This window comes from Nocardioides cynanchi (assembly GCF_008761635.1).
GTDB classification, from domain to species: Bacteria; Actinomycetota; Actinomycetes; order Propionibacteriales; family Nocardioidaceae; genus Nocardioides; species Nocardioides cynanchi.
Genome location: NZ_CP044344.1, coordinates 3381184 through 3436088 on the forward strand (window position 1 = coordinate 3381184; position 54905 = coordinate 3436088).

General features: G+C 72.3%; 56 protein-coding genes, 4 tRNA genes and 1 pseudogene (1 of these 61 running past the window's edge). 33 read left to right on the plus strand and 28 right to left on the minus strand.

Translation table 11 applies throughout. The annotated features are described in order from the left end of the window. The 3 genes from purF to E3N83_RS16365 all read left to right on the plus strand — a co-directional run. Nucleotides 1–645, plus strand: partial view of an amidophosphoribosyltransferase gene (gene purF, locus E3N83_RS16355; protein ID WP_151084221.1) — the 3' end only. It extends 897 nt beyond the left edge of the window; 645 of the gene's 1542 nt are visible here — the last part of the coding sequence; its start codon lies beyond the left edge, outside the window; it ends in the stop codon at nt 643–645. A gap of 28 nt (nt 646–673) precedes the next feature. Beyond that, complete coding sequence (purM, locus tag E3N83_RS16360) at nt 674–1756, plus strand: phosphoribosylformylglycinamidine cyclo-ligase (RefSeq protein WP_202879252.1); 1083 nt, start codon at nt 674–676, stop codon at nt 1754–1756. Between the two features lie 135 nt (nt 1757–1891). Continuing rightward, on the plus strand, nt 1892–2149 hold the full coding sequence (locus tag E3N83_RS16365) for a DUF3073 domain-containing protein (RefSeq protein WP_420371831.1): 258 nt from the start codon (nt 1892–1894) through the stop codon (nt 2147–2149). A gap of 254 nt (nt 2150–2403) precedes the next feature. On the opposite strand, the gene E3N83_RS16370 is transcribed toward E3N83_RS16365, so the two are convergent. Beyond that, nucleotides 2404–3525 (minus strand): Glu/Leu/Phe/Val family dehydrogenase, encoded by a 1122-nt coding sequence (locus tag E3N83_RS16370; RefSeq protein WP_151084222.1) that lies wholly within the window; start codon nt 3523–3525, stop codon nt 2404–2406. Nucleotides 3526–3662: 137 nt separating this feature from the next. Beyond that, nucleotides 3663–4640 (minus strand): serine/threonine-protein kinase, encoded by a 978-nt coding sequence (locus tag E3N83_RS16375; protein WP_191907839.1) that lies wholly within the window; start codon nt 4638–4640, stop codon nt 3663–3665. Nucleotides 4641–4650: 10 nt separating this feature from the next. Between E3N83_RS16375 and E3N83_RS16380 the strand changes: the two genes are divergently transcribed. Then, nucleotides 4651–5241, plus strand: a complete 591-nt coding sequence (locus E3N83_RS16380; protein ID WP_238342950.1) for an RNA polymerase sigma factor — start codon at nt 4651–4653, stop codon at nt 5239–5241. On the opposite strand, the gene E3N83_RS16385 is transcribed toward E3N83_RS16380, so the two are convergent. From E3N83_RS16385 to E3N83_RS16400, 4 genes are all read right to left on the minus strand, one after another. Further along, nucleotides 5183–6562: a hypothetical protein gene (locus E3N83_RS16385; protein WP_191907840.1), complete on the minus strand. Its 1380-nt coding sequence runs from the start codon at nt 6560–6562 to the stop codon at nt 5183–5185. The genes E3N83_RS16380 and E3N83_RS16385 overlap by 59 nt on opposite strands. Nucleotides 6563–6574: 12 nt before the next feature. Then, nucleotides 6575–9025, minus strand: coding sequence for an SCO7613 C-terminal domain-containing membrane protein (locus E3N83_RS16390; RefSeq protein WP_151084224.1), 2451 nt, complete (start codon nt 9023–9025; stop codon nt 6575–6577). Between the two features lie 71 nt (nt 9026–9096). Continuing rightward, nucleotides 9097–10311: an SGNH/GDSL hydrolase family protein gene (locus E3N83_RS16395; RefSeq protein ID WP_202879253.1), complete on the minus strand. Its 1215-nt coding sequence runs from the start codon at nt 10309–10311 to the stop codon at nt 9097–9099. 143 nt (nt 10312–10454) lie between these two features. Further along, nucleotides 10455–10531, minus strand: a tRNA-Phe gene (locus E3N83_RS16400). 147 nt (nt 10532–10678) lie between these two features. Here E3N83_RS16400 and E3N83_RS16405 point away from each other — a divergent pair. Beyond that, nucleotides 10679–10751: transfer RNA gene (locus E3N83_RS16405), tRNA-Glu, on the plus strand. Between the two features lie 22 nt (nt 10752–10773). On the opposite strand, the gene E3N83_RS16410 is transcribed toward E3N83_RS16405, so the two are convergent. From E3N83_RS16410 to E3N83_RS16435, 6 genes are read right to left on the minus strand one after another with little or no spacing between them, the layout of a single operon-like run. Beyond that, entirely contained in the window at nt 10774–10986 is a 213-nt protein-coding gene (locus E3N83_RS16410; protein WP_151084225.1) for a HypC/HybG/HupF family hydrogenase formation chaperone, read from the minus strand. Beyond that, nucleotides 10973–11461 (minus strand): hydrogenase maturation protease, encoded by a 489-nt coding sequence (locus E3N83_RS19645; protein ID WP_191907841.1) that lies wholly within the window; start codon nt 11459–11461, stop codon nt 10973–10975. Before E3N83_RS19645 ends, E3N83_RS16410 begins: the two co-directional genes overlap by 14 nt. Further along, nucleotides 11458–12771, minus strand: coding sequence for a Ni/Fe hydrogenase subunit alpha (locus E3N83_RS16420; protein WP_151084227.1), 1314 nt, complete (start codon nt 12769–12771; stop codon nt 11458–11460). Before E3N83_RS16420 ends, E3N83_RS19645 begins: the two co-directional genes overlap by 4 nt. After that, the gene (locus tag E3N83_RS16425; RefSeq protein WP_151084228.1) at nt 12768–13577 is read right to left on the minus strand and encodes an NADH-quinone oxidoreductase subunit B family protein; all 810 of its coding nucleotides are present in this window, start codon (nt 13575–13577) and stop codon (nt 12768–12770) included. The genes E3N83_RS16420 and E3N83_RS16425 overlap by 4 nt, the downstream gene beginning before the upstream one ends. A 2-nt stretch (nt 13578–13579) precedes the next feature. Then, a complete protein-coding gene (locus E3N83_RS16430; RefSeq protein ID WP_151084229.1) occupies nt 13580–14899 on the minus strand; it encodes a cyclic nucleotide-binding domain-containing protein in 1320 nt (439 codons plus the stop codon). After that, nucleotides 14896–16095, minus strand: a complete 1200-nt coding sequence (locus E3N83_RS16435; RefSeq protein WP_151084230.1) for a 4Fe-4S dicluster domain-containing protein — start codon at nt 16093–16095, stop codon at nt 14896–14898. The genes E3N83_RS16430 and E3N83_RS16435 overlap by 4 nt, the downstream gene beginning before the upstream one ends. Before the next feature lie 179 nt (nt 16096–16274). Here E3N83_RS16435 and E3N83_RS16440 point away from each other — a divergent pair. Further along, nucleotides 16275–16348 (plus strand) — tRNA-Asp (locus E3N83_RS16440). Nucleotides 16349–16395: 47 nt separating this feature from the next. Here E3N83_RS16440 and E3N83_RS16445 read toward each other — a convergent pair. Continuing rightward, nucleotides 16396–16857 carry an SRPBCC family protein gene (locus E3N83_RS16445; protein ID WP_151084231.1) on the minus strand — a complete coding sequence of 154 codons (462 nt, stop codon included), beginning with the start codon at nt 16855–16857 and terminating at the stop codon, nt 16396–16398. A gap of 41 nt (nt 16858–16898) precedes the next feature. On the opposite strand from E3N83_RS16445, the gene E3N83_RS16450 reads away from it, so the two are divergent. Further along, on the plus strand, nt 16899–17243 hold the full coding sequence (locus E3N83_RS16450) for a metallopeptidase family protein (protein ID WP_151084232.1): 345 nt from the start codon (nt 16899–16901) through the stop codon (nt 17241–17243). Here E3N83_RS16450 and E3N83_RS16455 read toward each other — a convergent pair. Next, nucleotides 17234–18163: an ATP-binding protein gene (locus E3N83_RS16455; RefSeq protein ID WP_420371832.1), complete on the minus strand. Its 930-nt coding sequence runs from the start codon at nt 18161–18163 to the stop codon at nt 17234–17236. The two genes, E3N83_RS16450 and E3N83_RS16455, sit on opposite strands and share 10 nt — an antisense overlap. A 169-nt stretch (nt 18164–18332) precedes the next feature. Between E3N83_RS16455 and E3N83_RS16460 the strand changes: the two genes are divergently transcribed. Then, a complete protein-coding gene (locus E3N83_RS16460) occupies nt 18333–19802 on the plus strand; it encodes an NAD(P)/FAD-dependent oxidoreductase (RefSeq protein WP_151084234.1) in 1470 nt (489 codons plus the stop codon). Nucleotides 19803–19812: 10 nt separating this feature from the next. On the opposite strand, the gene E3N83_RS16465 is transcribed toward E3N83_RS16460, so the two are convergent. The 3 genes from E3N83_RS16465 to E3N83_RS16475 form a co-directional block, all read right to left on the minus strand. Beyond that, the gene (locus E3N83_RS16465) at nt 19813–20982 is read right to left on the minus strand and encodes a thiolase family protein (RefSeq protein ID WP_151084235.1); all 1170 of its coding nucleotides are present in this window, start codon (nt 20980–20982) and stop codon (nt 19813–19815) included. Between the two features lies 1 nt (nt 20983). Beyond that, nucleotides 20984–21056 (minus strand) — tRNA-Lys (locus tag E3N83_RS16470). Nucleotides 21057–21219: 163 nt separating this feature from the next. Continuing rightward, nucleotides 21220–22263: a Gfo/Idh/MocA family protein gene (locus tag E3N83_RS16475; RefSeq protein WP_151084236.1), complete on the minus strand. Its 1044-nt coding sequence runs from the start codon at nt 22261–22263 to the stop codon at nt 21220–21222. Nucleotides 22264–22461: 198 nt separating this feature from the next. Here E3N83_RS16475 and E3N83_RS16480 point away from each other — a divergent pair, with 198 nt between their 5' ends. The 5 genes from E3N83_RS16480 (at nt 22462) to E3N83_RS19650 (ending at nt 27385) form a co-directional block, all read left to right on the plus strand. Continuing rightward, nucleotides 22462–23895 (plus strand): FGGY family carbohydrate kinase, encoded by a 1434-nt coding sequence (locus tag E3N83_RS16480; RefSeq protein WP_151084237.1) that lies wholly within the window; start codon nt 22462–22464, stop codon nt 23893–23895. Further along, on the plus strand, nt 23892–25286 hold the full coding sequence (locus E3N83_RS16485) for an NAD(P)/FAD-dependent oxidoreductase (RefSeq protein WP_151084238.1): 1395 nt from the start codon (nt 23892–23894) through the stop codon (nt 25284–25286). Before E3N83_RS16480 ends, E3N83_RS16485 begins: the two co-directional genes overlap by 4 nt. Continuing rightward, entirely contained in the window at nt 25283–26548 is a 1266-nt protein-coding gene (locus E3N83_RS16490) for an NAD(P)/FAD-dependent oxidoreductase (RefSeq protein WP_202879254.1), read from the plus strand. Before E3N83_RS16485 ends, E3N83_RS16490 begins: the two co-directional genes overlap by 4 nt. Nucleotides 26549–26848: 300 nt before the next feature. Then, nucleotides 26849–27052: a transcription antiterminator/RNA stability regulator CspE gene (gene cspE / locus E3N83_RS16495; protein WP_135078682.1), complete on the plus strand. Its 204-nt coding sequence runs from the start codon at nt 26849–26851 to the stop codon at nt 27050–27052. 177 nt (nt 27053–27229) lie between these two features. Further along, nucleotides 27230–27385: a hypothetical protein gene (locus E3N83_RS19650; RefSeq protein ID WP_191907843.1), complete on the plus strand. Its 156-nt coding sequence runs from the start codon at nt 27230–27232 to the stop codon at nt 27383–27385. Nucleotides 27386–27407: 22 nt separating this feature from the next. Here the strand turns inward: E3N83_RS19650 and E3N83_RS16500 are convergent, their stop codons facing one another. Next, nucleotides 27408–28457: a hypothetical protein gene (locus E3N83_RS16500; protein ID WP_151084239.1), complete on the minus strand. Its 1050-nt coding sequence runs from the start codon at nt 28455–28457 to the stop codon at nt 27408–27410. Nucleotides 28458–28539: 82 nt separating this feature from the next. Here E3N83_RS16500 and E3N83_RS16505 point away from each other — a divergent pair, with 82 nt between their 5' ends. From E3N83_RS16505 to E3N83_RS16530, 6 genes are all read left to right on the plus strand, one after another. After that, on the plus strand, nt 28540–29403 hold the full coding sequence (locus E3N83_RS16505; protein ID WP_151084240.1) for an NUDIX hydrolase: 864 nt from the start codon (nt 28540–28542) through the stop codon (nt 29401–29403). A gap of 167 nt (nt 29404–29570) precedes the next feature. Then, nucleotides 29571–30656, plus strand: a complete 1086-nt coding sequence (gene pstS, locus E3N83_RS16510; protein ID WP_202879255.1) for a phosphate ABC transporter substrate-binding protein PstS — start codon at nt 29571–29573, stop codon at nt 30654–30656. A 79-nt stretch (nt 30657–30735) separates the two neighbouring features. Beyond that, the gene (gene pstC / locus E3N83_RS16515; protein ID WP_151084241.1) at nt 30736–31695 is read left to right on the plus strand and encodes a phosphate ABC transporter permease subunit PstC; all 960 of its coding nucleotides are present in this window, start codon (nt 30736–30738) and stop codon (nt 31693–31695) included. After that, complete coding sequence (pstA, locus tag E3N83_RS16520) at nt 31692–32732, plus strand: phosphate ABC transporter permease PstA (protein WP_151084242.1); 1041 nt, start codon at nt 31692–31694, stop codon at nt 32730–32732. Before pstC ends, pstA begins: the two co-directional genes overlap by 4 nt. A 26-nt stretch (nt 32733–32758) precedes the next feature. Beyond that, nucleotides 32759–33538, plus strand: a complete 780-nt coding sequence (gene pstB / locus E3N83_RS16525) for a phosphate ABC transporter ATP-binding protein PstB (protein ID WP_151084243.1) — start codon at nt 32759–32761, stop codon at nt 33536–33538. A gap of 193 nt (nt 33539–33731) precedes the next feature. Next, nucleotides 33732–34796: a hypothetical protein gene (locus tag E3N83_RS16530; protein WP_151084244.1), complete on the plus strand. Its 1065-nt coding sequence runs from the start codon at nt 33732–33734 to the stop codon at nt 34794–34796. A gap of 112 nt (nt 34797–34908) precedes the next feature. Here E3N83_RS16530 and E3N83_RS16535 read toward each other — a convergent pair whose 3' ends face one another. The 3 genes from E3N83_RS16535 to E3N83_RS16545 form a co-directional block, all read right to left on the minus strand. After that, the gene (locus E3N83_RS16535; protein ID WP_151084245.1) at nt 34909–35907 is read right to left on the minus strand and encodes an inorganic phosphate transporter; all 999 of its coding nucleotides are present in this window, start codon (nt 35905–35907) and stop codon (nt 34909–34911) included. A gap of 6 nt (nt 35908–35913) precedes the next feature. Then, nucleotides 35914–36531 carry a DUF47 domain-containing protein gene (locus E3N83_RS16540; protein WP_151084246.1) on the minus strand — a complete coding sequence of 206 codons (618 nt, stop codon included), beginning with the start codon at nt 36529–36531 and terminating at the stop codon, nt 35914–35916. A gap of 104 nt (nt 36532–36635) precedes the next feature. Further along, nucleotides 36636–38801, minus strand: coding sequence for an RNA degradosome polyphosphate kinase (locus E3N83_RS16545; protein WP_151084247.1), 2166 nt, complete (start codon nt 38799–38801; stop codon nt 36636–36638). Nucleotides 38802–38868: 67 nt separating this feature from the next. On the opposite strand from E3N83_RS16545, the gene E3N83_RS16550 reads away from it, so the two are divergent. Continuing rightward, the gene (locus tag E3N83_RS16550) at nt 38869–39915 is read left to right on the plus strand and encodes an alpha/beta hydrolase (protein ID WP_202879256.1); all 1047 of its coding nucleotides are present in this window, start codon (nt 38869–38871) and stop codon (nt 39913–39915) included. Nucleotides 39916–39924: 9 nt separating this feature from the next. On the opposite strand, the gene E3N83_RS16555 is transcribed toward E3N83_RS16550, so the two are convergent. Continuing rightward, nucleotides 39925–40287, minus strand: a complete 363-nt coding sequence (locus E3N83_RS16555; RefSeq protein WP_151084248.1) for a DsrE family protein — start codon at nt 40285–40287, stop codon at nt 39925–39927. A 54-nt stretch (nt 40288–40341) separates the two neighbouring features. Here E3N83_RS16555 and E3N83_RS16560 point away from each other — a divergent pair, with 54 nt between their 5' ends. From E3N83_RS16560 to ygfZ, 3 genes are read left to right on the plus strand one after another with little or no spacing between them, the layout of a single operon-like run. Continuing rightward, on the plus strand, nt 40342–40842 hold the full coding sequence (locus E3N83_RS16560) for a heme-binding beta-barrel domain-containing protein (RefSeq protein WP_151084249.1): 501 nt from the start codon (nt 40342–40344) through the stop codon (nt 40840–40842). A 4-nt stretch (nt 40843–40846) separates the two neighbouring features. Continuing rightward, complete coding sequence (locus E3N83_RS16565; RefSeq protein WP_151084250.1) at nt 40847–41302, plus strand: Fur family transcriptional regulator; 456 nt, start codon at nt 40847–40849, stop codon at nt 41300–41302. Further along, complete coding sequence (gene ygfZ, locus E3N83_RS16570; RefSeq protein WP_151084251.1) at nt 41299–42231, plus strand: CAF17-like 4Fe-4S cluster assembly/insertion protein YgfZ; 933 nt, start codon at nt 41299–41301, stop codon at nt 42229–42231. Before E3N83_RS16565 ends, ygfZ begins: the two co-directional genes overlap by 4 nt. 37 nt (nt 42232–42268) lie before the next feature. On the opposite strand, the gene mshD is transcribed toward ygfZ, so the two are convergent. Both mshD and E3N83_RS16580 read right to left on the minus strand, forming a co-directional pair. Further along, complete coding sequence (mshD, locus tag E3N83_RS16575) at nt 42269–43138, minus strand: mycothiol synthase (protein ID WP_151085393.1); 870 nt, start codon at nt 43136–43138, stop codon at nt 42269–42271. After that, nucleotides 43135–43884: a response regulator transcription factor gene (locus E3N83_RS16580; protein WP_151084252.1), complete on the minus strand. Its 750-nt coding sequence runs from the start codon at nt 43882–43884 to the stop codon at nt 43135–43137. The genes mshD and E3N83_RS16580 overlap by 4 nt, the downstream gene beginning before the upstream one ends. 43 nt (nt 43885–43927) lie before the next feature. On the opposite strand from E3N83_RS16580, the gene E3N83_RS16585 reads away from it, so the two are divergent. Beyond that, nucleotides 43928–44230 (plus strand): MoaD/ThiS family protein, encoded by a 303-nt coding sequence (locus E3N83_RS16585; protein WP_151084253.1) that lies wholly within the window; start codon nt 43928–43930, stop codon nt 44228–44230. Nucleotides 44231–44241: 11 nt separating this feature from the next. Here the strand turns inward: E3N83_RS16585 and E3N83_RS16590 are convergent, their stop codons facing one another. Beyond that, nucleotides 44242–45030: a hypothetical protein gene (locus E3N83_RS16590; RefSeq protein WP_151084254.1), complete on the minus strand. Its 789-nt coding sequence runs from the start codon at nt 45028–45030 to the stop codon at nt 44242–44244. Nucleotides 45031–45137: 107 nt separating this feature from the next. On the opposite strand from E3N83_RS16590, the gene E3N83_RS16595 reads away from it, so the two are divergent. After that, nucleotides 45138–45815 (plus strand): response regulator, encoded by a 678-nt coding sequence (locus E3N83_RS16595; RefSeq protein WP_151084255.1) that lies wholly within the window; start codon nt 45138–45140, stop codon nt 45813–45815. Continuing rightward, nucleotides 45812–47152, plus strand: a pseudogene (locus E3N83_RS20265) (ATP-binding protein); the annotation flags it as partial. The gene E3N83_RS16595 and the pseudogene E3N83_RS20265, both read left to right, overlap by 4 nt. 16 nt (nt 47153–47168) lie before the next feature. Here the strand turns inward: E3N83_RS20265 and E3N83_RS20090 are convergent. After that, complete coding sequence (locus E3N83_RS20090; RefSeq protein WP_151084257.1) at nt 47169–48143, minus strand: ketopantoate reductase family protein; 975 nt, start codon at nt 48141–48143, stop codon at nt 47169–47171. A gap of 51 nt (nt 48144–48194) precedes the next feature. Here E3N83_RS20090 and E3N83_RS16610 point away from each other — a divergent pair, with 51 nt between their 5' ends. The 4 genes from E3N83_RS16610 to E3N83_RS16625 all read left to right on the plus strand — a co-directional run bounded on the left by E3N83_RS16610 (nt 48195) and on the right by E3N83_RS16625 (nt 50581). After that, entirely contained in the window at nt 48195–48668 is a 474-nt protein-coding gene (locus E3N83_RS16610) for a TlpA family protein disulfide reductase (RefSeq protein ID WP_151084258.1), read from the plus strand. A 246-nt stretch (nt 48669–48914) separates the two neighbouring features. Continuing rightward, nucleotides 48915–49385 carry a DUF4395 domain-containing protein gene (locus E3N83_RS16615; RefSeq protein WP_151084259.1) on the plus strand — a complete coding sequence of 157 codons (471 nt, stop codon included), beginning with the start codon at nt 48915–48917 and terminating at the stop codon, nt 49383–49385. Nucleotides 49386–49430: 45 nt separating this feature from the next. Then, nucleotides 49431–50285, plus strand: a complete 855-nt coding sequence (locus tag E3N83_RS16620) for a sulfurtransferase (RefSeq protein ID WP_151084260.1) — start codon at nt 49431–49433, stop codon at nt 50283–50285. Further along, complete coding sequence (locus E3N83_RS16625) at nt 50285–50581, plus strand: DUF1416 domain-containing protein (protein ID WP_151084261.1); 297 nt, start codon at nt 50285–50287, stop codon at nt 50579–50581. The genes E3N83_RS16620 and E3N83_RS16625 overlap by 1 nt, the downstream gene beginning before the upstream one ends. 252 nt (nt 50582–50833) lie before the next feature. Here E3N83_RS16625 and dtd read toward each other — a convergent pair whose 3' ends face one another. Then, nucleotides 50834–51259 carry a D-aminoacyl-tRNA deacylase gene (gene dtd, locus E3N83_RS16630; RefSeq protein ID WP_151084262.1) on the minus strand — a complete coding sequence of 142 codons (426 nt, stop codon included), beginning with the start codon at nt 51257–51259 and terminating at the stop codon, nt 50834–50836. A 25-nt stretch (nt 51260–51284) separates the two neighbouring features. On the opposite strand from dtd, the gene E3N83_RS16635 reads away from it, so the two are divergent. After that, complete coding sequence (locus tag E3N83_RS16635) at nt 51285–52112, plus strand: beta-keto acid cleavage family enzyme (protein WP_151084263.1); 828 nt, start codon at nt 51285–51287, stop codon at nt 52110–52112. Between the two features lies 1 nt (nt 52113). Here E3N83_RS16635 and E3N83_RS16640 read toward each other — a convergent pair whose 3' ends face one another. Then, complete coding sequence (locus E3N83_RS16640) at nt 52114–53607, minus strand: tyrosine-protein kinase domain-containing protein (protein WP_191907844.1); 1494 nt, start codon at nt 53605–53607, stop codon at nt 52114–52116. A 114-nt stretch (nt 53608–53721) separates the two neighbouring features. Here E3N83_RS16640 and E3N83_RS19655 point away from each other — a divergent pair, with 114 nt between their 5' ends. Further along, entirely contained in the window at nt 53722–54492 is a 771-nt protein-coding gene (locus E3N83_RS19655) for a hypothetical protein (RefSeq protein ID WP_191907845.1), read from the plus strand. Continuing rightward, the gene (locus E3N83_RS16650) at nt 54492–54767 is read left to right on the plus strand and encodes a hypothetical protein (RefSeq protein ID WP_151084266.1); all 276 of its coding nucleotides are present in this window, start codon (nt 54492–54494) and stop codon (nt 54765–54767) included. The genes E3N83_RS19655 and E3N83_RS16650 overlap by 1 nt, the downstream gene beginning before the upstream one ends. Nucleotides 54768–54905: the final 138 nt, after the last annotated feature.

Genomic DNA, 54905 nt, shown 5'->3' on the forward strand with positions numbered 1-54905 from the left:
ATGGGCCGACAGCTGGCCCGCGAGTTCCCGGTCGAGGCCGACCTGGTGATGCCGGTGCCCGAGTCGGGCACGCCCGCGGCCGCGGGGTACGCCGAGGAGAGCGGCATCCCGTTCGGCCAGGGCTTCGTCAAGAACGCCTACGTCGGCCGGACCTTCATCCAGCCCAGCCAGACCCTGCGCCAGCTGGGCATCCGGCTCAAGCTCAACGCGCTGGAGCACATGGTCCGCGGCAAGCGGCTGGTCGTGGTCGACGACTCGATCGTGCGGGGCAACACCCAACGTGCCCAGATCCGGATGCTCCGCGAGGCCGGCGCGGCCGAGGTCCACGTCCGGATCAGCAGCCCACCCGTGAAGTGGCCGTGCTTCTACGGCATCGACTTCGCCACCCGTGCCGAGCTGATCGCCAACGGGCTCGACGTCGACGAGATCGCCTCGAGCGTCGGCGCCGACAGTTTGGGCTACATCTCGCTCGACGGCATGACCGAGGCCACCGGCCAGTCGCAGGACAACCTCTGCATGGCCTGTTTCACCGGCGCCTACCCGATCGAGCTCCCCGACGAGAGCCTGCTCGGCAAGCACCTCCTCGAAGCCACCTTGAGCTCGCCGCGCGCGGCGCGTGAGCTGCCGGTCCTCAACAACCCGTGACCCCCGCCCACGCCTGCCAGGAGCCCTCGTGACCCAGCCTCCCGAGTCCTCCGGGACCAACGCGTACGCCGCCTCGGGCGTCGACATCGAGGCCGCGGACACGGCCGTCGCCCTGATGCGGGGCTGGGTCGAGAAGACCTCGCGGCCCGAGGTGATCGGCAGCATCGGCGGCTTCGCCGGGCTGTACGACGCCAGCGCACTGACCCGCTACGCCGCGCCGATCCTGGCGACCTCCACCGACGGCGCCGGCACCAAGGTCGCGATCGCCCAGATGATGGACGTGCACGACACCATCGGCTTCGACCTCGTCGGCATGGTCGTCGACGACCTGGTCGTCTGCGGCGCCGAGCCCCTGTTCATGACCGACTACATCGCCTGCGGGCGGGTGGAGCCCGAGCGGATCGCCGCGATCGTCAAGGGCATCGCGGAGGCCTGCGTGGAGGCCGGCTGCGCGCTGCTGGGTGGCGAGACGGCCGAGCACCCGGGCCTGATGGAGCCCGACGCCTACGACCTGGCCGGGGCCGCCACCGGAGTGGTGGAGGCGAACGGGCTGCTCGGCCCCGGACGCGTCCGCCCCGGCGACGTCGTCGTCGCGATGTCCTCCAGCGGGCTCCACGCCAACGGCTACTCCCTGGTCCGCCACGTCCTGCTCGAGCGGGCCGGCTGGGCCCTGGACCGCGACGTACCCGAGCTCGGCCGCACCCTCGGCGAGGAGCTCCTCGAACCGACCCGGATCTACGCCAAGGCGTGCCTGGCCCTGGCCGCCGAGACCCAGACCCATGCGATGGCCCACATCACCGGCGGTGGTCTGGCCGCCAACCTGGCGCGGGTCGTGCCCGAGGAGCTCTCGGTGACCATCGCCCGGGCGACCTGGCAGCCCGCCCCGGTCTTCGACGTCGTACGGCGTGTCGGCGCGGTCTCGCAGGACGACCTGGAGTCGACGCTGAACTGCGGCGTCGGGATGGTCGCGCTGGTGCCGCCCGACGACGCGGACCGCGCGGTGGCAACCCTCGACCGGTGCGGGGTGCATGCCTGGGTGGCTGGCGAGGTGTCGACCGACGACGAGCGCGGCGGCACGGTCCGACTGGTGGGGCAGTACCCCGGCTGGTGACCCCATCCGTCCCATGCACCCGCCGAGTGGTGCCTGGGGACCCTTTGGTGGACCCGGGCGCAGGAAAACTGGTCCAAATCGGGATGGGGTGTGCGGGAACAGCCACCCATTGGGTAGCGTTGCCCCCACGACGACATGACCGATCAGACCGGTGCCACGGTGTCACTTCCCTGGCCCGGCCCAGAGTGCGAGGGGGTCGACCCTATGGGGCGCGGCCGAGCTAAAGCCAAGCAGACCAAGGTCGCCCGAGACCTGAAGTACCGCACTCACGATGCGGACTTCGGGGCCCTGGCGCGCGAGCTGCACGGCGACACCGACAGCGACGCGACCGACGAGGCGGTGGACGACCCCGCCGACGAGTGGTCGGACTACGCCGAACCGTCGCGCGACTGACCCATCACACCACGCGTCCCGACCTCGGGTGTCGGGGCGCGTTCACGCGCCTCGCGCCGTTTTCGGGACGAAGGCGATCCCCGGTGCCCCGGGGATCGCGTCGCTCACCAGCCGAAATTCCGGGTGAGAAGCGACGGGGTTGCCTGGGCGCTGTGGCGCGTGGGACAGGTGCGACGGGGTACGCCGTACCGGTCCCACGTCGCCGTCCCACGTCGCCGCCCCGCGACGCCCAGCCGAGCCACCGGCGCCGTGCGTCAGCGCGCGGGCAGCCAGACGCCGCGCAGCCGACCGACGTCGCGCATCCGGCGCTCGGCCAGCCGGTCGGCCGCCTCGGCAGGGGTGACCGAGTCGGTGCGGGCGAGTTCGAAGACGGCTCGGGTGGTCTCGAGGATCCCGGCCGCACGCTGCTGGGCGCGGTCGAAGCTGAAGCCCTCGAGCTCGTCGGCGACCTGGATCAACCCGCCGGAGTTCACGCAGTAGTCGGGCGCGTAGAGGATCTCGCGCTCGGCCAGCGCCTTCTCGATCCCGGGGTGCGAGAGCTGGTTGTTGGCGGCACCGCAGACCACCCGCGCCCGCAGCACCTCGACGACGTCGTCGGTGAGCGCGCCGCCCATCGCGCACGGCGAGTAGATGTCGAGCTCGGCCCGGACCAGGTCGTCGGTCGAGCCGACGGCCGTGGCGCCGTGCTCCGCCACGACGGCGTCGACCGCGGGCTGGTGGACGTCGGTGACCACGACCCGGGCACCGTCGTCGACGAGGTACTTCACGAGGTGGCGGCCCACCTTGCCCACCCCCGCGATGCCGACGGTGCGACCGCTCAGGCTGGTCGTGCCCCAGACCGCCTCGGCGCTGGCTCGCATGCCCTGGAAGACGCCGTACGCCGTGAGGACCGACGAGTCGCCCGCCCCGCCGTGGGCGACGGTCCGGCCGGTGACGAACGAGCACTCGCGGGCCACGACGTCCATGTCCTCGGAGTAGGTCCCGACATCGCAGGCGGTCAGGTAGCGGCCGCCCAGCGACTGCACGAAGCGGCCGTAGGCGCGCAGCAGCGCCTCGGTTTTCGCGGTGGCCGGATCACCGATGATCACGGCCTTGCCGCCGCCGAGGTCGAGGCCGGCGAGGGCGGCCTTGTAGGTCATCCCGCGGGAGAGGTTGAGCACGTCACGGACCGCGTCCGCGGTGCTGGCGTAGGGGTAGAAGCGGGTGCCGCCCAACGACGGGCCGAGGGCCGTCGAGTGGATCGCGACGATCGCCCGCAGCCCGGTGGCGTGGTCGTTGCAGAACACGACCTGCTCGTGCTCGGCGCCGAGCTCGAAGACGTCGACTCCGTCGACGGAGCTGGGGACCGGTGCCGGTACGGCGGGATCGGCAGACATGAGGGTGCCTACTTTCGCATCGCGCCACGCGGGTGGGTGGCGAACCGTGGTGGGCCACGAGGGGTGGTGTGACCCACCTCGCACGATAGTGCGGGCCGGGGCCGCCCGCGGAATCGGCCCCGCCGACCGGTCCCGGCTCAGTGCAGCTGCCGGGTGACCACCAGCGCGACACCGAAGAACACCAGGAACGCCACCACGCAGACCAGGGCGAGCAGCCCCCGTGAGCCCCCCGGCCGGGCGGCGGCCGGCTCGGGCGTGGGGGTGGCCCGGCTCCCGGGGTCGGGTGGGCTGACCAGCAGGGTGCGCCCGGAGCCGGGGGTGACGGCCTGCATCGCGTTGACGTACGCCCGGACCGTCGGCCACCGGTCCTCGCGGTCGGGGGCCAGCCCGCGGAGCACGACGTCGTCGACCGTGGCCGGCAGACCCGCGAGCTCAGAGGGGGCGGGCGGCTGCCGGAGGTGAGCGAGGTCCGTGATCGAGCCCTCGTGGGCATGCCGGCCGGTCAGCATCTGGTAGGTGACCGCCGCCAGCGCGTAGACGTCTGCCCGTTCGTCGACGCCGCCCCCGGTGGCCTGCTCGGGAGCCATGTACGCGGGGGTCCCGACCACGTGCGTCAGCCCGCTGGCGTGCAGCATCGCCTTCGCCACCCCGAGGTCGGCGACCATCAGGCGCTGGCCCTCGCCGTCGGTGCGCAGCAGCAGGTTGGCCGGCTTGAGGTCGCGATGGATCGAGCCCTGGGCGTGCAGCACCGCGAGGCCGGCGCCCGCCTGCGAGACCAGGTCGAGCGTGCGGTCGAGCGAGAGGGACGTCTCACGCTCGAGCAGGTTGGCCACGGTGCCCTGGTCGGCGTACGTCATCACGAAGTACGGCGTGCCCTCGACCTCGCCCACGTCGTACACCCGGACGACGTAGTCGGAGTCCGCCCGACGCAGGATCCGAGCCTCCTGGAGGAAGCGGTCGCGGATGTCGAGCCGCTGGGCCCAGTTGTCGGCCAGCGCCTTCACGGCGACGTCGGACTGGAGCTCGTCGTCGTGGTAGAGCCACACCGACGCGAAGCCACCGACCCCGAGACGGTCGACCTGCCGCAGACGGCCGAGCCGTACGGGGAGGGACACGGTCGGTATTGTGCCGGACCAGCGAGACGACTCGGAGGCGCACACGGTGGAGCAGATGGACGAACCGGTCGACGTCGAGGCCCTGGCGGTGCAGGCCGCGGCCGGTGACGCCGCGGCTCTGGACGTGCTCCTGGTCGAGATCCAGCCGCGCGTACGCCGGATCTGCGGGCGGATGCTGCTCTATCCGGAGGACGCCGAGGAGGCGGCCCAGGACGCGTTGCTCCTGGTCGCCACCCGTATCCACACCTTCGCCGGCCGCAGCCGCTTCACCACCTGGCTGCACGCGGTCGCCGCCAACAGCGCCCGGTCGACCTACCGCACCCTGAAGCGGCGAGCCGGGGAGCTGCCCACCGACGACCTGCCGATCGCGGCCGACCCCCGGACCACCAGCGTGATCGCCGGCAGCCGCCTGGACTTCCTGGAGGCGCTGGAGGTCCTCAACGTCGACCATCCGGCGCTGGTCGAGCCGCTGCTCCTGCGTGACGTCCAGGAGCTCGAGTACTCCGACATCGCCGACCTGCTCGGCATCCCGCTCGGGACGGTCAAGTCGCGGATCCACTCGGCCCGGCAGATCGTGCAGCCTCTGCTCGCGGTGCGCTGAGCCCGTCGCGAGCCCGCATCAGCACCACGTCGCCGTGGCTGCCGTAGCCGACCAGCCGACCGCCCTCGGGGCGGCCGTTGAAGGCCACCATCAGCCAGCCGTCCCCCTCCCGGGCGAGCGTGGGCCACGGCAGGTTCGTGGGGTACGGCGCGTCGAGGGCGCCGATCTCGCGCAGTGACCGGTCGAAGACCGGGAACCGCTCACGCCGACCTCGGCGCCCGTCCCGCCCGTCACTGGCCAGCACCACCCAGCTCCCGTCCAGCTCGAGCAGGGTCGTGCCCTCGGTGGCCCGGCGGTCGGTGGCCGCGGCGACGACCCGCAGGTCGTCGAGGCTGTCGCCGTGCGCGAGGACCGGGTGGAAGTCGAAGAACTTCCGGGCGCTGACGAAGCCGACCAGCCACCGGTCGTCGGTGCGGACCAGGTGCGGGTCCCACGTGCCCACCGACCGGAAGCCCTCGGTCGGCAGCCGCAGCGGCCGGGTGTCGAGGACGTGCCGACCGGAGAGGAGGTCGTCGGTGGACTCGGCCACGGTGACCCCGACGCTCGCCGTACGACGTGACCCCGCGAAGTCGCCCCAGGTGCTGGTTGCGACCAGCCAGCCGTCGCCGTCGCGGACCAGATGGGTGGCGTTGTCGCCGTAGGCGCCGGAGCGGTCGTGCCGTCGGAAGAACAGGTCGCTGCGGTGGGTCAGCGTCAGCTCGACCGGGTCGAGGGCCCAGACCCCGGTGTGCGCCGCGTCGAAGAAGCCGGGCCCGGCGTGCGTCGCGGTGAGCAGCAGGTCCCGCCCGTCGCGGTACGGCGTCCCGTCGGCGTGGCTGACCAGTCGCAGGTCGCGGAGTCCGAGCTGCCCGAACGCCCCCGCGACCACCTGGTCGCACCCGCCCTCCACGTGTCCGACGAGGGCGTCGAGGAAGCCCGGGTCGCGGCTGTCGACCCGGTCGACGAGGTCGTAGCGGGCCCTGGCCCGCCAGCGACCCCGCTCCCGGCCGAAGGCGGTGACGTGGGTGCCGGTCAGGGTCAGTCCGAGCTCGGTGACCGGCGCCTCGGCCCGGCCCGAGCGGCGGCTGCGGTGGTCGGTGCTGCGCCCGGTGGCATCGGTGACGGCGAGGGCGAAGCCGCCGTCGTCGTACCCCAGCTCGATCCGGACGCGTCCGGAGACCAGGGCCAGGCGTGCCCGCGTGCCCGCGACGGTCGCCGTGATCGCGGCGTACGGCGCGGGTTGGGGCAGTGCGAACGCGTCGCTCGTCCGCTCCGTGCGGGTCGCCGGCGAGACCAGGTCGACGGGCCTGCGGCGCGCCACGATCTCGAACGGCGGGAGCATCGCGCCAGTCTGTCAGCGCAGATGACCGACGTAGTGCGAGGCCGTCCGCAGGTCACGCATCCGGCTCTCCCAGGTGACCCCGACCAGCGTGAGCAGGGCGCCCGACAACCCGATCAGCAGCCACGGCGGGACGGTGGCTGCGTAGGGGGCGAGCTCCCGCAGGACCAGCAGGGTGCCGACCACCGCGCCGACGACCAGGGGGGCACCGAGACGGAGCCGGACGCCGGCCAGCGCCAGTGCGAGACATGCCACGCCGAGCAGCAGCGCCCGGAGCGACACCGGCTCGTCCAGGGTCTGGAGCAGGGACGGCACCGTGGCGAGCGCCAGGCCGGGGGCCAGCGTGGTCAGCGTCGCCGACCTGTCGTCGCGGCGAAGACGCCAGGCGCCGACCACGCACAGCACCAGCGCCGAGGGCAGCGTGTAGGCCTCGGGGGCGTGGACTCCCAGCTGGGCCAGCCGCACCCAGGTCGCGGCCGCGAGCAGCAGGCCACCGGGCCAGGCGAGCTCGCGCCGCTGGGGGTTGACCAGCGACGACCCGGTGACCAGGACGCCGGCCACCGTGAGGTGCACCGCGAGCGCGAGCCGGTGGTCGGCCGCGTCGGAGATCGCGGTTGCGGACGCCACCGCCGCGACCAGGGCGGACGCCACCTCGAGCACCGGCACGGGCCGCCAGATCGCAAGCCCTCCGAGCACCAGCAGCACGGGGATCGCCCGGTCGTAGGCCGGGACGCCGGCCACGTTGCCCGCCGCCCAGACCAGGCCGGCGAACGCCGGTGCGAAGGCTCCCGAGGCGACGCGGCCGGTGACGTCGGGGCGACGCATCAGCAGCACGGCGGCAGCGGTGGCCGCGGCCAGGGCCAGCGTGGTGAGCCGGTCGCTCGGCAGGGCTCCGGCTCCGGCCAGCAGGACCAGCACGCCGCCGGCGATGCGCGCGAGGTCGGCGGAGGTGCCGGAGAGTCGCTCCCCGAAGCCGATCGCTGCCGCACCGGCGAGAGCCAGCAGGCCGACGACCACGGCCAGGGGGACGTCGTACAGCGCGACGGTGGCGATGCCGCCCGCGAGCAGGGCGCCGCCGGCCGCGGCGAGCCACGTCGTACCGCTGAGCGGGCGGACCAGGCCGACCAGGGCGCAAGCGGCGGCCGTGATCACGACGACCCCCGGCACCAGCAGCCAGGCACCCACCCACGGCGTCGACGGGGCCACGTGGATCCAGAACGACGCGGAGAAAGGCTCGCCGACCTCGAGAACGGCCCGGCCGGAGTCGGCGACCAGCGATGCGACGGCCACCACCGGCAGCACCAGGGTGCCGACGAGGGGGAGGGCGGCCCAGGCCCGGAACCGTTCGGGGGCGGCGACCACGACCGCGACCCAGGCCGCGGCGACCGTCAGGAGGGCGAGGGTCGCGGCGCTCGGCGAGTTGTCGAGGGCGGCGAACACGACGACGTAGCTGCCGAGGAGGCCGGCGACGGCACCGCCGATCGAGGTCGCCGACCGGCCGAGCCTCACGACGGGGCCGGCCGCCGCCGCGACCGCCGTGGCGACGATCAGGGGCCAGATCTCGGCCGAACCCCAGAGGCCGGCGACGGTCTGGTGCTCGGTCGCCAGGGCGAGCCCGGACACGACGGAGGGCAGCCAGGCGAGGGCTGCCGTCCCGAGCGACGCCCACCGGAGCGGGGCGCTCGGCACCAGTGCGCCGACGCGGCCCACTGCCAGCAGCACGACGACGGTCGCGAGCAACGGACCGGGGGTGTCGATGCCCCACTGGGCACCGAACCCGGCGGCGAGGACGGCCACGGGGACGACCAGCGCAGGCGCGACGAGGGGGCGTGGGGCCGACGCCAGGACCAGTGCCAGCCCCCCGAGGGCCACGGTCGAGCCGGCCAGCAGCACCACGTGGGCGTCGGTGACGGCTCCGAGCCAGCCCGCGTGCCGGACCCCGACGACGTCGAGCGCCAGGAGCCCGAGCCCGACCACCGACAGCGCCTCGGCGGCGATCCGCAGCCCGCGACGGAGCAGCACCATGGTCAGCCCGAACGCCGTGCCGGTGAGCGCGACGAGCACCAGCGTCCGTCCGCCGACGCCGAGCCAGCTCCAGGCCACGGCGAGGAAGGTGACGGCCGCGACCAGCAGGCACAGGGCGCCGAGACCGAGCAGGATCTGCGGCACGGTGGCTGCGCGCAGACGGGGCGCGTCGAGGTCCTGCGGCGCGCGCGGGGCGGGGTACGGCGCGACGCCGGCGAGCGGGGACTCGCCTCGAGCGGCGGTCGCTCCGGCCGTCACGGGGGTCCGCACCCGGTGCAGCCGGAGCTGACCGAGCAGGCGGTCGGCCTGCTGGAGCGTGGAGTAGAGCTCGGAGGCGGTGGCGCCGGTCAGCGGCAGCGCACACACCTCACAGACCTGCGGGTCCTGGGGCAGCAGTCCGCCGCAGTCGGGGCAGCGGGTCGGGTCGGCGTACGTCCTCATGAGCGAAGTACCTCACGCCAGGGGCTGGTCGGAGCAGGGCCGGAGGGCTCAACCGCCCTGAGCAGGAGTACTCAGTTGAGAGCCATCCGGGGCTCGCCGTTGACGAGTCCGGTCCCCGACGTCGTGCAGGTGCCGCTGCGGGGGGCTCCGGCGTTCCAGGCCTGCCGCAGGCAGCTGCGCACCGCCAGCTCGCCCCAGTAGTTGGGGTGCAGCGACTCCTGGATGTAGTAGTCGGAGGTCGCCGTCGAGGCGGTGCGGATCTGGTCGATCCACTCACTCTTGTCGACGGCACCGGGCGCCCGCCAGCTGCTGTAGTTGGCCTCGACCAGGTTGTCGGTGTTCTCGCAGAGCCGGTGCCCGTTGAAGGCGCCGGCCAGGTTGAGGGTCCGCACGTTGGTCAGGCCGGAGTCGGTGGCTGCCCCGAAGACGGTGTTGTCGATGGTCGGCAGCGCGGTGTTGTTGGCCCAGGTCGCGTCGTTGTTCCAGAAGCCGCAGCCGCCGGTGTTCTGCCGGGTGTAGCCCGACTCGGAGTAACGGAAGGCCGAGCCGTTGGGGATCGGCGACTCGTAGTTCTGCACCATCAGGGTCCACGCGTTGTCGGCGTACCCCGCGTTGCGCATCGCGGTCCGGACGTTCTGGTACGCCGTGGAGATGCGGGCGCGCACGGCCGCGACGTTGGCGGCGGTGAAGTTCGACGTGACCGAGCTGTCGTCGTTGCAGTAGTTCTTCCACCACGTGGGCGAGGTGAGGAAGTCGGTCACGCAGGACTGCACGATCGAGGCGAAGTTGAAGTCGTTGCCGCCGATCGAGACGGCGACCATCTTGACGTTGTGGGTGGCCGCGAAGCCCTGCAGCATCAGCGCCTGGCCCTGGTTGCCCCCGCTGTTGTAGAAGTCGAGACCCGGCTTGAAGTTGCCGCTGCTGTCGGTGAACGTCGACGTCTTCGCCCCGGAGCAGGCCAGGTTGAGGCTGTTGACGCCACCACCGATGAAGACCTCGGCGGCCTTGCTGCGGTGGCAGCGGGTGATCTGCTCGCCGGTGTTGGTCGCGTTGTCGTAGTACGCCGTCGGGCCGAGCGCGTCGACGTACGACTCCGACGCGTTGGAGTTGCCCGCCCACCGCCCGGCCTCGCCGGAGATGTAGGAGTCGCCGACGGACACCACCCACGGGGTCCCCACGCCGGGCCCGTCGGCATGCGCGGGCGCCCCGACCGTGAGCACCGACAGGCCGGCGGTGAGCAGTCCGAGGACGCCGAGGGCGAGGACGCGAGGACGGGAGGTACGCACAGGAGACTCCAGGAGGCGCGGTGTGACGTGGACCACGACGGGGTGGTGAGCGCACAGTAGCGACGGCGGACCCGCGGCGTAAGGCTCAGGTTCGTGCAGCGCAGAATCCTGCAGCCCGACTCGACGGGCGTCGTACGACGAGATGGTGGCCAGGGGCGGGGTCGAACCGCCGACCTTCCGATTTTCAGTCGGACGCTCGTACCAACTGAGCTACCTGGCCGGGTGCACCCCGCTGGGCGAAGCGCGTGCAAACAGTACCGGAGCCGGTGCCGGGTCCCGAAACCCGGGCGGCGAGCCAATCACAGCGCCCCGGAGTCGGTTGCGGGAAGCGCGTCGCCGTATGCTGACCGTCGCTCGGTCCGCACAGGCCCCCATCGTCTAGCGGCCTAGGACGTCGCCCTTTCACGGCGGTAGCACGGGTTCGAATCCCGTTGGGGGTACGACTCCGCTCGGCCGACGCCGTCAGCGGGACCCGCGGATCCGGGCGGCCTCCTGCGCCTCGTCGTGGGTGATCCGATCCAGTGCGAAGCCGGCGTGGACGACGAGCCAGTCGGCGACGGCGACGGGTTCGCCGAGGGCCATCAGCGACACCGTGCCGCGGCGTCCGTCGGACCTGGTGACCTCGGCGGTGGCACCGGCGACCGCGACCACCTCGACCAGCTCACCCAGGCACATGGCCGGCCAGCTCTCTCCCGACGAGCTCGTCCGCCGCGGCGACGGCGGCGGCCACGGGTGGCGAGAGCGTCGTACCGATCTCCAGGCACCCGGCCTCGACCCCCACGACGACCACCGTGGCCGGCAGCCGGTGCAGCGCCCGGCCGAGCTCCACGGTGGCGGCGAGCCCGAAGGCGTGCGTCCCGGCCCGGCCGGTCTCGGCCCAGGTCCCTGACGGCAGGGGTGGTGCGTCCGCTCCGAGCTCGAGGCGATGCAGCGTCCCCGCGGGGGCACCCGTGACCACGGCGTCGATCACGACCACGTGGTCGTGGCCCTCCCACAGGTCGAGGAGTGCGGTGGGGTCCTCCTGCGTGCACACCAGGAGCCCGGTGGCGGCGTCCGGGCGGGTGGCTACTGAGCGGGCGACGGCCGGCCCCACGCCGTCGTCGCCCCGGTCGCTGCGGCCCAGCCCGACCACGAGTGTCGCCCCGGTCACGACCGGCTCACGCTGAGGTCGAGGAAGTGGGTGGCGCAGGAGATGCAGGGGTCGTAGTTGCGGATCGCGTGCTCGCAGCGATGCTGGAGCGCGTGGTCGTCGAGGTCGGTCCAGGTCTCCACGAGCGCGCGCAGGTCGGCCTCGATGCCGGCCTGGTTCTGCGAGGTCGGGGGCACGATCTGGGCGTCCAGGATGGTGCCGTCCTCGTCCAGGACGTAGCGGTGGAAGAGGATGCCGCGCGGTGCCTCGCTGGCGCCGTACCCCTCGCCGGCGCGCGGTGGGACCGGCACGCTCGGTGCCGCCCCGTCGCTCCAGCCGTCGATGATTCGCAGCGACTCCGTGACCGCCTCGACCAGCTCGACCGCCCGGACGACGATCGATCGGAACGGGTTGCGGCACACCGGTCCGAGCCCCGCCTCCTGCGCCGCCTCCCGTGCGAGAGCTCCCAGCCGGTCGTGGTTCAGCGTGTAGCGCGCCAGCGGTCCCACGACGTAGGGCCCGCGCGCTCCGCCGTCCAGACGGGCGTGGAGCGCGTGCGAGTGAGGCACCTGGAACTCGTCGATGTGGTCGGGGAAGTCCCGCACCTCGAACCCGTGATCCCCGGACGTGACGACGCGGCCTTCCTCGATGGGGTAGCCGGACTCCGGCCGGAGGGCGACGTACTCGTAGGGCTGTTCCATGTCGGGGAAGTCGAAGCCGGAGACCAGCCGCACCGTGGCCACGGCGTCCTCGAGGGCCTGCTCCAGGACCGGCCTCAGGGCACGCAGCTCGGTGACCCTGGGCATCCGGTGGAAGCCCCCCACGCGGACGTTGATCGGGTGGATCGACCGGCCGCCGACGACGGACATCAGCTGGTTGCCGGCCTTCTTCAGCCGCAGCGCGGTCTCCACGACGGACGGATGGTCGGCGGCCAGGTCGATCGCTCCGTCGTACCCGAGGAAGTCGGGCGCGTGCAGGAGGTAGACATGCAGGGCGTGGCTCTCGATCCACTCGCCGCAGTAGAGGAGCCGGCGCAGCAGACGGACCGCCGCCGGCACGCTGACGCCACAGGCGTCCTCGATCGCCCAGCAGGCGCTCGTCTGGTAGGCCACCGGGCAGATGCCGCAGATGCGGGCGGTGATGTCGGGCGGCTCGGTCCAGGCGCGCCCGCGCAGGAAGGCCTCGTAGAACCGCGGCGGCTCGTAGATGCGCAGCTGGACGTCGGTGACCCGGCCGCCGCGCATCTCGATGTGCATGGCGCCCTCGCCCTCGACCCGGGCCAGGCTGCCGACGTGCATCACGTGGCCGCCGTCGGTGAGCTTGTGGTTCATCGGGCCACCTCCTCGGCATCACGGCTCGCACTCGTCTCGGCGCGGGCCTGCTCACCGGCGCGCAGGAAGACCTCCGACGCGGCGTTGAAGGTCCGGAAGACGCGCAGCACCTGGCCCTCGTCCATGCCGTGCGCGCGCAGGCGCGTGATCAGGGACGTCGCGTTCGGGGTGTCCTGCGGGCCGAAGCACCCGTAGCAGCCCCGGTCGAACGCCGGGCACAGGGCACCGCACCCGGCCTGGGTCACCGGGCCCAGGCACGGCGTGCCGTGCGCGACGGTGACGCAGACGCTGCCGCGCCGCTTGCACTCGACACAGACGCTGTGGCGCGAGATCCTCGGCGGCCGTCCCTGGAGCTCGGCGGCCAGCACCTCGAGCAGCTGGTCCCGGTCGATCGGGCAGCCGCGCAGCTCGAAGTCCACCGCGACGTGGGCGGCGATCGGCGTCGAGCGGTCGAGGGTCTCGACGTACTCCGGGTGGGCATAGACCACGGAGCGGAACTCCTCCACGTCGGCGAAGTTGCGCAGCGCCTGGATGCCGCCGCTGGTGGCGCAGGCGCCGATCGTGATCAGGCGGCGCGAGGCCGCCCGGATGTCTTGGATCCGCTCGAGGTCGGCCGGTGTGGTGATCGAGCCCTCCACCAGCGAGAGGTCGTAGGGGCCGTCCACGACCGCGCGGGTCGCCTCGGGGAAGTACGCGATCTCCACCTGGCCGGCCAGCGGGATCAGCTCGTCCTCGCAGTTGAGCAGCGTGAGCTGGCACCCGTCGCACGAGGCGAACTTCCAGACGGCGAGCTTCGGTCGGGCCATGGCTACAGCTCCGTCCTGGTCAGGAGTGGCTCGAGCAGGTCGTAGCTCAGCACCGGCCCGTCGAGGCACAAGAAGAGCTCGCGCAGCTGGCAGTGGCCGCACAGACCGACGCCGCACTTCATGTTCCGCTCCATCGAGAGGCGCAGCCGCGCGGGGGCGACGCCGCGGTCGGCCAGCGCCTGCGCGGCGTACCGCATCATCACCTCGGGGCCGCACACCAGCGCGAGGGTCCGGGCCGGATCGAACCCACCGCGGGCCACCAGCTGGGTGACGAGTCCGACGTGGCCGCGCCAGCCGAGCGTGCCTGCGTCGACGGTCTCCTCGACCACGACGTCGTACTCCCGGGCCCAGGTGTGGAGGTCGTGCCCGAACAGGATGTCCTCCGGGGTGCGCGAGCCGTAGAGCAGGCGCACCTGGCCGTACGACGCGCGGTCGGCGCAGACCTCGAGGATCGCCGGCCGCAGCGGGGCCAGCCCGATCCCTCCGGCCAGGAACACGACGTCACCGCCGCGCCCGTCCGCCACCTCCCAGCCGTGGCCGAAGGGCCCGCGGATCCCGAGGGTCGTGCCCGGCGCCGCCTGCGCCAGCCTGCGAGTGACCCCACCGACGTTGCGGACCGTGTGCTGGAGCACCTCGGGATGCGCCGGGTCACCGCTGATGGAGATCGGCACCTCGCCGGTGCCGAAGGCCGACAGCATCGTGAACTGTCCCGGCGCGAAGGCCAAGGGCTCGTCGTCGGCGGCCACCAGGTCCAGGGTCACCGTGTCCCGGGTGTCGCGCCGGTTGTCGGCGACCACGAACGGGCGCGGCACCATCACGGCCTCGCAGTCGGCCGGGCCGCGGTCGGTCCGCACCGCGCCGGCGCTCACGACGGGGCGCCGTACAGGTCGAGGAGCTGCGCGCGCGGAGTGCAGGCTTGCCGACATCACCCGGACCACCCGCTGGAGCAGCGCGTACCCGAGCTCCGGGTCGTCGTTGCACTTGCCGCGCAGGCAGGCGCCGTCGAAGGTGATCAGGCTGGTCGCGTCGACGGCGCGGGCGTCGAAGGTCCAGCGGTACGGCGCGACCAGCCACGACCACCCGACGACGTCTCCCTCGTGGACGGTCTGGGTGACGACCGGCCCGGTCGGGGAGGGCGTCTCGATCGCGACCCGGCCACGCCGGATCACGTAGAAGGTGTCCGCGGGGCCGCCTTCGCGGAACAGGTAGCTGCCCGGGGACAGGTGGGCGTTCGACGCGCAGCCGGTGACCAGGTCGACGTACCGCTCGTCGAGACCCGCGAAGAACGGGTGCTCGGGCAGGAACTGCGCGATGCTCCTCATGACTGTCCCTCCGATCGATCCGTGCGCTCGGCCTCCGAGCGCACGGCGGCGACCTCCTCGGTGATGTCGATCGCCGCCGGGCACCAGGTGACGCACCGGCCGCAGCCCACGCAGCCGGACATCCCGAACTGGTCGACCCAGGCGCCCAGCTTGTGCGTGGCCCACTGGCGGTAGCGCGAGGAGGTCGAGGCCCGCACGGTCCCACCGTGGATCCACGAGTAACCGGCGTCGAAGCAGGAGTCCCAGACGCGGGTGCGCCCGACGAGGCTGCCGGTGAGGTCGGTGACGTCCTCGACATCGGTGCAGAAGCACGTGGGACAGACCGCGGTGCAGTTGCCGCAGGCCAGGCATCGGCCGGCGACGTCGTCCCAGACCGCGCTGTCCGCAGCGGCGTACAGGAGCTCGGTCAAACCCTCCGTGTCGAGGTGGCGGCCCATCCTCCCGGCCGCCTGCTCCGCCACCCGGTCACCGGCCAGCACGTCGTCCTCGGGGGCCGGCGGTGCGCCGATCAGGTCGAGGAGCTCGGCTCCGCGCTCCCCGCCCACCTCCACCACGAACCGGTGCGGGCCGTCGTCCAACAGCTCGGTCAGCGCGAGGTCGTAGGGCGCTCCCCGCCCCGACGTCGGCCGTGGACCGGTCCCCATCGACGCGCAGAAGCACGTCCCGGAGGGGTCGGAGCAGGTGACGGCGACCACGAAGGCCGCCGCCCGCCGGGTGGCGTAGGCCACGTCGCCGTGCACCCGCCCGGTCAGGACGACGTCGTGGATCCCGATCGCGGACAGGTCGCAGGACCGGACACCGAGCAGGGCGTACGGCACGCCGCCGTCGGCGCCGGTGCCGGAGTCGATCGCGAAACCCGCCTCGGTCCGGTGCCCCCGCCAGAGGACCTCCTCGGCCGGGAAGAACACCGGCTTCGCCGACTGCGCCGCGGCCGCGAACCCGAAGAAGGAGTCGTCGTCGCGCTGCCGCAGCCGGTAGCTCCCGGCCTCCTGCACATCGCCCCAGCCCCGGGGCAGCTCGTCGACCCGGGTGATCGGTGCGTTCACGATCGCCCCCGACTGCACGGTCGGCCCGATCACGACGTACCCCTGCGCGAGCAGCCGGTCGACCAGGGCCTGGAGGCCGGCCACGTCGAGAACGCGGTCCGGGCGAGTCTCCGCCCCGGATCGTCCGGCCGTCGTACCGACGAGGTCCATCTTCGGAGTCTGGTCGTGCGACGGTCCCGGACCGTAGGGCATTCCGTCACTTCTCGGTGGCAGAACGGCCCGGTCGCCTGCGCGGAGCGGGCCGGCTGCTGCCCCGCGCGGCTCGGGGCTCTCGATTGTGAGAGGCTCGCCGCGATGGGTTAGAGTCGCACCGCTTCTCGAGCAGACCAGGCCCCGTAGCGCAGTTGGTTAGCGCGCCGCCCTGTCACGGCGGAGGCCGCGGGTTCGAGTCCCGTCGGGGTCGCTCCAGCACAGCCGGTCCGGACACTGTCCGGGCCGGCTGTCGTGTTGTCAGTCGGCGCTCGCCTCGGCCCGGCGTCGTACCGCCTCGAGCAGGCGCCGCATGCCGATCAGGTGACCTCGGCTGCCGATCACCAGCGCCCGGTAGGCGCCGCCCGCGACACCGGGGAACGTCGCGTCGGTCTCGGCCCGCAGGCGGGTCCCGCCGCGCCCGTCGGGCTCGAGGCGCACGACCATGGCGTACGTCGAGAACCGGTGCCGGCCCTCGAGGACGAGGCGCGAGCCGGGGACCGCGATCGTGACCCGGAACCCCGGCAGCGTGGAGCCCTGGGTGAGGGGTCGCGGCCCGGAGGCTCCGACAGGTCGGCACCCCACGAGCCGGGCGTACGCCGTCGCGGCCGGACGGGAGAACGCCCGGTCGAGGGTGGCGACGAGAGCCGCCCAGACCCGGTCGGGCGCAGCGGCGACGACAACCTCGTGCTCGTCGACGAACGGCAGGTCGGGGGACGTCATCGACGCTGCTCGTCGTGGCTGCACCGGGCTAGGGTCGCAGGATGGAGCTCGACCGCGCCGAGTTCGAGGCGCTGGTCGAGCAGGCCCTCGACGAGATCCCCGACGAGATCGCGCGCCAGGTGCACAACCTGGTGGTGCTGGTCGAGGACGACCCGCCCGTCGACGAGCCGGACCTGCTCGGCCTCTACGACGGGGTCGCCCTGACCGAGCGCGGCGCCGACCACGGCGGGCTGCCGGACCGGATCACGCTCTTCCGGCGACCGCTCCTGGCCATGTGCGCGTCCCGCGAGGAGCTCGTGCGCGAGGTGCGGATCACCGTCGTGCACGAGATCGCGCACCACTTCGGGATCGACGACGACCGCCTGCACGAGCTCGGCTACGGGTGAGTTCGCGAGAGGTCGGCAGTCTCGTGGCTCCACCTCAGCGGGGGATCACCGCGGGTCTGGCGCACGAACTCGCCGAACAGCCACGCCTGGAAGCGAATCTGCTCGTCGGTGCGGGCCAGGGTGAGCAGGCGTTCGTTGCGGCAGAAGGCATCCGCGAGGTCGAGCAGCTCGATCAGGCGCGCGAAGCGGGGCCCCGAGTCGGTGGGGGTGCTCACCCGCAGGTCGACGTGGTCGTGCCCGGTGGCCAGGCACTGGTGGAGGTCGGAGACGTCGAACTCGCCGCGGAAGTCGCCGGCTACGCTGTTGAAGAAGCGGGACAGGTCGCCGGCCACGGGGTAGGTGTCCTCGTGCGCGACGGCCAGCAGGCGTAGCTCACGACGCAGCTCCGCGCCCCGGATCAGGGCGTTGAGCATCAGCCGTACCGGCACCCGGTCGAGGCGGACCGACATCCGCTCGATGTCGGAGGCCGGGTCGTCCTCCTCGTCGTCCCAGCCGTTGAGCACCCCCGGGATGCCCTCCTCGCGGAAGCTCGTCGCGGGGACGAACCAGACCAGCTTCCCGTCGACCTCCCGCTCGGCACCCCAGGCCTCGCTCGCCCGGGCGACGATGGACAGGCCGCGGCCGTACGTCGTGAGGTCGGCCGACTCCGGGTCCGGCTCGACCTCGGGCAGAGCCGGCGGCTCGGTCGACTGGTCGCGAACCTCCACCCGGGGATGGTCGACGGTGCCCCGCAGCCGCACGGTCATCGGAGGGCGACCGTGCAGGATCGCGTTGGTGACGACCTCGGAGAGTGCGAGCTCGGCGTTGTCGCGGAGGTCGGGCCGGTCGATCTCCGCGCACACACCCACGACCCACCGCCGCGCCTGGACGGCGCCGCGGGGTCCCGGGGGGAGCGGCTCGGCTGGCCGGTTCAGCGGCACTGTCTCTCCACTCGGGATCGGGCGCGCCGACCGCGCCAGTCTCCGCTCGTGTACCCGCTCCAGGGCCAGTGAAACCTCAAATGCCTCACGAGTTCTCTCGCGCCACGCCCGGGCGAACCCGCGGACTGTCGATTGTGAGGGGGGAGTTCCACAGGAGCATGGTGGGTACATGGCAGATGTGGCAAGGGAGAACCGGCATCAGGTCGTCGTGATCGGGTCCGGTTTCGGGGGCCTCTTCGGGACCAAAGCCCTCAAGCGGGCCGACGTGGACGTCACGATGCTGGCCCAGACGAGCCACCACCTCTTCCAGCCGCTGCTCTACCAGGTGGCCACCGGGATCCTCAGCGAGGGCGAGATCGCCCCGTCGACCCGCGAGGTGCTGGCCGGCCAGCGCAACGCCCGGGTCCTCCTGGGGCGGGTGACCGCCATCGACCTGGCGGCCCGGACCGTGACGTCGCAGGTGCTCGGGCGCGAGACGGTGACGCCGTACGACTCCCTGATCGTGGCCGCCGGGGCGGGCCAGTCCTACTTCGGCAACGACCGGTTCGCCGAGTTCGCGCCCGGCATGAAGAGCATCGACGACGCGCTGGAGCTGCGGGGCCGGATCTTCGGGGCGTTCGAGATGGCAGAGCTCGGTGCCTCGCGGGGCGACGAGGTCGACCACCTGCTCACGTTCGTGGTGGTCGGGGCCGGCCCGACGGGCGTCGAGATGGCGGGCCAGATCGCCGAGCTGGCGCATCGCACACTGCAGCGCGACTTCCGGGCGATCAACACCAAGCACGCGCGGGTGGTGCTCGTCGACGCGGCCGGCCAGGTGCTGCCGCCCTTCGGGGCCAAGCTGGGCGCGAAGAGCAAGCTGGAGCTGGAGAAGCTGGGCGTCGAGGTGCTGCTCGGCGCCATGGTCACCGACGTGGACGAACGCGGCATCGAGGTGCAGTACAAGGACGGTCGCACCGAGCAGATCGCCGCGGTCACCAAGATCTGGGCCGCCGGGGTGCAGGCCTCGTCGCTGGGCGCGACGCTGTCGGAGCAGTCCGGAGCCCCGCTGGACCGGTCCGGGCGGATCGGCGTCAACCCCGACCTCACCCTGCCGGGCTATCCCGAGGTGTTCGTGGTCGGCGACATGATCGACCTCGACCACCTTCCCGGCGTCGCACAGGTCGCGATCCAGGGTGCGAAGTACGCCGCCAAGGAGATCTCCGGGCGGCTGTCGGGCAAGCCCCCGCAGAAGCCGTTCCGCTACTTCGACAAGGGCTCGATGGCCACGATCAGCCGTTTCCGCGCGGTGGCGATGATCGGTCGGCTGCGGCTGACCGGGTTCGTGGCCTGGCTGTTATGGCTGGGCGTCCACCTCGTCTACATCACCGGCTTCAAGAGCCGGGTGACCGCGTTGCTGCACTGGGCGGTCTCGTTCATCGGGCGCGGCCGCGCCGAGCGCACCTCGACCGAGCAGCAGATCTTCGGGCGGACCGCGCTCGGCCGCCTCGAGCACGGCGCAGCCGAGCTGGTCTCGAGCCCCGGTGAGTACGACGCTGCGCCGGCGTCGATCGCGGCGCAGCGGCGGGCGGACCTCGAGGAGCAGGCGCTCGCCGAGATCCGGCTCACCGACTCCGGCGAGCGTGGTCAGCCGGCACGCTGACCGGTCGGTCTCAGGCGACGTTCTCCAGCACCACGGCCAGACCCTGGCCGACGCCGATGCAGATCGCGGCGACGCCCCATCGCTCGCCCCGCTCGACGAGCACGTGGGCCAGCGTGCCCAGCACCCGGGCCCCGGACGCGCCCAGCGGATGGCCGATCGCGATCGCCCCACCTCGGGTGTTGACGATGGAGGGGTCGACGTCCCACGCGTCGATGCAGGCCAGCGACTGCACCGCGAACGCCTCGTTCAGCTCGACCGCACCGACGTCCGACCAGCCGATGCCGGCCGCAGCCAGGGCCCGGTCGGCGGCCTCGACCGGAGCGAAGCCGAACTGCTGCGGAGCCAGGGCGCTGACGCCACGGCCGGCGATCCGGGCCAACGGGGCGCGGCCGACCGATGCCTCGGCTCCCGCGATCAGCAGGGCAGCAGCGCCGTCGTTGAGCGGCGAGGCGTTGCCGGCGGTGATCGTGCCGTCGGGCCGGAAGGCCGGCCTGAGTCCGGCCAGGCTCGTGGCAGTGGCATCGGGCCGGATGCCCTCGTCGCGGGTGACGTCGTCCACCGGCACCACCAGGTCGTCGTAGAAGCCCGCGTCCCAGGCGGCTGCCGCTCGTTGGTGGGACCGGGCTGCGAACTCGTCCTGCCGGTCGCGGCCGATCCCACGGTCGTCGGCCAGCTGCTCGTTGCACTCGCCGAGGGAGACGGTCCACTCCGCCGGCATCCGGGGGTTGACCAGGCGCCAGCCCAAGGTGGTGGAGACCAGCGTCTCGTTTCCCACGGGGAACCCTCGCGAGGGCTTGGGCAGCACCCACGGAGCCCGGCTCATGGACTCCACGCCGCCGGCCACCACGACCTGAGCGTCGCCGGTCTCGATCAGACGGGAGGCGTCCATCGCGGCCTGGAGGCTGCTGCCGCACAGGCGGTTGACGGTCACCCCCGGCACGCTCACGGGCAGGCCGGCCAGCAACCCGGCCATCCGGGCGACGTTGCGGTTGTCCTCCCCGGCCCCGTTCGCGCAGCCGAGGATCACGTCGTCGACCGTGGCCGGGTCGAGGTCGGGCGCCCGGTCGAGGAGGCCGCGGAGTGCGACGACGGCCAGGTCGTCGGGCCGCTTCCCCGCCAGCGCACCGGCGTACCGGCCGAACGGCGTACGGACGGCGGCGAAGAGGTAGGCGTCGTTCACGTAGGCCCTGTGGGACTCGAACCCACAACCCATGGATTAAAAGTCCACTGCTCTGCCAATTGAGCTAAGGGCCCGGGACGTGCGGACTGCGACCGGACGAACCAGGGGACATCCCTGGGAAGACCCACCCGCACGTCGGCGCCATCATCGCAGGGTGTCGAGTCGCGATGGCGGCTGCCCACCTGCGCCGGCGGGCCGGTCCCGCCTGAGCGTCGACGTCGATCAGGGCCGGCCCGGTCACAGCCGCGGGTCCGGTGGGTGGGCGACGGCGACCACCGTTCCGGTGTCGGCACTGCGCCGAGCCGCGTCGAGCACGACAGCCGTGGCGACCGCATCGGGCGCCGGCACGGGAGCCGGGCCGAGACCACGGACGGCTCGTGCGAACGCCGGGTAGAAGGTGTCCCAGGCTCCGCGCTCCAGCCTGATCGTGGAGGTACCGGAGCCGGTGACGATGCGATCGAGGTCCGACGCCGCCTCCGACCCCCACGGCCCGCGCCCGTCCGGGGTGCCGCCCGCGATGAGCACGTCCTCCTGGGTGTCGGTCGTGGTGACCACCATCGACCCCGACGTCCCGGTGACCCGGAACCGCGGGCCGGGCGCATGCTGGCTCCAGCTCCCCCACAGGTGCGACCGCGCGCCCGTGGCGTGCTGGAGGGCGATGAAGACGTCGTCGTCGAGGCCGGACCCCCGCAGCGAGAGCTCGGCGTACACCGACGTGACCGGGCCCAGGAGCACGAGCGACTGGTCGACCAGGTGACTGCCGAAGTCGAGGATCGTCCCGCCACCCGAGGCACCCGGTCCGTCGTCAGGAGCGAACCGCTCGAAGCGCGACTCGAACCGGCGCACCTCGCCCAGGGTGCCCGCGTCGACAGCCGCCCGCACCGAGAGGAAGTCGGAGTCCCAGCGCCGGTTCTGGTACGGGCTCAGGACCACGCCGCCCGCCGCAGCGAGGTCGACGGTACGGCGAGCCGCGTCGGCGTCGAGGGCGAAGGGCTTGTCGCACACGACCGAGAGCCCCCAGCCGATCGCCTCCTCGGTGAGGCTGGTGTGGGTGCCGGCAGGCGTGGAGATGCCCACGGCCTCTGCACCGGCAGCGGCGAGCTCTCCCAGGGTGTCGAAGCAGCGGGTTCCGGGGAGTTGGTCGGCGAGCTGCGCCCGGCGCTCCTGCGAGCGGGTGACCACGCCGATGAGCTCGCACTCCGGCGCGGCCGAGAGCAGCGGCGCGTGGAAGTACCTGCCACCGAAGCCGTAGCCGACGAGCCCGAACTTCACGGCGTCCATGACGTTCCTTCCTCGGTGCACGCCCTCGATCAGCGTGCCCGCAGTAGATCACGGTTCGGGGGTCACGGAGCGAGCCGTCTCGGTGGCCATCACGGTCGTCGCCGGCGGCGCAGCGGCCGTGCGCGAGACGTGGTGGCGTGGCCCGGTCGCGGCCGCCAAACTGTCGGACGTGCCGGATCACGAGAGCGGACCTCTGGCATGACCTGCGTGCTCGCCGTCGACCAGGGCACCTCCGGCACCAAGGCCATCGTGGTCGACGAGACCGGTGCGATCCTCGCGCTCGCCGAGGTGGCGCTCGAGCCACGCTATCTCGCGGGCGGCGGGGTGGAGCAGGATCCCGAGGCCCTCTACGACTCGGTGGTGCTGGCCGGCCGCCGCGCGGTCGCCGAGGCAGGAGTGCCGGTCGCGGCGGTGGCGCTGGCCAACCAGGGGGAGACGGTGCTGGCGTGGGACCGCGCGACCGGTCGGCCCTTGTCCGCCGCGGTCGTCTGGCAGGACCGCCGCGCCGAGGCCTGGTGCCGGGCCCACCGGGAGCACGGGCCACGCGTGGGCGAGCTCACCGGCCTCGTGCTCGACCCCTACTTCTCGGCTCCCAAGCTGCGCTGGCTCCGCGACCACGTCACGACGGACGGCGTCGTCACCACCACCGACACCTGGCTGGTGCACCGGTTGTGCGGAGCCTTCGTCACCGACCTGTCGACGGCCAGCCGGTCGCTGGTCCTCGACCTGGACGACACGACGTGGTCCGGGGAGCTCCTGTCGCTCTTCGGGCTCGATGCCGAGCCGTTGCCCGAGCTCGTCGCGTGCGACGAGGTCGTCGGTACGACGCGTGCCTTCGGCGGGGAGGTACCGGTGGCCGGGCTGGTCGTGGACCAGCAGGCTGCCCTGCTGGCCGAACGCTGCCTCGAGCCCGGCACCGCCAAGTGCACGTTCGGGACCGGCGCCTTCCTGCTGGCACAGCTCGGCGAGGAGGCCGTCCGGTCCTCGGCCGGGCTGACGACCTCGGTGGCCTGGCGCCTGCGAGGACGCACGTCGTACTGCGCGGACGGGCAGGTCTACACCGCGGCCTCGGCGGTGCGATGGGCGGTCGAGCTGGGGCTCGTGTCGTCCCCGGACGAGCTCGACACGGTCGCCGCCGGGTCCAGCGACGGCGTGCTCTGCGTGCCGGCGCTGGCCGGCCTGGCCGCACCCTGGTGGGACGCGAGCGCCACCGCGTCGTTCACCGGGATGACCCTCAGCAGCGGGCGCGGGCACCTGGTGCGCGCACTGCTCGAAGGGGTCGCCGCGCAGGTGGCGACGCTGACCTCACTGGTGGCCGACGACCTCGGCCGGCCTCTCAGCAGGCTGCGCGTCGACGGCGGGCTGACCCGCTCGCGGACCCTGATGCAGGCGCAGGCCGACCTGGCCCAGCTGCCGGTCGAGCTCTACCCCTCAGCCCACGCCACGCCCCTGGGGGCCGCCGCCTGCGCCCGGCTCGCCCTGGAGCCCGGCCTATCGATCGAGGACGCGGTCCCTACCTGGCGCGCGGCCGAGGTCTTCGAGCCGGTGTGGTCGGCCGACCGGGCGGACGACCACCTCTCCCGCTGGAGGGCGGCCGCTCTCGTCGGCACCACCCCGGACGGTTCCTCGTGACCAGCGTCGACGTGGCCGTCGTCGGGGCCGGGATCGTCGGCTCCGCGATCGCCCGCGACCTGGCGGCGAGCCACCTGAGCGTGGCTCTGGTCGAGGCGCGCGACGACGTCGGCGACGGCACCAGCAAGGCCAACACGGCGATCCTGCACACGGGCTTCGACGCCCGCCCGGGGAGCCTCGAGTCCCGGCTCGTGGCCCGCGGCTGCCGGCTCCTCCGCGAGTACGCCGCTCGCACTGGCATCCCGGTCGAGCGCACCGGCGCCCTCCTCGTGGCCTGGACCGACGAGGAGGTCGCGGCCCTGCCGGGGCTGCGGGCCAAGGCCGAGGCGAACGGCTACACCGCGTGCCGCCAGGTCACCGCCGAGGAGGTGTACGCGACGGTCCCGCACCTCGGGCCCGGGGCCCTCGCCGGCCTGACCGTGCCCGACGAGTCGATCATCTGCACCTGGACCACCAACCTGGCCCTGGCCACGGACGCCGTACGGCGTGGGGCAGCGCTCCTGCTCGGGCACCGGGTGACGTCGGTCCGGCTGCCCGCCACGCCGGCTGGTCCCACGGTCCTGGTGACCGACCGGGGCGAGGTCGCGGCCCGGTGGGTCGTCAACGCCGCCGGTCTCGGCGCCGACCACCTGGACCGGATGCTCGGCCACGACCGGTTCACGGTGACCCCTCGTCGCGGGGAGCTGCTCGTCTTCGACAAGCTGGCCCGCCCGCTGGCGCCGACGATCGTGCTGCCGGTCCCCTCGTCCCGGGGGAAGGGAGTGCTGGTCAGCCCGACCGTCTACGGCAACGTGATGCTCGGCCCGACCGCGGAGGACCTGACCGACCGCTCGGCGACCGGCACGTCGGAGGAGGGGTTCGCGTTCCTCCAGGGGTGGGGGAGACGGTTGATGCCCGCCCTGCTCGACGAGGAGGTCACGGCGGCCTACGCCGGGCTCCGGGCCGCCACCGACTCCGACGACTACCTGGTCGACCTCGACGTCGACCGCCGTTACGTCCTGGTGGGTGGCATCCGCTCCACGGGACTGACCGCCGGCATGGCCGTCGCGGAGCACGTCTGCGGGCTGCTCGCGGACGCCGGGCTGGCCCTCGAGCCGCGTCCCGACCTCCCCGAACCGCCCCGGATGCCACAGCTGGGTGAGGCCGGCCCACGGCCCTACCAGGAGGCCGACCGGATCGCGTCGGACCCGGCGTACGGACGGATCGTCTGCTTCTGCGAGCGGGTGACCGCCGGCGAGATCCGGGATGCCTGCGTCTCGACGATCCCACCCGCGGACAGTGACGGCCTGCGACGCCGGACCCGGGCGATGAACGGTCGGTGCCAGGGCTTCTACTGCGGCGCCCACGTACGGGCCCTCCTCGCGTCCGGCGGCGTCGAGGCGTCGTCGTGACGACGGCCGGCCTCCCGGTGGAGCGGGTCCGGGTCGCCGTCGTCGGCGGAGGTCCGTCCGGGCTGACCGCGGCCGCGGCGCTGGCGCGCCGGGTCGACGGCGAGGTCCGGGTGATCGAGCGCGAGGACGCCGCCGGCGGCATCCCCCGCCACAGCGCCCACCCGGGGTACGGCGTGCGCGACCTGCACCGCTTCGTGTCCGGGCCGGCGTACGCACGGCGCCTCGTCGCGGCCGCGGGCGACTCCGGCGCCACGGTCCACACGCAGGCTCAGGTGACCGGATGGGACGGCGACCGCCGCCTCGTGGTCACCTCGCCCCGCGGTCGCCACGTCGTCGAGGCCGACGCGGTCGTGCTGGCCACCGGCGCCCGGGAGCGGCCGCGGGCGGCCCGGTGGATCCCCGGCGACCGGCCGGAGGGCGTCTACACGACCGGGGAGCTGCAGAACCTCGTCCATCTCCACCATGCGCCGGCCGGACGCCGTGCGGTGGTGGTCGGCGCCGAGCTGGTCAGCTGGTCGGCGGTGCTGACCCTCCGGGAGGCGGGGTGTCGCACCGTGGCGATGACCTGTGGCCGCGACCGGCCCGAGGCCCACCTCGCTGTCACGTGGGCCGGTCGACTCGCCCTGCGGCCCCGGCTCCTGACCCGGACCCGGGTCGTGCGGATCAGCGGACGGGACCGCGTCGAGTCCGTCCTGGTCGAGGACGTCGACACCGGGACCCGCACGCTCGTGCCCTGCGACACCGTGGTCCTGACCGGCGACTGGGTCCCCGACCACGAGCTGGCCCGGTCGGGCGGGGTCGGGCTGGACCGCGCGACGCTGGGGCCGGCCGTCGACTCCTCCCTGCGTACGTCGGCCACCGGTGTCTACGCCGTCGGCAACCTCCTCCACCCCGTGGACACCGCCGACGGCGCTGCCCTCGACGGCCGTCATGTCGCGGCCGGAGTGCTGGCGCACCTGGCGGGGGTGGGCGCGCCACCGGTCACCGTCGAGCTGGTCGCGGCCGCGCCGTTCCGCTGGGTGACCCCGCAGCGACTGCTCCTCGGGATCGAGCCGCCACGCGGTCACCTCCTGCTGTGGCCCGAGGCCTACCAGCGGCTGCCCGTGGTCCGGGCCGTCCAAGACGGGCGGGTCCTCGCCCGGCATCGGCTGTCGTGGCCCGCCGCGCCGGGCCGGGTGTTCCGGGTGCCAGCGGGCCTGGTGGCCTCGGCGAACCCGCACGGCGGCCCGGTCGAGCTCGGTCTGGAGCGGGACGCTCGCTGAGGCCGGCGCGATCGCCGTACCACCGCCGCGCGATGTCGGGCGGTCGCCGGGCGGGCGGGGGCCGGGCCGGGTTCTCGAAACCTGTGTGCTTGCGGGTGGTGTACGTCGAGCGATCGGTTGGTATGGTCGGAGGTGCAACAGGTGCAGGTTCCAGCAGGTTTGACGCCCGCGGAGTTTGTGATCCAACGGCGTTCTCTTCGTGGGTGCCACCCATGCAAGTCGGAGCGACGTGTCACCGCATCTGGTGCGGGGTCGTCGAAGTGACGAGCCCCTCGTTCCGATTACAGGAGTATCGAGCACATGGCTCAAGGCACCGTGAAGTGGTTCAACGCCGAGAAGGGTTTCGGCTTCATTGCGCAGGAGGACGGCGGCGACGACGTCTTCGTGCACTACTCGGCGATCCAGTCGCAGGGCTACAAGTCCCTCGACGAGAACCAGAAGGTCGAGTTCGACGTCACGCAGGGTCCCAAGGGCCCGCAGGCGGAGAACGTCCGCGCGCTCTGACCGAGCAGTCGTAGACCAGCTGTCCGGGTTCCGGACGCCGGGGACCCCACCTTCGGGTGGGGTCCCTTCCGCATTTTGGGGGTTGCCCCAGTTCTCGGGTTTGGGAGGATAAGCGCGCGGGAAGGCTTTACCTTCGTCTCACGCACCCGCGACCCCGACCGCAGAGAGGTGTGTCCGTTGCCCGATCAGTTCGACGTGTCCCTCGAGGACGGCGACCTCCTGGGCGAGGTGGAGCTGACGACCAACCTGATCATCGCGGCGAGCGAGACCGACCAGCACCTCAGCGACGCGGAGATCGACGAGATCCTGGGCGTCGAGCCCCAGCGGAGCTGACCCTGTCCCGCGGCCGGCCCGGTCAGCAGGTCGCGAAGAGCACCGGGCCGGTGCTGAGGTCGGAGAGCACGTAGGCACCCCGGCGGGGCGCGAGCCGCATCACCACCAGCGAGCCGTGCGCGGTCACCGAGTCCACGGTGAACCGCTCACCGAAGGTGCCGCCCTGCCCGGGTGCCGGACCGCGGGCCAGCACGGCACGGGTGTCGGCGTTGGTACGGGCCGTTTCGGAGCCGTCGAACTCCAGGGCCACCCGCACCGAGCCGTCCGGCTCGTCCGACATCGCGAACGCCGAGTAGGGGTTCACCTCGCCGGCCGCCGCCAGGAGCCGACGTGCCGCGGCCTGGTCGCTGGCCCCGGCGTGCGCCATCGCCAGGGCAGCGCAGGCGTAGTCGCCGGAGTAGACCGCCGACGAGAGCGGCTCGCCGGCGTCCGCGACCACCGCCCCGAGCCCCGAGACCCGGGCACCGCGGCCGCCGACCGCATCGAGGGCCACGGTCAGGAAGGCGGACGTGTCGGAGGCCAGGATCACCGAGTCCTGCGTGTCGATCGCGAGGTAGGACAGCTCCGGCGTCAGGTCCGGGGAGATCCGGGCCACCAGGTCGCTGCCACCCGACCAGACCCCGCCCGGGTCGGAGGGCTCTTGGTAGCCGAGTGCCCGCAGCCGGCCGGGTACGGCGTCGAGGACGGCCGCGGGAAGGTGCACCATCACCACCGCGCCCTGGTCGGACTGGCTGAACAGCTCCCAGTCGGCATCGGCGGGGGAGAAGCCGAAGCGCTGCTGCAGCGTCGGGGCCGACTGGACCAGGGCCGAGGTCGAGCTCAGGTCGTCGTCGAAGCTCCGCGAGAGGAAGTGGTGGAGGTCGGCCGCCGACGAGCGCGACGACAGGCCGGCGCCCTCGTGGCGTCGTACGGCGGCCCAGTCGGTCCAGGAGGCCCGCTGCGTGCCGGCCGGCGCATGGGCGACCGCCCAGGCGAACGACGACTGCTCGCCACGGCGCAGCCACACGACCCCGCCCACGACCAGCGCCAGCACCGCGACCACGGCCCCGGCGAGCCAGAGTCGTCTCGGCACGTGCGCTCCTTCGTGGCCAGCGGCTGGTCTTCTCCGAGACCCGTGAGTGACCGCGCGGCTGCGGTGATGTGAGACTAGCGGCATGGCCCCGACGTCCTCGCCCGGCGACGTCCTCGCGGCTGGTGCCGTGGTCCTGCGCAAGGGCAGGGTGCTGCTGGTGCACCGGCCCGCCTACGACGACTGGTCGTTCCCCAAGGGCAAGCTCGACCCGGGAGAGCGACCGGCGGTCGCCGCGGTGCGCGAGGTGGGTGAGGAGACCGGGCTGCGGGTGCGGCTGGGCGTCCCGCTGCGGCGGCAGAGCTATCCGAACGGTTCGCGCACTAAGATCGTCGACTTCTGGGTCGGCCGGGTGCTGGGGGACCCCGATGTCTCGGGCTACCTCGTGAACTCCGAGATCGACGAGGTGGCGTGGGTGCCGGTCGACAAGGCCGCGGTCAAGCTCACCTACCGCCGGGACGGCGGGACGCTGCGGGAGGCCCTGGCCGTCGGGAAGGCGACGCGGTCCCTGGTGGTCCTGAGGCACGGCCAGGCCCGCGCCCGGAAGTCGTGGAAGCCCGACGACCGGCTGCGCCCGCTCGTCGCGGAGGGGCAGGCGCAGGCCCAGGGCGTCGTACCACTGCTGGCGGCGTTCGGCGTCTCCCGGATCGTCTCGTCCTCGAGCCGGCGCTGCGTGGACACGGTGCTCCCGTACGCCGAGGGGAGCGGCCGACCGATGACCCGCACCGACGGGCTCTCGGAGGAGGAGGCGGACGCCCGCGCGGTGAAGACGGTCGTTGCCGACCTGGTCACGAGCGGGGAGGACGCCGTGCTGTGCACCCACCGGCCGGTCCTGCCGCTGGTCTACGAGAGCCTGGGCGTCGAGCCGATCAACCAGTCGACCGGTGAGCTGGTGGTGGTGCACCACCGACGCGGCCGGGTGCGCTCGGTCGAGCGGCACCGCGGCTGACCACCCCGCGGGGGCCGCGTCGCCGAGCCGCGTCGCCGGCCCGGTCCGGACGCGTGGCCGAATAGGCGTCCTGAGTTCACCGCCCGTTCACCGACGCCGACCTGACCGTCCACCTCCCGCCCCTAACTTCGTGAGCGTCCAGACGACACGACTTCAGGAGCACTGACGTGAACAGCTCTTCCCTTCACCGGGCCACCCTCCCGGCGGTCGCCCTCCTCGCGATGGGCCTGACCCTGGCCGGGTGCGGCAACAACAGCGGTGGCGGTGGCGGCGACACGCTGAACGGCGGCGGCGCGACCTCGCAGGCCAATGCCGAGCAGACCTGGCGCGCGAACTACCAGAAGGCCAACGGCGGCACCATCAACTACGACGAGGTCGGCTCCGGGACCGGCGTCACCAACTTCACCAGCGGTGCCTACGAGTTCGCAGGCTCGGACGCCTACCTCACCACCGACCAGCTCGCCGCGGCCAAGAAGCAGTGCGGAGCCGACGTGATCGAGGTGCCGGCGTACGTCAGCCCGATCGCGGTCGCGTTCAAGCTGAGCGGGGTCACCTCGCTCAACCTCGACGCCAAGACGATCGCCGACATCTTCAGCGGCAAGATCACCACGTGGGACGACCCCGCGATCGCCCAGCAGAACTCCGGCGTGAAGCTGCCGAGCACCGCGATCACCACCATCCACCGGTCGGACGAGTCGGGCACGACGTTCAACTTCACCGACTACCTCAGCAAGGCCGCCGGTGGCGCCTGGAGCGACCCGGCCGCCACCGTGTGGCCGACCGGGGTCACGGGCGGACAGGGCCAGTCGGGCACCTCGGGCGTGATCGGCGCTCTCGCCGACACCGACGGTGCGATCGGGTACGCCGACAACTCGGCCGTCACCGCGGACGGCACCCTCGGCGTGGTGTCGATCAAGGTCGGCAAGTCCTACAGCGCGCCGTCCGCGCAGGGTGCGGCCAAGGTGCTCGCAGCCTCGCCGGCCGCGCCGGGTCGTCCGGCCACCGACATGGCCACCGACATCGACCGGACCGCCACCGCCAAGGGCGACTACCCGCTGATGCTGGCGTCGTACCTCCTGGCCTGCCCGACCTACAGCGACGCGAAGACCGCCGCCATGGTCAAGGGCTACCTCAGCTACATCGTGTCGAGCAAGGGCCAGCAGGACGCCGCCTCGGCGGCCGGCTCGGCGCCGCTCGACCCGTCGCTGTCCCAGAAGGCCACGGCTATCGTCTCGAAGATCGCCGCAGGCTGACCGACCACGGACGGGTACGACGGCCACCTGACCGGCCGTCGTACCCGTCACTTCGTCACAGAGCAAGGCAGGAGCACCCGTGACCGCCACCGTCTCCCCGGAGCAGGCCGGCCCCGAGAGCCCACCCCTCGCCCGGGCCGCGGGCCGCCGCGGCGACCGCGTGTTCGCGGGTCTGGCCCGCGCCTCGGCGCTGACCATCCTGGTCGCGCTGGTCGCGGTGTTCGTCTTCCTGGCGATCGAGGGCTGGGTCGGACTGACGTCCGTCCCGACGACCTACGCGCCGTTCACGTCGTTCCTCAGCTACATCTGGCCGCTGGTCGTGAGCACGCTGCTCGCCTCCGCGATCGCCCTCGTCGTCGCCGTACCGTTCTCGATCGCGGTGGCGCTCTTCATCTCGCACTACGCGCCGCGGCGACTGGCCACGGCGCTCTCCTACCTGATCGACCTGCTCGCGGCCGTGCCGTCGGTCGTGTTCGGGCTGTGGGGTGGCCGCTACCTGGCGGCGTACCTCCAGCCGGCGCACGTATGGCTGCACGCCCACCTGGGTTTCATCCCGATCTTCGGGCCACCCTCCCCGAACGGGCGTTCGCTGTTCACCGCGGGCATCGTGCTGGCGATCATGATCATGCCGATCATCACCTCGATCTCCCGCGAGGTGTTCCGCCAGACGCCTCGACTGCACGAGGAGGCCGCGCTGGCCCTCGGTGCCACGCGCTGGGAGATGGTGCGGTACGCCGTGTTCCCGTACGCGCGCTCGGGGATGGTGTCCGGCGTGATGCTCGGCCTGGGTCGCGCCCTCGGCGAGACGATGGCCGTGGCGATGGTGCTGGCGACCACCCCGCTGACCACCCTCAACGTGATCGGCACGGCGAGCCCCCCGACGATCGCGGCCAACATCGCCCTGAACTACAAGGAGTCCACGCCCGAGCGGCAGTCGCTGCTGATCGCAACCGGCCTGGTGCTCTTCGTGGTGACGTTCCTGGTCAACTTCGCCGCCCGCTGGGTGGCCGGCCGCAACGCCCGGAAGATGGCCCGATGACCAGCGCCCCGATGACGCTCTCGCAGGCGCGGCTGCCCCGGTGGGCGCCGGCCCTGATCGCCACGATGGCGCTGGCCGTCGCCGGCCTGCCGGCGCTGCTGGCCGGCTGGGGCCTGGCGGCCTGGCTGTGCCTCTCCGTGGTCGTCTTCCTGGTCGCGATGCCGCTCTGGTCGCGGCTGGTGGAGGGTCGGCGGGCGGCCGTCGACCGCCTGGTCACCGGCCTGATCTGGACGGCTTTCGCGATCGCGATCTCCCCGCTGGTCTGGCTGCTGTGGGTGGTGCTGCGCAGCGGCGTGCCGGCGATCAACGGCGACTTCCTGACCTACTCGATGCTGAACGTGATCGGCGACGAGCAGGGCGGCATCCTGCACGCCCTGATCGGCACCCTGCTGATCACGGTCGCGGCAGCCGTGCTGTCGGTGCCGATCGGGATCCTCACCGCCGTCTACCTCGTCGAGTACGGCGCCCGCTCCCGGATCGCGCGGATCATCACCTTCCTGGTGGACGTGATGACCGGCATCCCGTCGATCGTGGCCGGCCTGTTCGCCCTGGCGCTGGTGGTCCTGCTGTTCGGTCCGGCGTTCCGGATGGGCTTCGGCGGGTCGATCGCCCTGTCCCTGCTGATGATCCCGACCGTGGTGCGGTCGTCGGAGGAGATGTTCCGGCTCGTGCCCGACGACCTGCGCGAGGCGTCGTACGCGCTGGGCGTCCCGAAGTGGCGCACCATCGTCAAGGTGGTGCTGCCGACCTCGGTGGGTGGCATCGTGACCGGGGTGGTGCTGGCCATCTCGCGGGTGATCGGCGAGACCGCGCCGCTGCTGGTCGTGGCCGGGGCGACCGACGGGATCAACACCAACCTCTTCGACGGCCGGATGACCACGCTGCCGGTCTTCATCTTCTCCCAGTACTCCAGCTCCACGCCGGTCGGCTACCAGCGCGCCTGGGGTGGTGCGCTGGTGCTGATCGCCCTGGTGATGGTCCTCAATCTCACTGCCCGTCTCATCGGTCGCATCTTCGCGCCCGCCAAGGGACACTGATCCCGGGACGCCGGAAGGAAGGAATCATGGCCAAGAGCATCGACGTCTCGGACCTCGACATCTACTACGGGGACTTCCTCGCGGTGGAGGGGGTCAACATGACGGTCAAGTCGAAGTCGGTGACCGCGTTCATCGGCCCGTCGGGCTGCGGCAAGTCGACCATGCTGCGCTCGCTGAACCGCATGCACGAGGTGATCCCCGGCGCCCGCGTCGAGGGCAAGGTGGTCGTCGACGGCCAGTCGCTGTACGACGCCAGCGTCGACCCGGTCGCCGTACGCCGTCAGATCGGGATGGTCTTCCAGCGCCCGAACCCGTTCCCGACGATGTCGATCTACGAGAACGTGCTCGCCGGCAACCGGCTCAACGCCAAGAAGCTGAAGAAGGACGACGCCGACTCGATCGTCGAGCGCTCCCTGAGGCGGGCCAACCTCTGGACCGAGGTGAAGGACCGGCTGAACAAGCCCGGCATGGGGCTCTCCGGCGGCCAGCAGCAGCGGCTCTGCATCGCCCGCGCGATCGCGGTCGAGCCCGAGGTCCTGCTGATGGACGAGCCGTGCTCGGCCCTCGACCCGATCTCCACCTCCGCGATCGAGGACCTGATCCACGAGCTGAAGTCCGAGTACACGATCGTGATCGTCACCCACAACATGCAGCAGGCCGCGCGGGTCTCCGACGACACCGGGTTCTTCAACCTCAAGGCCGCCGGGCAGCCCGGCCACCTGGTCGAGTTCAACCCCACCCGGAAGATGTTCTCCACCCCCGACGAGCCCTCCACCGAGGCCTACATCTCCGGCCGCTTCGGCTGACGGCGCTGGGCGGCTGGCGCGCGCTCTCCCCCCGCCCCGTCCCGTTACTCGGCCCCTCATCGGGATAGTCCGTGACGTAAGCGCCCCATTTCGCTCGCGGATAGGGCGCAAACGTCACGGACTACCGCGACGATCCGGTGGTCCCTGTGGAGAAGCGCAGCGGAGCGCTCGGCTCCCGCGGCACAGTTCGGTGATGGGGAAGCGCAGGCCCGTGCGACTGGGGCAGTCGGCCACGGGCCGGCCCGGCTTGGTCGACCCCGTTCGACGCGATCCGGCGGGACTGCGCGGCCCGACTCCGAAGCAGGCCAGGGGCCGCTACTGGCGGGCCACGAGCCACGGCCTCTTCGTACCTGCGGACGTCGACGGCAGCGTCCCCGAACAGCGGATCGTCGAGGCGGCGGCCGTGCTCCCGTCGTACGGCGGGGTCACCGGCTGGGCGGCGCTGCGGTGGATGGGTGCGCGCTGGTTCGGTGGCCTGGCGCCCGACGGCCTGACGGAGCTGCCGATCTGGCTGGCCACCGCGGGCGACGACATCCGGCCGCAGCCCGGGTTCCAGGTCAGTGCCGAGCGCCTCAACCCCATCGAGCTGATGGTCGTGGACGGCATTCGCGTGACCGTGCCGGTGCGGTCGGTGACCTTCGAGATGAGGTACGCCGCGTCCGTGCGCTCCGCGGTCGTGGCGGCCGACATGGCGATGCAGGCCGACCTGGTCTCGCCGTCGGAGCTGGTGGACTTCGTCGCCGGTCTCTCGGGCTGGACTGGAGTCCCGCGGTGCCGTGCCGCGCTGCCCCTGACCAGCGAGAACAGCTGGTCTCCTCGCGAAACCAGCCATCTGCGACTCGTCTGGGTGCTCGACGCCGGTCTTCCGCCGCCCCTGTGCAACGTGCCGATCTTCGACCGTTCCGGACGCCACATCGGCACTCCCGACATCCTCGACGAGGAGGCCGGCGTCGCCGGGGAGTACGACGGCGCTCTCCACCTGGAGGGCTCTCAGCGGGCGCGGGACGTGCGGCGGGAGGAGGCCTTCCGGTCCGTCGGGCTCGAGTACTTCACGGTCCTCGCCTCCGACGCGCGCGACCCCTTCGACGTCGTACGACGGATGCGGGCCACGCGAGCGCGGGCCAGGTTCGCCGCACCGTCGGATCGGGCCTGGACGGTCGACAAGCCGCCGTGGTGGATTGCCACCGAGACGGTCGACCAGCGCCGGGCTCTCAGCGACGCACAGCGGGAGCGCCTGCTCCGTCACCGCGCCGGCTGAGCGCATTCTCGGGATAGTCCGTGACAAAAGCGCCCTATTTCGCTCCCAGATAGGGCGCAAACGTCACGGACTATCAAGGAACGCCGGGAGGGGAGGGGAGGAGGGAGGAGGGTCAGCCGAGGAAGGGGTGCAGTACCAGGAAGCAGAGGGCGGCGGCCGACCCGGCGGCGGGGAAGGTGAGCACCCAGGCCACCACGATCGAGCGGGCCATGCCCCACCGGACGGCGGAGACCCGGCGGGTGGCTCCGGAGCCCATGATCGCCGAGGTGATCACGTGGGTGGTCGAGACCGGGGCCTGGTAGAGGAACGCCGTGGCGTAGAGCACCGAGGCGCCGACGGACTCGGCGGCGAACGCGTGCGGCGGGTCGAGGTGGATGATCTTGCGACCCAGGGTGCGCATGATCCGGAAGCCGCCGGAGTAGGTGCCCAGCGAGATCGCGCCGGCCGACGCCGCGATCACCCACAGCGGCAGGTCCTGGGTGTCGGGAGCGAGATGCCCGCTGGTGATCAGCACCAGGAAGATCACGCCCATCGTCTTCTGCGCGTCCTGGAGGCCGTGTCCGAGCGCCATCGCCGACGCCGAGACCGTCTGTGCCAGCCGGAAGCCTCGGGTCACCCGATGGGCGTTGCGATGTCGGAACACCCACATGATCGCCAGCATCACCACGAAGGCGAGCGCGAACCCGACCAGTGGCGAGAGCACCATCGGGATCACCACCTTGTCGACGATCGTCGACCAGTGCACCGCCGTCCCGGCAGCGAGCGCCGCGCCGACCAGGCCGCCGATCAGGGCGTGCGTGGACGAGGACGGCAGGCCGAAGTACCACGTGACGAGGTTCCAGGTGATCGCGCCGAGCAGCCCGGCGAGTACGACGACCAGGCCCTCCCGGCCGGTCGGCGGGACGATCACGTCGGAGACGGTGTGGGCGACCTTCTGGCCGAGGAACGCGCCGACGAAGTTCATCACCGCGGCCAGGATCAGCGCGACCCGGGGGGTGAGCGCCCGGGTCGACACCGAGGTGGCGATGGCATTGGCGGCGTCGTGGAAGCCGTTGGTGTAGTCGAAGGCGAGAGCGACGACCACGACCGTGATGACGATCGCGAGGTCCACGGTCGATCAGCTCTCCTTGACCGTGATCTGCTCCACGATGTTGGCGACCTTCTCGAACGCGTCGATGGCACCCTCGAGCGACTCGACGATGTCCTTGAGCTTGAGGATCTCGATCGCCTTGTAGTCGCCGCTGAAGAGCTTGGCGAGGGTACGGCGGTAGCTCTTGTCGCCGGCGTTCTCGAGCCGGTTGATCTCGATCCAGTACTCGTCGAGGTCGGCCATCGACCGCAGCCGCGGCATCGCCTCGGCGGTGATCTCGGCACATCGCTGGATCACCTCGAGCTGGGTGAGGAACTCCGACGGGATCTGCACGACCTCGTAGAGCAGGATCAGGTCGACGACCTCGTCGAGCATGTCCATCACGTCGTCGAGGCCCGAGGCGAGGGCGTAGATGTCCTCACGGTCGAACGGCGTCACGAAGCTGCTGTTGACCTTGCGCACGATCGCGTGGGTGTTCTCGTCGGCCTGGTGCTCGGCCTCGCGCATGCGCTTGGCGACCTCGGAGCGGTCGGCCCCGTCGCTGATCATCTCCGCGAGAAGACCCGCCCCGGTGAGGAGGTGCTGGGCGGAGATGGTGAACAGGTCGTAGAACGACGTGTCCGTCGGACGTAGGCGCAGAGCCACGACGTACTCCTGATGAGGGGGACGCGAACGCCGATCATGCTACGGGCGCCCACCCGTGCCGGCGCAATCCCCCTCGGCGATGGCCTCGACGGGTTTGTGCGGGGTCAGCCCACCGAGCGACGGTGCCTCTGCTGCTCGATCAGCATCTCCTGGAGATGGTCCGTGCCGTCGTTGACGGCCCAGCGCCCGGTGCTGTCCAGCAGCCAGGCCACGGTGGACGGCGCGAAGGCGAGATCGAGCAGCCCCGAGATCTGGGCGACGTTGTCCTCGCTGGGCACCTGCACCAGCACCTCCACGCGTCGGTCGAGGTTGCGGTGCATGAGGTCGGCCGAGCCGATCCAGACGCTGGGCCGGCCGCCGTTCTCGAACCGGTAGATGCGGCTGTGCTCGAGGAATCGGCCGACCACCGAGCGCACCTGGATGTTCTCCGACAGCCCCGGGACCCCCGGTCGCAGGGCGCAGATGCCGCGCACCAGCAGCTCCACCGGGACGCCGGCCTGCGAGGCGAGGTAGAGGGCGTCGATGACCGACTCGTCCACGACGCTGTTGGCCTTGAAGCGGACCCCGGCGGGCCGGCCGCTCAGATGGTGGTCGATCTCGCGGTGGATCCGCTCGACCAGCCCGGTGCGCAGCGAGTCGGGGGCGACCAGCAGCCGGTCGTAGGAGGGGTTGCGGGAGTAGCCGCTGAGGTTGTTGAACAGGTGCGCGACGTCCTCGCCTATCACGTCGTTGGTGGTGATCAGCCCGATGTCCTCGTAGAGCCGTGCGGTCTTGCTGTTGTAGTTGCCGGTGCCGATGTGGGTGTAGCGACGGATGCCGCCGCCGCTGGTCGCCTCGTCCCGCACCACCATCGCCAGCTTGCAGTGGGTCTTGAGCCCCACCAGCCCGTAGACCACGTGACAGCCGGCCTGCTCGAGCTTGCGCGCCCAGCGGATGTTGGCCTCCTCGTCGAAGCGGGCCTTGATCTCGACGATCACCAGGACCTGCTTGCCGGCCTCGGCCGCGTCGACGAGGGCGTCGATGATCGGGGAGTCGCCCGAGGTGCGGTAGAGGGTCTGCTTGATCGCCAGCACGTGCGGGTCGGCCGCGGCCTGCTCCAGGAAGCGCTGCACCGACGTGGCGAACGAGTCGTAGGGATGCTGCAGGAGTACGTCGTACCGCGACGTCGCCTTGAACACGTCGACCGGCGCGGCCGACTCGACCTCGGCGAGGCGGGCGTGGGTGGTCGGCACGAAGGCGGGGTACTTGAGGTCCTCCCGCGGCAGGTCGGCGATGCTGTGCAGCCCGACCAGGTCGAGCAGCCCGTCGATCCGGAACACCTCGTCGTCGGAGATGCCGAGCTCCTCGACCAGCAGCTCGAGCACCTGCGGCGCGATCGACTCCTCGACCTCGAGCCGGACCGGCGGTCCGAAGCGGCGGCGGAGCAGCTCCTTCTCCAGCGCCTTGAGGAGGTTCTCCGCGTCGTCCTCCTCGACCTCGAGGTCCTCGTTGCGGGTGACCCGGAAGCTGTGGACCTCGAGCACCTCCATGCCGGGGAAGAGTCGCTTGAGGTGCTCCCCGATGACGTCCTCGAGCGGCACGAAACGCTGGTTGCCCAACGGCACGAACCGGTTGAAGATCGGCGGCACCTTGACGCGGGCGAAGTGCTCCTTGCCGGTCTTGGGGTTGCGGACCAGCACCGCGAGGTTGAGCGAGAGCCCCGAGATGTAGGGGAAGGGGTGGGCCGGGTCGACGGCCAGCGGCGTGAGCACCGGGAAGACCCGGTCGCGGAAGAGCCGCTTGCAGTATTTCTGCTCGTCGCGGTCGAGGTCGGCCCAGCGGACCAGCTCGATGCCCTCGGCGTCCAGGGCGGGCACGAGCTCCTCGCGGAAGAGCCGGGCGTGCCGCTGCATCTGGTCGCGGCTCTCGGCCCAGATCCGCTCGAGGACCTCGCGCGGCATCAGCCCCGACGCCGCCCGGACGGCCACCGAGGCGGCGATGCGGCGCTTGAGGCCGGCCACCCGGACCATGAAGAACTCGTCGAGGTTGCTGGAGAAGATCGCCGCGAAGCGCACCCGCTCGAGCAGCGGGAGGGAGGCGTCCTCGGCCTGGCCCAGGACCCGCCGGCTGTAGGCCAGCCAGGACAGCTCGCGGTCGAGGAAGCGGTCGTCGTACGCCGTGACGGCGGCGAGGGCCGCCTCGTCGGGCTCGTAGGGCGGCTCGACGTCGAACGGCTCGTCGGCCGGGCCGTCGTCGTCGCGTGGGTACGAGGCGGACGCGAGCTGGACCATGCGCTCAGTGTGGCACCGCCAGGTGAACGGTGGGCATCGGCCGGGACCACCTCGCTAGGTTGGCCGCGTGCCGAACCCGTCCACCCGAGCCGCCGCGATCGACCTGGCCTGGAAACGCGGCGTCCTGCGCGCCGCGTTCGCCCTGCCCGAGCCCGTCCAGCGCGCGCTGGCCGGTCGGCGGTTGACCCTCGACGGCCAGACCCTGGCCACTGACACGCAGCTGATGCTGCGGCTCCAGCGCCTGGCTCGCGAGCCCAGCCTGGAGAGCCTGACCATCCCCGAGAGCCGCCGGGTGCTGCTCCGGCAGACCGCCATCGCGGGCGGAGCGCAGCCGATCGGGGCGGTCCGCGACCTCCCCGTCGGTGACCTGCGGGGACGGCTCTTCGTGCCCACCGAGGTGGGCACGCCCGGGCCGCTGCTGGTCTACTTCCATGGCGGCGGCTGGGTCAGCGGCGACCTCGACACCCACGACCCCGCCTGCCGGTTCCTGGCCGAACGGAGCGGCGTCCGCGTCCTGTCGGTGGACTACCGGCTCGCCCCCGAGCACCCCTTCCCGGCGGCGTACGACGACGCGCTGGCCGCCTACCGCTGGGTGGTCGCCCACGCCGAGGACCTCGGTGCCGATCGGTCGCGCCTGGGGGTCGGCGGCGACTCCGCCGGAGGCAGCCTCGCCGCGACCACCGCGGTCGCCGCGGCCCGCGAGGGCCTGCCCCTCGCGCGCCAGCTGCTGATCTACCCCGGCACCGACCTGACGGGCCGCACCGAGAGCGGGCGGCTCTTCGGGAAGGGACTGTTCCTGACCGAGGCCTACATGGACATGGTCAAGGCGGCCTACGCCCCCGATCCCGCGACCTGGGCTGCTCCTGAGGCCAGCCCGCTGCTGGGCGACGTGCCGCCCGGGCTGGCCCCGGCGTACGTCGTCACCGCCGGCTTCGACCCGCTGCGCGACGAGGGCGAGGCCTACGCCCGCAAGCTCGCCGACGCCGGGGTGGACGTGGAGCTGCGGCGCTTCCCCGACCAGATCCACGGCTTCGTCAACGTGGTCGGGGTGACCGGCACGGCGCGGGCGGCGATGGCCGAGATCGCGGCGAAGCTCGGTGCCTTCCTCGCCTGACCCCGACCCTCAGTAGACGAGGGCCTGGACGCCCTCGGCCAGCACCTCTTCGACGTACGACGGGGCGCCGGCCAGCCGGACCCCCTCGACCAGGTCGCCCTCGACGATCCCGCGTCGTACGGCGCACTGGCTGCACACGGTCACCCGGCCGCCACTCACCACGGCGGCCAGCAGATCGGCGAGGGCGGGCGCGTGGGCGAGCTCGAAGGCCTCGGCCCGGCCCGGCAGCCCGAACCACGCGGCCTCGCCGGTCAGCCACAGCGACACGTCGGCCCCCGCGACCAGGGCGGTCGCGGCCACCGTGAAGCCCTGGCTGCACCGCTCGGGTTCGTCGGCTCCGCAGGTCACCTTGACGACGAGGGGTCGGGTCATCGGGCCAGCCTAGGGCCGATCCGGCCCGGGCCGGTGAGCCCTAGACTCGACCGCATGGTCTTCGAGATCCCGGCCAACATCCACCCGAGCTGTGCCCGGCTCGCGTGGCTGATCGGCACGTGGGCCGGCAACGGGCACGGTGAGTACCCCGGGATCGACGCCTTCGAGTTCGGCCAGGAGGTCGTCTTCCAGCAGGACGGCCGACCGTTCATCCACTACTTCAGCCGTTCGTGGATCGTCGACGCCGAGGGCAACCACGTCCGTGAGGCGGCGCAGGAGACCGGCTTCCTGCGGCCCCAGGAGGACGGCACCATCGAGATGGTGATGGCCCACAACCTCGGTTTCGTCGAGATCTGGCACGGCGAGATCCACGCCGACCAGCCGCGGTTCGAGATCGTCACCGACGCCGTCGCCCGCACCTCGACGGCCAAGGAGTACGTCGGCGGCAAGCGGCTCTACGGCTACGTCAACGGCGACCTGCTCTACGCCTTCGACATGGCCGCCCAGGGACACGAGCTCCAGCCCCACACCCACGCCCAGCTGGTCAGGCAGTAGCCCCATGGGCGACGAGCACGGCGACCACGCCCACGTCGACACCGACTGGCGGGCCCGGCTGCGCGAGCGTGGCTACCGGCTCACCCCGCAGCGTGAGCTGATCCTCGGGGCGGTCGAGCGGCTCGGGCACGCCACCCCCGACGAGGTGCTCGCCGAGGTGCGCACGCACTCGACGGCGGTCAACGCCTCGACGGTCTACCGCACGCTCGAGGTGCTGGAGGAGCTCGGTCTGGTGCGGCACGCCCACCTCAGTGACCGCGCCCCGACGTACCACTCCGTGACCGAGCACGAGCACTTCCACCTGGTCTGCCGGAATTGCCACCGCACGATCTCGGTTGACCCTGATGTGCTGACTCCTGTGATCGACCGGCTGGCCGCCGACCACGGCTTCACCGTGGACATCGGACACCTCACGGTGTTCGGCCTGTGCGCCGACCACTCCGGAGACCCGACCCCGTGACCAGTCCGCTGCTCGAGCTGCCCGGAGCGGTCGCCGGCGCCGGGATCGACGCGCCGGTCGCCGCGCACTACGGCTCGTTGTACGGCGAGCAGACGGTGCTCGAGGCAGGCAACGGGTTCGTGGACCTCTCCCACCACGACGTGGTCCGGATCGCCGGCCCCGACCGGCTCCAGTGGCTGCACGACCTGAGCACGCAGTACTTCCTCGGCCTGGCGCCGCGCACCTGGACCCAGGCGCTGATCCTGAGCCCCCAGGGGCACGTGGAGCACGAGTTCGCCGGGGTGGACGACGGCGAGGCGTTCGTCGCGGCCACCGAGCCCGGGCGCGCGGCCGCGCTGGTCGAGTTCCTGGACCGGATGCGCTTCATGTCGCGGGTCGAGGTCACCGACATCACCGCCGAGCAGGCGCTGGCCTGGCGGCCGGCGGCCGGACACGAGTTCGTCCCGCGGGCGTCGTTGACGGCGTACGCCGAGGCGGCCGGGCCGGCCTGCGGGCTGTGGGCCTACGAGGCGCTCCGGATCGCCCGCGGCGAGCCGCGCCTGGGGCTCGACACCGACCACCGCACGATCCCCAACGAGGTGGGCTGGATCGGGTCCGCCGTACACCTCGACAAGGGGTGCTACCGCGGCCAGGAGACCGTGGCGCGGGTGCACACGCTCGGCCGCCCACCGCGGCGGCTCACGCTGCTGCACCTCGACGGCTCGGAGAACCGTCTGCCCGTGGTCGGGTCCGAGCTGATGGCCGGGGAGAAGGTCGTCGGCGTCGTCGGCACCTCCGCCCGCCACCACGAGCTCGGGCCGATCGCCCTGGCGCTGGTCAAGCGCAACGTCCCTCTCGATCAGCAGCTCGAGGTCGACGGGCTCCCCGCCGCCCAGGAGGTCCTGGTCGACCCCGAGGTCGGCCTCCACGTGCGACCGCGCCTCACCTGACCCTGCGCCCCCCCGAGGTCTTCCACGGGTTCTCGGACTATTCCGGCGAGCGCGAGTACTGGACGTGGGTCTGGGTGTGGGAGAAGCCGAGGCGGGAGTACGTCGCGACCGCGGCCGCGTTGTCGGACTCGACGTAGAGGATGATCCGGCCGACGCCCAGCCCGGCGAGGTGCTCGAGGCCGGCCGCGGTGACCGCACGACCCAGGCCGCTACCCTGGGCCACCGGGTCGACCGCGACCACGTAGACCTCGCCGAGCTCGGCGGAGTGCTGCTTGGTCCAGTGGAAGGCGAGCAGGCGGTCACCGGCGTCCGCGACGAGCAGCCCGGCCGGGTCGAACCACGGCTCGGCCATCCGCTCGGCCAGGTTGGCACGGTCCATCGACCCCTGCTCGGGGTGGTGCGCGAACGCCGCCGCGTTGACGCGCAGCACCTCGTCGGCGTCGGCGTCGCGGTAGCCGCGGATCGTGACGCCCTCGACCGTCGGCACATCGACGTGCCCGGCCGCACGCTCCATCACCCACAGCTCGCGGGTGGGCCGCAAGCCGAGGCGTGAGGCCAACCGTCGGGCACCGGGATGGTCAGCGTGCGACCACGCCGTGACGTCGGCGGGTGCCTCGCTCAGCGCCGCCTCGGCCAGTGCGGTGCCGAGCCCGCGGCGACGGCCACGCGGCGCCACCACGAGGTCGAGCGACGACCCGCGGAGCAGGGCGAAGCCCTCGTCGGTCTCGCCCTCGTCGTCCCGGGCGATCCAGAGGGATGCGCCGGCGAGGCCGTCCCGCGCGAGGGCCATCGTCGCCGCCTCGTCGAGGGGCCGGATCCCGTCGGCGGCACCGGAGTCGTCGGCGGCGTACTCGACCAGGTCGAGAGCCCGCCGCCGCTCGCCGTCGTCGACGCGTACGACGCTCAGGAGCGGCGCTCCGCGGGCTCGGACGCGACGGCAGCCGGCGCCGCCGACGCGGGCTCCTTGGGCTCCTTCGACGGGAGCACGAAGCGGTAGCCGACGTTGCGCACGGTGCCGATCAGGGTCTCGTGCTCGGGGCCGAGCTTGGCGCGCAGTCGACGGACGTGGACGTCGACGGTGCGGGTGCCGCCGAAGTAGTCGTAGCCCCAGACCTCCTGCAGCAGCTGGTCGCGGGTGAAGACGCGGCCGGGATGCTGGGCGAGGTACTTGAGCAGCTCGAACTCCTTGAACGTCAGGTCGAGAGCGCGCGCGCCGATGTGGGCGGTGTAGGTGGCGTCGTCGACGACGACCTCGCCGGAGCGGATCACGTGGTCGTCGCTGCCGTCGTCCTCGCGCTGGGCCTGCAGCCGGCCCAGGGACAGCCGGATCCGGGCCTCGAGCTCCGCGGGTCCGCAGGTGTGCAGGACGACGTCGTCCATGCCCCAGTCGTGGGCGACCACGGCCAGACCGCCCTCGGTGACGATCAGCAGGACCGGGCAGTCGGTGCCGGTGGTGCGCAGGAGTCGGCACAGGTCACGCGCGTGCGCGAGCTCCTGCCGCCCGTCGACCAGGATCAGGTCGACGTCGGGTGCGTCGATCAGGGCGCTGCCCTCGGCCGGCAGGATCTTGACCTGGTGACCGAGCAGGGCCAGGCCGGGCAACACCTCGGCGCTGGGCTGGAGCGCACTGGTCAGCAGCAGCAGGGTGCTCAAGCCGGACTCCTCCCGTGCGGACCGATACGTCAGGATATCCGGCATGAGCCTTCCCTCCGACCGGGTCGCGGCAGATGAGACCGCATCGGTCACCGTGCACTACTGGGCCTCGGCCCGGGCAGCGGCCGGGGTGAGCTCGGACGAGCTGCCGGCCACCGGTCCCCTGACCCTGACCGACGTCGTACGACGTGCGACGGCGCTGCACCCCGGCACCCGGCTCCCCCAGGTCCTCGAGGCCTGCTCGGTGCTGGTCGGCGACCGGCCCGTGGCTTCGGCGCACCCCGACGACGTCGTGGTCAAGCCGGGCGAGACGGTGGAGTTCCTGCCGCCGTTCGCCGGCGGCTGACCTCTAGGTCCTCACGAACGCGGCAGGTGGGTGACTCCCACCAGCCACAGTGGTTCGCGGCCGCCGCGCACCGTCTGCTCACGCACGCTGCCGATGTCGCGCACGTAGTACTTGTGGTCGACGACCCCCGGCTCCAGCGGGGTGGTCTCCCTCGTCAGCAGTGCGCGATGGGAGCTCAGGAGCGGGACGGTGACCTGGGCATCGCGCCGGGCGACTGTGTAGGTGTCCAGCGCGTGGCCGGGGTAGTACTCCTGGAAGTACGACGGCCCCACCCGCGGATGGGCGGTCATGAAGATGCCCGCCTGCGCCCCGTCCACCCCTGAGAGGAACGAGCCCTCGCGGCTCTTCACGTGGCCCTGCCGGTCCAAGGTGGCGGTGCGTTCGCCGAAGTACCACACGGTCCCTCGCTTGGTCTGGGCGTAGAAGTCGTGGGTCCGTTCCTGGAGCCGGCCGTTGCTCCAGACCCGGTCGAAGACCACCCGGCACACCACGCCGTCGATCGTCCGGGTCCGGTAGGTCGCGATCATCACGTCGCGGGTGTGCGCGCTGCCCTCGACCCCGCGGTAGGAGTAGCGCGTCCCGGGCTTCAGCGGGAACCACGGGTTGTCCACCCGGCCGTGGGTGAAGTGCGACGGCGCGGGGTGCCGGGGGATCGCCGCGCCGGCAGAGGCCGGGGCGGCTGAGGCAGGAGCGCCGATGATGCCTGCGACGGTGGTCGTCCAGACGGTGAGCATCGCGACGGCCACGAGGCGGGTCGCGGTCAGGCGCCTGGTGGGGATGGTGGTGGGGACGGTGCGCATGGTTCCTCCTCGTTGGCTTCGGAAGGGACGCTAGGACCGGTCCGTGAGCGGAGGATGAGCCCGGGCACGGCTCACCTCCGGCTCATCATCGGGAGCAGAATGGACGGGTGCGCATCCTCCTGGTCGAGGACCACCTCAAGCTGGCCCGACTGCTGCAGAAGGGCCTGCGCGAGGAGAAGATCGTGGCCGACCTCGCGGCCACGGGTGCGGACGGCGTGTGGATGGCCACCGAGCAGCCGTACGACGTGCTCGTGCTCGACGTGATGCTCCCGGACGTCGACGGGCTGGAGGTGTGCCGTCGGATCCGGGCGGTCGACCCGCGCACACCGGTGCTGATGCTGACCGCGCTCGGCGCCGTTCCGGACCGGATCGCGGGGCTGGACGCCGGGGCGGACGACTACCTGATGAAGCCCTTCGCCTTCGACGAGCTGCTGGCCCGGCTCCGCGCCCTGGCGCGGCGCGGCGGCGTACCCCGGGCGACGGAGCTCCGGGTCGGGGACCTGTGTCTCGACCCGGTCACCCGGCGGGTGAGCCGCGCCGGCACGACCATCTCCCTGACCGGACAGGAGTTCACGCTGCTGGAGGCGATGGCGCGGCGCGTGGGCGAGGTGCTGACCCGCGAACAGCTCGTCCACCTCGCCTGGGACATCGCCTACGAGGCGCGCTCCAACGTCGTGGACGTGTGCGTCAAGGGTCTCCGCGACCGGATCGACCGGCCGTTCGGACGGCGCTCCCTGGAGACGGTCCGCGGGCTCGGCTACCGGCTCGTGGCGGACGAGCCATGAGGCGGCTGCCGATCCGGCTCCGGCTGGCGGTGTCCTTCGCGGCCGCGGCCGCCGTGCTGCTCACCGCGGTCGGGTGGTTCGGCTACGCCCGCCTCGCCACCGGTCTCTCCCACGATCTCGACCTCGAGCTCCGGCAGCGAGCCCAGGACCTGATCGTTCCGGTCAGCCGACCGGGCTCGTCGCTCACCGATCTGGCGGGCACGGGTTTCGTCGAGCGGGGCGAGAGCTTCGCCGAGGTCGTGACGCCCGGCGGGCGGCTGCTGGAGTCAACGCCGACGCTTCACGGGCGGCTTCTGCTGACGCCGGCCGAGGCGACGCGTGCCGCCGCGGGCACGATCACGATCGACCGCAGCAGCGCGCCGGGCCTGAACGAGCCCGCCCGGCTGCTCGCCACGCCGTTCACCCGGGCGGGGCGGCACCTGGTCCTGGTGGTCGGCGACACCCGGGAGAACGGGCTCGAGGTGCTGCGCCGCGTCCGGACCCAGCTCCTGATCGGGATCCCGCTGCTCGTGCTGGTCACGCTGCTCGGTGCGTACGCCGTCGCGGGAGCGGCTCTGCGACCGGTCGAGCTGATGCGGCGGCGCGCCTCGGAGCTCACCGCGGGCGACCCGGCGCTGCGCCTGCCGATCCCACCCGCGGCCGACGAGATCGCGCGGCTCGGGACCACCCTCAACGCCTTGCTCGCCCGGATCGAGGAGACCCTCGAGCGGGAGCGCGCCTTCGTGGCCCACGCCAGCCACGAGCTCCGCACGCCCCTGGCCCTCCTGCGCACGGAGCTCGAGCTCGCCGTACGTCGCCCGCGACCGGCGCCGGAGCTGGCGGGTGCGATCCGGTCGGCCGGCGTCGAGGTCGACCGCCTCCAGCGGCTCGCGGAGGACCTGCTGCTGCTCGCCCAAGCCGTGGACGGCGAGCTCGCCGTCCACCCGGAGGACCTCCGGCTCTCGGAGGTCGCGGGCGACGTGCTGGCCCGGTTCGGGCCCGCCGTCGCCGACGCGGGACGGACCCTGGAGAACGCCGTGGGAGGCGAGGTCGTGCGGGGCGACCGGGGTCGCCTCCAGCAGGCGCTGACCAACCTGGTCGGCAACGCGCTCGACCACGGCGAGGGAGCCGTCCGGGTCGAGACGCGGGTGCACGACGGGCGGGTGGACCTGGTGGTCGCCGATCACGGGGACGGGTTCACCGGCGGGATGTTGGAGCGCGCAACCGAGCGCTTCGCGCGGAGCTCCACCTCTCCCGGAGCTGGCCTGGGGCTGGCGATCGTCGCCGCCGTCGCCGAGGCCCACGCCGGTCATGTGGTGCTCCGCAACGTCGAGGGCGGTGCGGAGGCGTGGATCTGCCTCCCGCTGGCGGAGGTCAGCGCCGGAGCAGTGCCAGCAGCTCGGCCGGTGTCATCGTCCCCGGGCCAGCACCGCGTGCCGCCGCCTCGGCCATCAGGGTCTGGATCCGCGCGTTCGCCGGGGCCGCCACACCGTGCAGGCGGCCGAGGTGGGCGATCTCGCCGTTGAGGTAGTCGGTCTCGACCCCGCTCCCGCGAGCCAGGCTCTGCCACGTCGAGCCGCCACCGCGTTCGGCGCCGTCGATCGGCCGCAGCCGCAGGTGGTCCGCACGTCGTACGTCGTCCTCGGCCTGGGTGACCGGGTCGATGCCGGCCGCCGCGAACACGGCCTCCGCCTCACCGACGAGGAGGTCGAGCGCCTCCCCCGCCTCCCGGCCGTCGAGCCGCTCGCCGGCCAGTGCCTGCACGGCGTTCCCCAGGTTGTTGACCAGCTTGCGGTACTTCCAGCGCATGATGTCGCCGCGCGGCTCCGACTCGAAGCGGGCGCTGCGCAGGGCCTCGGCGAGTGCAGCGTCGACGTCGTCACTGCCGTCCGGGAAGCGGCCGACGTCGAGGATGCCGGGGGTGGGGGAGCCGTGCGCCACGACCACGCCGGGCTCGAGGTGCTCGGCCGGGAGCATCACGCACATCCCGTGCACGCGCTCGAACCACCGCGTCAGCGCCGGCTCGTTGGCGACGCCGTTCTGGGCGGACACCACCGGGAGGTCGGGCCCGGCGGCCGCGACCACCTGGCGCGCGGCCGCCTCGGTGTCCTGGCTCTTGGTGGCGAGCACGAGCACGTCGTCGGGCCGCCATGCGACGGCGGCAGGGCGCGCGTAGGTGGCGATCGGCAGCGTCACCCGCTCCTCGGGGGTCACGAAGGTCAGACCGTGGTCGCGCAGAGCCTCGCCGTGCGCGCCGCGGGCGATCAGGCCCACCTCGTGGCCGGCGAGGTGCAACCGGGCGCCGATGGTGCCGCCGATGCCCCCGGCGCCGAGGACCACGATCCGCATGCCCTCACCCTAGGAGCGGAATGTCCGGTCGGGCACCGGGGTTGGGCCCACATGGACCTCGGTCGGTGGGTGCTGCTCGTCGCGGTCGTCGGCGCGCTCGGGTTCGGCGGCTGGCGCGCCGTCTCCGACGGCCGCTTCCGCGGGACGCACCGGGTCCGGACCGGGGCTCCCGACCCTGCCGCGGCGGAGGAGTCGGCACCGGCGCCGGTTGCGGCCAGCCTCCTCGCCGGCACGTCGTACGACGGGCGGCGGGGGGAGCGGGCGACGCTGCTGCAGTTCTCGTCGGCGTTCTGCGCGCCGTGCCGGGCCACCCGGCGCGTGCTGGCCGACGTCGCGGACGCCGTACCCGGCGTCTCGCACGTGGAGATCGACGCCGAGGAGCACCTCGATCTCGTGCGCAGGCTCGGCATCCTGCGGACGCCGACGACGCTGGTGCTCGACGCCGACGGGCGCGAGATCACCCGGGCCACCGGCGCGCCGCGACCCGCCCAGGTGCTCGCCGCGCTCGAGACGAGCGTGGCCTGATGTCCAGTATCTGGACCATCGTCTCGCCATCAGAGACGGAGAGTGGCCGCAGGCGCTCCGGGCTCCCTACAGTTCGACCTATGGCCACGACCATGCTCACGAAGCGGCGCGCAGTCGACCACTGCCGCATGCACTCGTCGCTGTGTCGCCCGTCCTGACGCGAGCCCTGCCCGTTTGTCTACTGACTAAGTAGACTTTGCCGTGCGGCTCGAACCGAGTCCTTCCTCGTCCCCTGTCAGGAGTGCCATGTCCGTCACGTCGAACACCGCCGCCGCCCGAGTCGGCGCCGTTCGGGAGTCCGGCATCGACCCGCGGGGCCCCCGACTGTCGGCTGCGCTGACGTCCGTGGTGCTGGTCGGTGTGCTGGTGGCTCCGTCGGCGGTCGCGGTGTGGCTGCTCGCGGCACAGGCCGCGGTGTTCGCGGTGGGCACCGCCCGCGGCATCCAGCACACGCCGTACGCCTGGCTGTTCCGCACGCTGGTGCGGCCGATGCTGGCCGCGCCCGCGCACTTCGAAGACCCCGCGCCGCCGCGCTTCGCCCAGGCCGTGGGTCTGGGGTTCGCGCTGGTCGGTCTGCTCGGGTTCGCGGTCGGTGTGCTGCCCGTCGCGCTGGTGGCGACCGGGTTCGCGCTCGCCGCCGCTCTGCTCAACGCGGTCTTCGGCTTCTGCCTGGGCTGCGAGATCTACCTGCTTCTTCACCGGGCCACCGCCCGCTGACCTCTGACCCCACGCCGGATGCCGGCGTATGAGAAAGGTGAACCAATGAGTCGCGACTCGTCCCTCGTCTCCGCCCAGTGGGTGGAGGACCATCTCGACGACCCGAACGTCGTCCTCGTCGAGGTCGACGAGGACACCGCCGCCTACGACAAGGGCCACATCAAGGGCGCCATCAAGCTCGACTGGACCACCGACCTCCAGGACCAGGTGCGGCGCGACTTCGTCAACAAGGCGCAGTTCGAGGCCCTGTTGTCCTCGCGCGGTGTCGCGAACGACGACACGGTGGTGCTGTACGGCGGCAACAACAACTGGTTCGCGGCCTACGCCTACTGGTACTTCAAGCTCTACGGCCACGCCGACGTCAAGCTGCTCGACGGCGGCCGCAAGAAGTGGGAGCTCGACAGCCGCGAGCTCACCGAGGAGCTCCCGCAGCGCGACACCACGTCGTACACCGCCTCGGAGCAGGACCGCTCCATCCGGGCCTTCCGGGACGAGGTCGGCGAGGCGATCGGCAGGCAGAACCTCGTGGACGTGCGGTCGCCCGACGAGTACGCCGGTCGGCTGCTCGCGCCGGCCCACCTGCCGCAGGAGCAGGCGCAGCGCGCGGGCCACATCCCCACGGCGGCGAACGTCCCGTGGAGCAAGGCGGCCAACGACGACGGCACCTTCAAGTCCGACGAGGACCTCAAGCAGCTCTACACCGAGGCCGGCGTGGACTGGGACAAGGACACCATCGCCTACTGCCGGATCGGCGAGCGGTCGTCCCACACGTGGTTCGTGCTCAAGGAGCTGCTCGGTCAGCAGAACGTGAAGAACTACGACGGCTCCTGGACCGAGTGGGGCTCGCTCGTCGGCGTTCCCGTCGTACTCGGTGACGACGCCGGCTCGGCGGACGCCTGATGTGCGGCGCGACTGCCGGGGGCCTGTCCCTCGACGGCGTGGACGTGGCCAAGGAAGCGGTGGTGCAGGGCCAGGTCGTCCGCGACGGTCGGCCGGTGCCCAACGCCTACGTGCGGCTCCTCGACCGGACCGGTGAGTTCACCGCCGAGGTCCCGACCTCGGCCACCGGCCACTTCCGCTTCTTCGCCGGCAACGGCGAGTGGACCCTGCGCACCCTGGCTCCTCGGGCCGAGACCGTGGACCACCAGGTCGAGGCGGCCGTCGGCTCGGTCGCCGAGGTCACGATCACCCTCTGACGCTGACTGACGCTGAGTCGGCGCAAAGAGACATGCCACCCCCGCTGAGTCGGCGGAAAGGGACATGCTGACGGCGCTGAGTCGGCACAAAAGGGCATGCGGAGGGCGCTGAGTCGGCACATGTTGGCGTGGTGAACGCGGCATCTTCGCGCCGAGTGAGCGGCTCATCGCTGCGTCTTTGCGCCGAGTGAGCGCTGCTCGTGTGCCTCTTTGCGCCGACTCGGCGTTGTTTGTGTGCCTGTTTGCGCCGAGTCAGCGGTCGAGGAGGAGGGTGACCGGGCCGTCGTTGACCGACTCCACCTGCATGTCGGCCCCGAACACACCGCGTTCGACGTGGGCGCCGAGGTGGGAGAGGGCCGCGCAGAAGGCGTCGTACAGCGGCTCACTGACAGCACCGGGAGCCGCCGCCTGCCAGGTCGGCCGCCGGCCCTTGCGGGCGTCGCCGTACAGCGTGAACTGGGAGACGACCAGCAGCGGCGCTCCCACCTCCGAGGCCGACCGCTCGTCGCGCAGGATCCTCAGGTCCCAGATCTTGCGGGCCAGCCAGGTCGCGTCATCGGGGCCGTCGTCGTGGGTCACGCCGAGGTAGACCAGCAGGCCGGGTGAGCCCAGCGCGCCGACGACCACCTCGTCCACGGTCACCGAGGCCGAGAGCACCCGCTGCACCACCGCCTTCACGGACCCACTCTGACACGATGCACCCATGAGCGAACCGCTGCTGATCACCGTGGCACCGACCGGGGCCGAGACGGCCAAGGAGGACTGCCCCCAGCTCCCCACCACGCCCGAGGAGATCGCCGAGACCGCGCGCGCCTGCCAGGCCGCCGGTGCCGCGATGATCCACCTGCACGTACGGGACGGCGAGCACCGACCGACCCTGGATCTCGGGCTGCTGCGCGAGTGGGTGGCCGCGGTCCGCGACGCCAGCGACCTGGTCGTCCAGCTCTCGACCGGTGGCAGCGTCCACGACCCGCTCGACCAGCGGTTGCAGGTGCTCGACGCGGAGCCCGACTCGTGCAGCCTGACCATGGGTACGACGAACTTCGGCGACGACGTCTTCTCCAACCCGTGGCCCTTCGTCTGCGAGCTCTACCAGCTCGCCCAGGACCGCGGCGTGGCGCCGGAGTTCGAGCTGTTCGACCTCGGCCAGGTCCACGCCCTGACCCGCCTGCTGGACCGCTACGGCCTGCCCGCCGGCGGCCGGGTGCACGTGGACCTGGTGATGGGCGTCCCCGGGGGCATGAACGGTACGACGGACGCGCTCGTCGCCGCGGTCCGCGACCTCCCCCCGCAGACGACCAGCTGGTCGGCCACGGGGATCGGCCGGTCGACGCTCGCGGTGATGCTGGCCAGCCTGTCCAAGGGCGGCCACCTGCGGGTCGGCATGGAGGACGTCCTCACCATCGCCCGCGGCGTGCCCGTGGAGTCCAACGCGCAGCTCGTCGAGCGCGCCGTCGCGGTCGGGGCGCTCGCGCAGCGGACCCCGATGACGCCCCAGGAGGCGCGGGTGCTGATCGGGGCCACCGGCTGACTCAGCCCGTGGGCGAGCCGGCCGACTCGGTCTTCGCGTGGCCCGACCTGCCGGACCTGCCGGGCTTGCTGGGCTTGGTCTTGGCCCTGCGCTTGCCGCTCTCGGCTTGGTACTCGTAGCGGTAGTAGGCGTCGCCGTAGTAGCCCCCGGACGCGCCGCGGCGCATCCGGTTGAAGACGATGCCCAGGGTGCGTCCGTGCACGGTCGAGATGTGGTTGAGCGAGACCGTGAGCTCGGTGTCGAGGGTGCCGCCGTGGGTGATCACGACGATCGCGCCGTCGGCCGATCGGGTGAGCACGGCCGCATCGGTGACCGGCAGCAACGGCGGCGCGTCGATGATCACCATGGCGTCCTGGGCGAGCTCGGTGATCAGGGTGCGCATCGCCTGGGAGCCCAGCAGCTCGCTGGGGTTGGGCGGGATCGCACCGGAGGCGAGCACGCGCAGACCCGGCACGTCGGGGTGGTCCTGCATCACCTCGGCCGCGGTGACCCGGCCGACGAGCACGTCGGTCAGGCCCGCTCCGTCGACCATCTCCAGTGAGTGCGCGACCGTCGGGCGGCGCAGGTCACCGTCGATCAGGGTGACCGGCTGGCCCCCGATGGCGATCGCCGCAGCCAGGTTGGCCGCCACCGTGGACTTGCCGTCGGACTGCTTCGGGCTGGTCACCACGATGATCCGGGGCGGGTGGTCGACGTCCATGTACGCGAGGTTGGTGCGCAGCTTCCGGAAGGCCTCGGCGGTGCTGGCCGAGCTCGAGCTCCCCGCGCCGGTGACCGCGAGGGCCAGCGCGTTGCTGTCGCCCTGGCGCATCGAGGAGGACTGGGGCACGAGACCGATCACCGGGATGCCGAACTGCTTCTCGACCTCCTCGGTCGAGCGGAGCCGGCGGTCGAACTGCTTGCGGATCAGCGCGTAGACGAAGCCGAGCATCAGCCCGGCTAGCAGCCCGAGCACGAGGTTCACCTTGGTCCGCGGCAGCACCGGCGTGGTGGGCGAGTCCGCCGAGTGGCTGACCGTCATGCGGAGGCCGTGCTTGGACGTCGGGGTGGTGCCCTCGACCGTCCCGACCTTGGCTGCCAGCTGGTCGACCCACGCGTTGGCCAGGGCAACCGCTGCCTGCGGCGAGGACGACTGGGCGGTGACCGTCAGAAGGACGGTGTCCTGCGGGTTGGTGACCGAGACCTCGGCGGCCAAGGCGCTCGGCGAGGTCGACACGCCGAGCTGCTTCTGGACGGCGGTGGCGATGTCGACGCCGCGGGAGATGGAGAGGTACGAGATCACGCGGGACTTCGCGTACTGGTCGTTGAGGTTGGCCGTACCCTCCGAGTTCTGGCCGCCCACGCTGGGCGCTCCGAGCAGCCCGCTCGCGCTCGCCTCGTAGACCTTGGGGGCGGAGAGGTTGTAGCCGGTGGCGGCGAGCACGCCGAGGGCCACGAGAACCAGCACACCCACCCAGTGGGCGCGCATGATCCTGACGTAGTCCTTGAATTCCATGAACGGCTCCTCCAGGGGGCGACCGCGGGTCTTACACTCCCCCGGGTGCGAGGTCCCAGCGTAGGCGATCCGGACACCGTGCGTGTGCGAGCTCTGGAAGTTGCCATCGACGTCGTGTGCACCGGATCCGGCGGCTCCGAGCTGGCCCGCGCCGTCGCCGCCGCCTGGGACTGGTGCGCGGTCGACCAGGGAGGCGAGGACGACGGGGCGGTCGTCCGGCTCGAGGTCCTGCTCGAGGACGACGCCGATCGCCTGGCGACCACGGCGGCGGGCACCGATCTGTTCGGGACCGACCTGACCACGGTGATGGATCGCCTGAGCCCGGTGATCACCCGGCTCGCGGTCACCGAACGGGCCGGTGACCTGACCATGTTCCACGCCTGCGCGCTCGCGGACCCGGCCACCGGTGACGCCGCCGTGCTCTTCGGGCCCTCCGGGACGGGCAAGACCACTGTGGCCCGCACCTTGGGCACTGACTTCGTGTACCTCACCGACGAGACGGCGGCGATCACCCGTGAGGGCCTGCTGGTGCCTTATCCCAAGCCGCTCTCGATCATCCTCGGACCCCATGACCGGTTGAAGGAGCAGGTCTCGCCCGGAGCGCTCGACCTCCAGTCGATCGGTCCCGGCCCCTTCCGGATGCGGGCACTGGTCCAGCTCAAGCGGGTCCCCGACCATCGCGGTGCGGCCACCCTGGAGTTGCTGCCGACCATCGAGGCGCTGCCCGAGATGGTGACCCAGACGTCGTACACCCGGCTGATGGAGCGACCCCTGCACCGCCTGGCCGCCCTGGCCGAATCCGTGGGCGGCGTACGACGCGTGACCTACGCCGAGGCGACGCAGCTGCTGCCGGTGGTGCGCGGTCTCGTGTCGGGCGGTCGCTGATGCGGGCCCGCAGGCTCGCGATCGTCGACGAGTACCGCGAGGGCGGACGCGTCGCGGTCTACTCCGAGGCCGACATGGTGGTGCTGCTCTCCGAGCTGGCGAGCATGGCGTGGTCGGTGCTGGGGGAGGAGTGGACCGACGCGGACGACGTCACGGCCGAGCTCGTGGAGGTCTTCGGTGACCCGGGCGCCGCCGGCGACGCGCTGGCGATGACGCAGGCGGCACTGCGGACCCTGGCCGAGCACGGGATCGTCGAGCTCGACGCCGACGCCTGACCGAGCCGTCAGGTGCGGGAGATGTTCGTTCGGGCCCGGCGACTGGTCCCGTTGGGTCATCGGAATCAGACGGAGGGTTTCGGCGAATCTCGACCGTGCAGGCAACGGATTCCGCCATGCTCCCTTCAGCGTCCTTCG

Excerpts from the sequence above, each read along its gene's own strand:
- E3N83_RS16445 (WP_151084231.1), bottom strand. The coding sequence starts at position 16,857 with ATGACGTCCCCCGACCTGCCGTTCGTCGACGAGCACGAGGTTGTCGTC.
- E3N83_RS16435 (WP_151084230.1), bottom strand. The coding sequence starts at position 16,095 with ATGGACCTCGTCGGTACGACGGCCGGACGATCCGGGGCGGAGACTCGC.
- E3N83_RS16640 (WP_191907844.1), bottom strand. The coding sequence starts at position 53,607 with ATGGAATTCAAGGACTACGTCAGGATCATGCGCGCCCACTGGGTGGGT.
- E3N83_RS20090 (WP_151084257.1), bottom strand. The coding sequence starts at position 48,143 with ATGCGGATCGTGGTCCTCGGCGCCGGGGGCATCGGCGGCACCATCGGC.
- E3N83_RS16565 (WP_151084250.1), top strand. The coding sequence starts at position 40,847 with ATGGGCGACGAGCACGGCGACCACGCCCACGTCGACACCGACTGGCGG.
- E3N83_RS16475 (WP_151084236.1), bottom strand. The coding sequence starts at position 22,263 with ATGGACGCCGTGAAGTTCGGGCTCGTCGGCTACGGCTTCGGTGGCAGG.
- E3N83_RS16620 (WP_151084260.1), top strand. The coding sequence starts at position 49,431 with ATGAGTCGCGACTCGTCCCTCGTCTCCGCCCAGTGGGTGGAGGACCAT.
- E3N83_RS16625 (WP_151084261.1), top strand. The coding sequence starts at position 50,285 with ATGTGCGGCGCGACTGCCGGGGGCCTGTCCCTCGACGGCGTGGACGTG.
- E3N83_RS16410 (WP_151084225.1), bottom strand. The coding sequence starts at position 10,986 with ATGTGCCTGGGTGAGCTGGTCGAGGTGGTCGCGGTCGCCGGTGCCACC.
- E3N83_RS16560 (WP_151084249.1), top strand. The coding sequence starts at position 40,342 with ATGGTCTTCGAGATCCCGGCCAACATCCACCCGAGCTGTGCCCGGCTC.
- E3N83_RS16420 (WP_151084227.1), bottom strand. The coding sequence starts at position 12,771 with ATGAACCACAAGCTCACCGACGGCGGCCACGTGATGCACGTCGGCAGC.
- E3N83_RS16390 (WP_151084224.1), bottom strand. The coding sequence starts at position 9,025 with ATGAGGACGTACGCCGACCCGACCCGCTGCCCCGACTGCGGCGGACTG.
- E3N83_RS16530 (WP_151084244.1), top strand. The coding sequence starts at position 33,732 with ATGGGGAAGCGCAGGCCCGTGCGACTGGGGCAGTCGGCCACGGGCCGG.
- E3N83_RS16650 (WP_151084266.1), top strand. The coding sequence starts at position 54,492 with ATGCGGGCCCGCAGGCTCGCGATCGTCGACGAGTACCGCGAGGGCGGA.
- E3N83_RS16480 (WP_151084237.1), top strand. The coding sequence starts at position 22,462 with ATGACCTGCGTGCTCGCCGTCGACCAGGGCACCTCCGGCACCAAGGCC.
- E3N83_RS16385 (WP_191907840.1), bottom strand. The coding sequence starts at position 6,562 with ATGCTCCCGCCGTTCGAGATCGTGGCGCGCCGCAGGCCCGTCGACCTG.
- E3N83_RS16505 (WP_151084240.1), top strand. The coding sequence starts at position 28,540 with ATGGCCCCGACGTCCTCGCCCGGCGACGTCCTCGCGGCTGGTGCCGTG.
- E3N83_RS16585 (WP_151084253.1), top strand. The coding sequence starts at position 43,928 with ATGAGCCTTCCCTCCGACCGGGTCGCGGCAGATGAGACCGCATCGGTC.
- E3N83_RS16430 (WP_151084229.1), bottom strand. The coding sequence starts at position 14,899 with ATGAGGAGCATCGCGCAGTTCCTGCCCGAGCACCCGTTCTTCGCGGGT.
- E3N83_RS16370 (WP_151084222.1), bottom strand. The coding sequence starts at position 3,525 with ATGTCTGCCGATCCCGCCGTACCGGCACCGGTCCCCAGCTCCGTCGAC.
- E3N83_RS16460 (WP_151084234.1), top strand. The coding sequence starts at position 18,333 with ATGGCAGATGTGGCAAGGGAGAACCGGCATCAGGTCGTCGTGATCGGG.
- E3N83_RS16615 (WP_151084259.1), top strand. The coding sequence starts at position 48,915 with ATGTCCGTCACGTCGAACACCGCCGCCGCCCGAGTCGGCGCCGTTCGG.
- pstB (WP_151084243.1), top strand. The coding sequence starts at position 32,759 with ATGGCCAAGAGCATCGACGTCTCGGACCTCGACATCTACTACGGGGAC.
- E3N83_RS16545 (WP_151084247.1), bottom strand. The coding sequence starts at position 38,801 with ATGGTCCAGCTCGCGTCCGCCTCGTACCCACGCGACGACGACGGCCCG.
- E3N83_RS16610 (WP_151084258.1), top strand. The coding sequence starts at position 48,195 with ATGGACCTCGGTCGGTGGGTGCTGCTCGTCGCGGTCGTCGGCGCGCTC.
- E3N83_RS16365 (WP_420371831.1), top strand. The coding sequence starts at position 1,892 with ATGACCGATCAGACCGGTGCCACGGTGTCACTTCCCTGGCCCGGCCCA.
- E3N83_RS16450 (WP_151084232.1), top strand. The coding sequence starts at position 16,899 with ATGGAGCTCGACCGCGCCGAGTTCGAGGCGCTGGTCGAGCAGGCCCTC.
- E3N83_RS16555 (WP_151084248.1), bottom strand. The coding sequence starts at position 40,287 with ATGACCCGACCCCTCGTCGTCAAGGTGACCTGCGGAGCCGACGAACCC.
- E3N83_RS16425 (WP_151084228.1), bottom strand. The coding sequence starts at position 13,577 with ATGGCCCGACCGAAGCTCGCCGTCTGGAAGTTCGCCTCGTGCGACGGG.
- cspE (WP_135078682.1), top strand. The coding sequence starts at position 26,849 with ATGGCTCAAGGCACCGTGAAGTGGTTCAACGCCGAGAAGGGTTTCGGC.
- pstA (WP_151084242.1), top strand. The coding sequence starts at position 31,692 with ATGACCAGCGCCCCGATGACGCTCTCGCAGGCGCGGCTGCCCCGGTGG.
- E3N83_RS16590 (WP_151084254.1), bottom strand. The coding sequence starts at position 45,030 with ATGCGCACCGTCCCCACCACCATCCCCACCAGGCGCCTGACCGCGACC.
- E3N83_RS16635 (WP_151084263.1), top strand. The coding sequence starts at position 51,285 with ATGAGCGAACCGCTGCTGATCACCGTGGCACCGACCGGGGCCGAGACG.